The organism is Ruminococcus sp. (assembly GCF_017549005.1).
GTDB lineage: Bacteria > Bacillota > Clostridia > Oscillospirales > Ruminococcaceae > Ruminococcus.
Window position 1 is genome coordinate 57672 of record NZ_JAFYYT010000001.1, and the last position, 57671, is coordinate 115342.

The following is a 57671-nucleotide window of genomic DNA, read 5'->3' on the forward strand; positions in this document are numbered from 1 at the left end:
ACTTTCTCACTTCCTTTGAATTATTAAGCATTCACAGCTTTATAAAGCGTATAACTCTTATCATTTTGAAAGCTTTCATAAATAAGTGATTTCTGAAGCCGAAAAAGACGAAAATATCTGAAAAAATTTTTGAGAAATTTTTTATAACCTGTTAAGCTTACTATCAACATCAGAAATCATATTTTCGGTCGATGTCAGGCATTCTTCTGACAGCCGCCCTCAGATATGCCGTTCTGACGTAATAAAGCTCTATTGCAACAATTATAGCATATTTGTACCTTTTAATCAAATATAATCTGCATTATAAAAGTATTGCCCTAACACATATATTTATAATATAATGAAAACAGTTCTGCGAATATAGATACGGAATGGTACTAATAATATGTAATAATTCTTACCGCTCTATGAATAATCTATGTTTTTACTATATTCTTTCAATATGTGTAATGTTATTTCAACATATTGTTGAAATCTGTGTTAAAAGTAACGCTCCCCGTCATGTGTGGTACGCATAGAGAAGTATATGTGAGAATTTATTGAGGAAAACCCTTTTGAAAAAGGGTTCTTCCTCAAACTCCTTTCCTAAAACTTCCAGCTTAAATTTTTCCAAACAGGACGCCCAACGAAAACTAACGCCCTCTATAACTCTTACAGGGGGCGTCCTGTTTGGAAAAATTTGGGATAAAAGTCTTTGGAAGGGGGGGCGGGGGAAAACCTTTCCTCAGAAAGGTTTCCCCCGATAAGTCCCATATATACGTCTTTACTAGTATCACACATAAGGGAGCGCATTTTTTATCAATAGAAAGTTGCCACAGGCTGCTCGGGAGCTTCCGCAGGTTCAATGCCCCTTACAAGGAGCAGCGGCCCCTTTCCGCGGTAGAGCTTATGCTTCTGAACGCTTATTTTTCCTGTAACAGTCACCCATGACTTATTTGCAGGCTCGTTTCCGTCATCGACCTGAGCCGCAAGCCAGCAGTACTGTATATCTTCAACACAGCAGGTCATGATATGGCGGCCGACTGCAAAGGTATTCGCAGGGAACTTCTCGTTTTTCGCTGTAAGAGCCTTGAAAGTCATGGTCTTACCGTCATATTTGAACGGATCGTCCATAATATCCCTGTACCACAGAGCAAAGTCCTTGTCCTCGATAGTTATCTCGTCTGCCTCCACGTCAAACGGGAGGGGATCCTCGATATCATCGTATGCAACTCGTCCGTCAGTGTATTCGTAAACTATCTCAGCGCTTCTGCTGACGCCTCTTACCACCTTATGATACTCATTCGGGTCAAATTTTTCATTAAAGCGGTTGAAAATGACCATTTCAGCCACATTGAGCTTGTCAACCACAAGACTTCTCATGTTAGCGTTATAGTTATTGAAAGTCGTAGCGTCAACGAAGAACATTGTCTGCGCTATTGTCGTATCATCAGGCATAGCCTTATAGAAATCGTCCATTAGCCACATTCCGTTATACTCGCAGACAATACGTTCAGCGCCGCTCTCTTTAAGAAGCTTTGTGAAGTTCTCCATTGTGAACTCGGACTTGTCCTCTATGACGTGAGTTATGATATTCTTCTTTGGCATACGTGAGATATCGTACTCCTCAACGCCCTCCTCGCATATCAGCAGGAGCGTTTTTTCACCCTTGTTGAAACGCTTGTCCTCGAGAGTTTCCTGTATGAACTTGGTCTTTCCCGCTTCCAGAAAGCCGAGAAAAAGGTATATCGGAATTACATCATTCTGATCAGGCACGGTAAAAGCTCCTTTCGATCAAGCCTTGAAAAGCTCGGCAATAGCATCCTCGTTTATCTTTGAACCGATAACGCAGAGCCTGCCGATAGTGCTCGCGCTTCCTGTACGGACATCGGGCACTCCGGGTACATAGTCATAGTGTATCCACTTGCCGTCAGTACCGGCAACGATACCCTTTGCACGGAGTATCATGCCGTATTTTTCTTCATTGCCAAGCGCTTCAAGAGCGGACTGTATCTCCTCAGGGGTATAAGCTCTTGTAGTCTCTCTGCCCCAGCTTGTGAAGACCTCATCTGCATGGTGATGATGGTGATGTTCGTGATCATGATTGTGACAGCCGCAGGTGCAGTCCGGACCATGGTCGTGGTGATGTTCATGTTCATCATCATGATCGTGGTGGTGATGATGTTCATGTTCTTCATCATGATCGTGGTGATGATGATGTTCATGCTCTTCATCATGTTCATGGTGATGATGATCATGATGTGCAGCCTCCTCAAGAAGCTCTTTAAGCTCGTCATCAAGAGTATTTTTCTGTGTCATTGCGTCAACAAGCTGCTTTCCTGTGAGCTCGTCCCACTCGGTAGTAACGATAGGGGCGGCAGGATTCTTCTCACGGAGACTCTTTACGCAGTCATCAAGCTTATCCTGTGAAAGACCGCTTGTATGGCTGAGAATCAGGCAGCTCGCGTAAGTTATCTGATTATCGAAGAACTCGCCGAAATTCTTCATGTACATCTTGTACTTCTTGGCGTCAACAACAGTTGTAAAACCGTCAAGCTCAACATCATGAGCGTTTATGTTCTGGACTGCGCGGATAACGTCGCTGAGCTTACCAACGCCCGAGGGTTCGATAAGGATACGGTCGGGAGCATAATCAGCGAGGACCTTTTCAAGAGCCTTGCCGAAGTCTCCGACCAAGCTGCAGCAGATACAGCCGGAGTTCATTTCGGTTATCTCAACGCCTGCGTCCTGCAGAAAACCGCCGTCAATACCGATCTGACCGAATTCATTTTCGATAAGGACGAGCTTTTCGCCCTTGTAGCCCTCCTGAATGAGCTTCTTTATAAGAGTGGTCTTTCCGGCACCGAGAAAGCCCGAGAAAATAGTGATCTTTGTCATGTGAACAACACTTCTTTCATAAATTTTGATTCAAAGAATATTATATCACATTGATAATAATAAATCAAGCCCTGTATGGACATAAAAACGGCTGCCTGATCACAGGCAGCCATATATTATTATTCTTCAGCTCCAACAGAAGAAATTACCTCTGCAAGGAGATTAGCAGGAAGCTGCTCATACCTTACGAAGTCGAACGTGAAGCTTCCGAGACCTCTTGTGGTCTGACGGAGATACATTGCGAAATCGTGCATCTCACGCATAGGTACTTCCGCCTGGATAACGGTGTTGCCGCCTCCGACAGGCTCCATACCGAGAACTCTGCCTCTGCGCTTGTTGAGCTCGCCCATGATATCGCCCGTATTGTCGTCAGGAGCTGTTACCTTGAGCTCACCGATAGGCTCAAGCATTACGGGATCAGCCTGTCTGAGACCTTCCTTGTAAGCAATGGAAGCGGCAGTCTTGAACGCCATTTCCGAGGAGTCAACAGGGTGATAGGAACCGTCAACAAGTATCGCTTTAAGTCCGACAACTGGGCAGCCTGCAAGAACGCCCTTTCTTACGCTTTCCTCGAGACCCTTCTGTACTGCCGGGAAGTAGTTCTTCGGAACAGCTCCGCCGAATATCTTCTCCTCGAATACAAGGGTATCACTTACGCAGGGCTCAAACTCTATCCAAACGTCACCGAACTGTCCGTGACCGCCCGACTGCTTCTTGTGTCGTCCCTGTACCTTGACCTTCTTGCGGATAGTCTCCTTATAAGCTATCTTAGGTACCGTAAGGCTTACGTCAACGCCGAACTTGCTCTTTAGCTTTGCAGCTGCGACCTCGATATGCTGCTCGCCGAGACCGCTGAGTATCTGCTCCTTTGTAGTTTCGTCCTGAACGTATGTCAGGGTAGGATCTTCCTCGATAAGTCTCTGGATACTTGTTGAGATCTTAGCTTCGTCGCCCTGTGCCTTAGCCTTTACAGCCATAGAGTAGCAAGGTCTCGGGAACTCCATGCCGCCGAACTCTACTACCTTTGAACTGTCTGCCAGCGAATCGCCTGTATTTGCGGATATCTTTGAAGCAACGACTATATCGCCTGCATAAGCTGCTGACACCTCAGTCTGCTTCTTTCCGCAGAGAGTATAGAGCTTTCCGATCTTCTCGCTTGAACCCGATGTGGAGTTCATTACTTCGCTGTTGGAAGTCAGCTTACCTGACATAACTCTTATGAACGACATCTTGCCGACGAACGGATCGGCAACTGTCTTGAAAACAAATGCAGAAAGAGGAGCGTTTACATCGCACTCTATCTCAACAACATCCTTTGTAGCTGTATAAGCCTCTGCTGCATATACCTCGTTAGGCGACGGAAGCAGAAGCTCTATCTCCTTGAGGAGCATATCTATACCTGCAAGGTCGGCAGCGGAAGTACAAACAACAGGAGTGATGATACCTCTGTTCATACCATCGTGGATACCGTCAATGAGCTCCTTCTGAGTAAAGGGTTCGCCCTCGAAGAACTTCTCCATAAGCTCCTCGGAAGTCTCTGCAACGGCCTCGGAAACGGCTGCAACAAGACCGTCAACACGGTACTCGAACTTTTCGGATATCTCCGCCGTAGGCATCTCAGTCTCGATAGCGTTGCCCTTAGCGTCGTATTTATAGCACTTCATCTCAATGAGATTTACGTATTCAACGATAGCGCCGTGGCTGATAACAGGAACTACAACAGGGCACACAGTTGGACCGAAAACAGTCTTGAGCTCTGTGAGGACATTGAAGAAGTTAGCGTCCTTGTCGTCGATCTTTGTAACGACGAACATCTTGGACTTGCCCTGCTTTACAGCCTCTTCGTAAGCCTTTCTTGCGCCTACCTTAACACCCGATTTTGCCGAAACAGTGATCATTACAGTATCAGCAGCCCTGATGCCCTCAATCATTTCAGCGGCAAAGTCAAACAAACCGGGAGTATCAAGGATATTTACCTTGAAATCATTATATTCAAAAGAAGCAAGAGACGTACCTATCGAGATCTGTCTCTTGATCTCCTCAGGATCGTAATCACAAACCGTTGTGCCGTCAGCAGTCTTGCCGAGACGGTCGGAAGCTCCTGCTTTGAAAAGTACAGCCTCAGCAAGAGAAGTTTTTCCCGAGCCGTTGTGGCCAGCAAATGCTATGTTTTTTACCTTGTTAACATCATATTCTTTCATGACAAAGTTTCTCCTCTTAATTGGTTTATCCGTCTTATATCCACGGCATACAAATATTATAATTCATTAATAAAAAAATTGCAATACTAACACAAAATTTTCTACATATCATATTACACGGCTAACAGTTTGTTGTGCAGTATCACTAAAATCTTCTTCTCCGCATTTACTAAATAGCTTTACTTTTCCTAATGCGGAGAATACAGCAAAATATGCTCCTCCCCATATTATCCCGAAAAACAGCATATCCGCGGTACCTTCAATTTTATTATTCGTTAATCTAAAAAACAGTTCAGCTGCCGACATCGTACCGATCGCCAGTATTACGGGGAAAATCAATGTTCCACAAAGTGCCGCGCGAGCGCCCGTTACCCTTATAACTTTCACGAACCTCATACAGTTCCCGAAGATGTTGCTCGCGTAGTACGAAACAACAACACCGAAGAAGCCTATCCTCGGTATCAGTATGACCACTGCAGCTATACGTATGATATACTCAAACAGGTAATTTGCCGATGAAAAGCTCTGCAGTCCCAGTCCTTTTATAAGTGCTTCAAGGACTATCTCCATGTAGATGAACGGTATCACAGGAGCTATCATCGTTATTATCCTCCCAGCAAGCTCTCCGCCGCCCAGCTTATCCCCTATCATGCCGCCGAATCTCATGATAACAGCTGCCGAGAAAACCGAGAACATCAGCGTCCAGGCCTTCAGCCGCTCCGTGAAGCACCTGATACGCTGCCTGTTTCCGGCAGCGGCTGCTCTTGCGGCTTCACTCACGATTATCCCCGACATTGAGCACAGAACCACTGACGGAAAGAACAGCGCAGGTATCACGATAGCCTCAAATATGCCGAATTTTCCAAGTGCGTCCCCTGCGGAGTCACCGTACATTCTCAGGCAGACGGGTATAAGCGCGTCATTTGTGCTGCTCAGTACAGCTGTAAGTATCCCCCCACCCATTATTGGCAGGGAAAATGCAGCATATTCACGGAAACTCAGCGAGCATTCCGTCCTGTATTTCTTATGGGTACAAAGGTAAGATATTCCGAGATACAGCATTGAAACGCAGTTTCCTGCAATTATGCCGCCTATCATGATATCGCAGACAGCTCCCTCGCCTGCAACTCCCCTGACAAGCGAAAATACGACGATGACTCCGCACCTTGCCGCGAATTCTGCAATATCACCTATTGCAGTCACAGCAGCCTTACGGCTGGCGTTGAAGTAGCCCTTGATGCAGGCAGAAACAGCTCCCGTAACGAGTGCTATGGGCATAAAACGTATAGCAGCCGTCATGTGTGCGCCGCTGAAAAATCTGAGACTTATCCCCTCCGCAAATGTCAGGATAACCAACGAGACAGCTGTGCTCAGTATCAGGCACAGCTTTAATCCATGACTGAGGATACGATTAGGGTTTCCGCAGCTTTTTCCGAGTTCCTCGGATATAAGCCGGCTCGTGCAGATAAATGCATTACCGTTGGAAAGTATCCCTGCAAGTCCGAGAAAAGAGCCCATAAGGCTGAGTATGCCTATCGCCGATGAGCCCATCTGCTTTGTGATGAAAACGTTCAGCAGCAGAGCCGCCGTGTCAAGAAAGAGCTGCATTGCTGTCAGCAGCGCTGTATCACGTACTATCTTACTTTTTATGAACATAGCTTCCTCCATTATTTGCTGCTATATTTTATGAAGAAGCTGTCATAAAAATGCCAAAAACGGACAGCAAAAGCCGTCCGTCTGACCAAGTGATTATCTTTTCCTGTAAAGAAGCAGTTCAGGATCTGCGCCGTCCTTCGCGTAGGAAGCCACAAGCATAAAATCCGCATTTGCAAGTACGCCAAAGCACCTGCCGTTCATACATTCAAGCTGATTGCCGAGGTAAGTTGCGCTGTCATCAAGGAATTTAACAGTATTTCCGTTGGGAAGCTTATATGCAAGGTTGACATAGCTGCCAACAAGAGCGTTTAGTTTCTCGACTTTGGGCATACCCTCTATGTTCAGAGCATTGAACTCGGCAATTAGCTGCTTTTTGAACTCCTCAAACTTGCCGCCGTCCCCGAGCTCCCTGTGATTTTTCCAGTAATCGAGTTTCGGCAGCATATCCTTCATATGTATACGCGCCTGCTCCTCGGAAAAGCCGTTGTCTGCCATATGCTTTACGCAGACATTGATAAGATCGTCCATATCGTGGTAGGTATAATTACCGTCAGCATAGCACCATTTACAGTAGGATTCGTTGAAAGAGCCGTCAGGCTCCTTGCTGATAAGCGAGTCTTCAAGCGGCATTCCGCAGCACTGACATATAAGCTTTCTCGGCGAGCCCAGTATAGTGTTTATTGACACTCCGAAAATTCCCGACAGAAGCTTTAGCGTTTCGGTATTGGGAACTGTTTCTCCGTTTTCCCAGCGTGAGACTGCCTGACGGGTAACGAATACCCTTTCGGCAAGCTCCTCCTGCGACAAACCGTGACTGTTTCTGAGTTCAAGTATTATGTTTTTGGTTTCCATAATTATCACCTCTTATGTTATTATAACATAATATAAGAAAAAAACAAGCAACTGTCTGTTGCTTGTTTTAGTTTTTATATGCAGTGACGGCGTTCCCTACTTTTTCAACAGCCTGTCCAGCATTACCTGTCTGCATTCCTTTTCAAGCTCATCATTTAGGGCTTCAAGAGCGATATGCTCAGTTTCTCCTCTGTTTATACAGTATTCTATCATATAGTCCGATATCTCGGGATTCTTTGACAGACAAGGACCATGCAGATAAGTTGCGATTACATTCTTTTCGCAGTAGCCCTCGGCTTCGCTTTTCGAGCAGTTTCCGTTTCCGTAAAGCACTCTGCCAAAGGGAGCTTTCACTCCCTGAGTCTGACCGCCGTGATTTTCAAAGCCCACTACCTTTACTTTCTTTCCAGTTATGCTTGTCTCGATAACTATGTTGCCGATGCAGCGCTTTCTGCGGCTGCTCGGTGCAACAGTGAAGTAGTCGAAAAGTCCGAGCCCCTTTATATCGTTCCCGTCAGCGTCACGGTAATACTTGCCCATAAGCTGATAACCGCCGCAGATAAGGAACAGAAAAGTACCGTTTTTGTAAGCCTTTACTATACCTTCCCTGCATTTCAGCAGGTCAGCCGAGATATGCTGCTGTTCGAGGTCAGCTCCGCCGCCTATGTATATCAGGTCATAGGAGCTGAAATCAGGCATTTCCGAATCTATGGAATACTTGTCTATCTGACAGTCTATGCCGCGCTTTCCGCAGCGGAATGAGATGACCTCCATGTTGCCGCTGTCGCCGTATAAGTCGAGCATATCGGCATACATATGAAGTATTTTCACAGTTTTCATTTGTTACCTCCATGCTTTGATATATAGCGTTTAAGAGCGCTTCTTGTAGGCTGAACTGCGGTATAGTTGGCGATAATGAACTTTCTTCCCTCAGTGCCTGCAAGCTCCTCTACTGCCTTGTCAAGATCGGGACGGACAACTATCTTCTCAGGATCATAGCCTGCTGTCTTTATGCGTACAGCTATATCATATGCTCTTGTACCCGAGGTAACAACTCTCGTTACTCGCTGGAAAATACTGAAATTGATATCATATATCCACGAAACGTCCAGACCATCGGCTATATTGTCATTGAGCACGAAAAGGAGCTCCTTTTCACCCTTCATCTCGTTCATGACGCGGAGAGTCATATTAGCGCCGACAGGATTTTTCGCAAGATTCAGAGTAGCCTTGCTCTTGCCAAGCATGAAGTTCTCCATACGTCCGTTTTTGACAGTATACTTGTTGATAACGTCGTCAGTCACCTTCTGCTCTATTCCGTAAAGCTTTGCAGCAGCCGCAACAGCCGTCATGTTATAGACATTGTAAATGCTGTTGAGCTTAGGCGAATAGGTATGTCCGTCCGCTGTGAACACAGGCTTTTCAAGGTCGATATCCTTTGCAGTGATATACGGCTCATAATTGCCGAAACCGCACTTTTTACAAATAAATTTACCTATGTGTGAGTACTGATAGTACTCATACTCAAGAGGTTCACCACAGAAAGGACAGAAACGTCCCTCTGAGGCTTCAAAAATCTTTTTGGTTGCAAACGCGTAGGGCTCAGCGTGGAAGTACCTGACATTCCTATTGTTGGGATTTGCTCTTCCGAGACGGGCAGTATTTGGGTCGTCGCCGTTGAGGATTAGATTTCCCTCAAATGTCTTGCAGAAACCATTTATCTTCTGTATAAGCGTCTCCATTTCGCCGTTTCTGTCAAGCTGATCGCGGAAGAAATTAAGCACAACAAGGGTATCCAGTTTCAGCTGGGAATATACCACCGGTACGTGGGACTCGTCAGTTTCGAGTATCAGATAGTCAGCCTTGACCCTGCCCGACATATCGCAGTATTTCAGCAGCATGGAGCATATTCCCGTATCGAGGTTGTTTCCCTCGCGGTTTATGATTATCTTCCTGCCGCTCCGCTCAAAGAGCTGCGCTATACAGTTGGTAACGGAGGTCTTTCCGTTAGTTCCCGTAACGGCTATTATGGGACACTCCACTTTAAACATGGATACTGCCTTATGCCGCGACAAATGCCACAGGATTATGCCCGGAAGATTACCTGCGTTCCTGTGCAGCAGCTTTAGCAGCTTTACAATTATCTTTCCAATTATTATCAAAAGTCGTTTCAATTCTATTTACTCCGTAAAAATCAATTTCCTGTGTAGGAAACTCTTCCGTCCTCGGAAAAGCCTACCCAGCCGCGGTTCTTAGCCGCCTTTATTCCCAGGGCCACAGAGGTCTCGAGAGTTCCCGTCATACGGGTGAATCCGAAAAGATGCGCCACCTCGCGGAGCAAGTCCTCACGCGCCATAGCCACCTGACGTGACATTATCTTCTTAATGCCCACAGCTATCTCCTCAGGAGCAACATCATCTATATCACGCTTTTCATCATTCTTATAGACAGTTCGGCACTTGTCATACTCCTCAGGTGTCTGGGAACCGAGCCATACGTACTCATTCTCCCCTGCTGTAGTGACCTTTTTATCCGCCTTATCAAAAGCAGCTTCAAAGAGTGCTTTCATGTTAGAACCTGGACGGGATATTCCCCAGCATGAAAAGATCTTTTTCGCAAGGCTCTTCTTGTTCATGGGAGCCTCCGCTGCAAGTATATCGTTTATGCACTTTGTTATCTTTGCGGAAGCCGCCTCAGTGAAGTTTTCGGAAGTTCCGAGAGCCTTTATCTTAAACGGTACGAACTCATCAAAGCTCTCCGCAAAGCTGCTTACTTCCTCGGTCTCGAAAACTATCTCCTGCTTTTTCTTCTCCTCCGTCTCAGGAGCTGTCTGAGGATTTCTCCTGCGCTCCAGAGCTGCGTCTATCTCAGCCTTTATCTTGCCGAGGACCTTTTCCTTATTGTCGAGCCAGTCTATGATATAAACGCTCATGACGTTCCAGCCAAGGCCTCTGAGGACTGACGGCTGTGAAAGGCTTCTGTCGCTTGCTGTACCGTTGTGGAAATAGTTCTCGTTTCCGCAGTTTATGCCCATGATATAGGTATCGGGCTTGTCGGGATCTACAACTGCAACATCGACCTTATAATCAGAACAGCCTACGCTACACCTGCAATCATATCCCATTTTCCTGAGTTCTTCCGCAACCACTGTCTCAAAGCCCTCAGAGCCTGTCTTTGAACCTGCTCTTACAGGGAGAGCGCTTCTGCCCTTAGCTGCAAATTCGAGGAAGCCCTTGAGTCCCTCAACTCCATCGGAACGGGTGCGTGAAAGGTCGATCATATCCGGTGTGATGACAGAGAATACTATCATCTTGCACTTTGAACGTGAAATAGCAACATTAAGACGTCTCCAGCCGCCGTCGCGGTTAAGGGGTCCGAAGTTCATGGATACCTTTCCGTCCTTGTCGGGACCGTAGCCGATAGAGAACATGATAACATCGCGCTCATCACCCTGTACATTTTCAAGGTTCTTGATGAGTATAGGTTCATACATCTCGTTTGCATATTCTTCAAGCTTCGGATCATCACGGTAAGCGTCCATGAGCATATCATCGATAAGGTTCTGCTGCGGCAGACTGAACGTAACAACTCCTATGCTCATCTTTCTGAGCTCAGGGTCTCTGAGCCTGCGGCATATCTCTTCAACAACTGCCTGTGCTTCGGCTTTATTTGTACGTGTGGAACTCTTGTCATAATAGCCCTCAACGTGTACCCAGCTTACCTCAGATACCTGATCGTCAGGCGACGGGAAGGTATAAAGCTTGTTCTCGTAGTATTTGGAGTTGCTGTACGCGATAAGGCTCTCGTGACGTGAACGATAGTGCCATAAAAGGTGCTTCTGAGGCATTGATAGCGCAAGACAGTCGTCGAGGACGCTTTCGAGGTCTTCCTTTTCGTAGTTCTCCTCGTCCACCTGATTTGAAGCAAAGAAGCTTGTAGGCGGAAGCTGTTTCGGGTCACCGACTACTATTACGTTCTCGCCTCTTGCAATAGCTCCCACAGCCTCACAGGTCGGGAGCTGAGAAGCCTCATCGAAGATGACAAGGTCAAACTTCGGGTATGACGGGTCTATGTACTGAGCCACGGAAATAGGGCTCATAAGCATTACAGGGCACATTCTGCGGAGAAGATTCGGTATGCTGTCGAACAGCTTTCTGATAGACATCATTCTGCCGTTTGACTTTATCGCCTTTTGCAGTATGCCTATCTCGGAGCTGTTTGCAGAGCTGCCGGGAGTTGGTATCTTCGCCGAGAGGTCGGCTGCAAGCTCCTTTATGGACAGAGTTGAGAAGTTATCGAGTACTTCCCCGAACTTCCTGATAGTATCCTCGAAAAGCGTTCCCTGGAACCTTGAAAGCACGCTGCTGCGCGAAATAGTGCTTGTCACCATTGCCTTGCTGATGTCGCAGTCAAAGGCAGGAACGAGCTGTTCCGTGGGGACTTCGCCGTTGATATAGGCGTCGGCAACATTGCCTATGCCGAACTCGCGGAGCTTGTTGCAGATAGTTACGATGCCTGTCCACTCCTTGAGCTGCGGAAGCTCGTCAATGACAGCGTCGGCTTTCATCTGCGCGTCGCTTCCCCAGTTTTCTCCTGTTATGAGCTTGTCCGTATTTATTCCGAAATTGCTGCGAAGCTGTGAAGCCACATTGTCAAGAGCAGCATAGTCCGCAACGATCTTTGATGTATCGCCGTTCACGCCTGTAGTAAGGCTGCCGCAGAGCTTCTGCTTTATCTCCGCACTGAACGACGAAGCGGCAACTTTTTCGCCAAGCTCCGAGGAACGTGCAACGCAGCCCTCGACTGCGTTCCAGTCTGTGTTCTCGTCAAGCTTTATGCTGCCGAAATATCTCAGCAGCTCAGGCTGGGCGGAGGATACCTGTTCCTTTAATGCATTGAAATGGCTTATCTTGTCATAGTACTGCGTGATATTCTCTTTTGTCACGGTCGAAGCCGATCTTGCGTGAGCTGCAAGCTCCTTTACAAGCTTTTTGCTGCCCATGCTCTTTGCAAGGAACCACTTGCCCTGTGCGGTTTTCCACCTTACGAGGGCCTCGGAGGCGTTATATCCGAGCACCGACGGCTCGAACTGCGCAAGGAGTTCGTTCTTAACTTCTGAAAGCTCCTTACCGGTTCCGATAAGCGCCTGTGCAGGCTCCTTGAAGCCGTTCCAGCGACTGTCGCCGATGATATCGGGAAGGAGCTGCTCACCGCTTGCAGAAGCCGAAATTATCTCCGCCGCAAGCTTGCACTCCTCGAATGTCATCTCGCTGCTGCCCGTAAATGCCGCAAGCTGTGCGGTATCGCTCTGAGCCGCTGTAAGCGCTGTTTTCAGCTCCCTGAGCTTAGCCTCCATAGCACCGCGCGTCTCGGGAGTACACTCCGAAAGCTCGCATACACCAAGAGCTGTTGTTGTAACATCGCCGAACTCACGGCCTGCCGCAGCAAGGCTTTCAAGAGTATCACGCCATGCTGAAAATGAAGTATCGCTCATGGCGTCAAGCTGCTCGTTTGTGAAAGCGAACTTTCCGCCGTACTGACTGTTTTTCTCGTATCTTACTGCCGCGTCGTACATGGAGCAGCCGAAATTACGCTTCCTGTGTATCTCCTCCATCGTGCCATTGAGCTCTTTACGCATTTCGGCTATCTTGTCAGCCTGCGCCTTGTATTCGGCAGGCTTCTTGATACGTCCCACGTTTAGAGTCTCCTCAAGCTGCTTGAGAACAGCTCTCTTCTGTGCTTTGTTGGAGTGGAGCTCTATACAGAAAGGTCCGAGACCGACCTTGTTGAGTCGCTTTTCAACAACTGAGAGCGCAGCCATTTTCTCCGCCACAAAAAGCACGGATTTACCCTGATACAGAGCACTTGCTATCATATTCGTGATAGTCTGGGACTTACCGCTTCCGGGAGGTCCGTGAAGCACGAAGCTCTTGCCCTGAGAGGCTGCATAAACAGCTGCAAGCTGCGAGGAATCGGCACTAAGCGGAACTACAAGGTCTGTAGGCGCAACCTTGTTGTCAAGGTCAAGGGGAGATATGTAAAGGTCGTCCCCTGCCCACTCGGTCTTTCCCGAGATAAGGCTTGCAACTACCTTGTTTTTGGCAAGCTCCTCCGCGCGGTTGCGGATATCGTTCCACATGATGAAGCGATTGAAGGAGAACTGTCCAATAAAGGCATAGTCAACTATATCCCAGCGGGGCTGCGACATGATGTTCTGCCTTACAGTATTGAGAATGAGCTGCAGATCAACTCCGTTCTCGTCCTCGGGAACTGGATCAAGTCCTTTGATATCTATGCCGAAGGTCTGACGTATGTACTCCAGCATGGTGATATTCACCTGAGTATCCTCGTCACGCATACGAATTGCATATGCTTTCTCCTGGACCTTGCGGATAATGTCTACAGGGACGAGTATGAGCGGTGCATAGCGCGGCTTATCGCTCTTTTCTGTCTCATACCAGCGCAGGAATCCAAGCGCGAGGTAAATAGTGTTTACACCGTTTTCCTCCATACTCACCTTCGCCTGCCTGTGGAGTTTCTTCATTATCTTTTCAAGTTCCGTCTCCTTCAGGAAAGTACGCAGACGGTGACTTTTGAACTCCGATTCGGATATGGTGGTGATTATATCCTTTTCGTTCTCTATCTCATATATCTTGCTGTCCGATATCTGCAGGGTCATATCGTTGGGCATCGGCATTACCTTGAAGTCCTCACCGTTTGACATCTCGTCCTCGAGCACTCCCAGGTCGCTTACCATGAGCTGAACGCTCATTGCGGTCGCACGGAAATTTAGAAGGCTGTTACGCAGACTGAGGTCAAGGAGCTTTCTCTCCCACATCACCTGCTTTGTTACCTCGCGGGCTTCACCGCTTACTGCCTGTGCGGAAATATCTATCTCATTCGGAGCAGAGGTTATCTCTGACTTCTTTCTCGCGCCGTAGTCCACAGCCTTGAAAGTACCGTTTTCGGAAACTCTGGACGGTACGGGGCGAATGCCGCTTGAACGGGTACGGCTTATATCTATGGCAAAACAGAACTTCGACTCGTCGTCAAGATGAGCAGCTGCGTGCTTCTCCGCGCTGTCAAAATCAGTGTTCTTTCCTGCAACGAAGTCAGTACACTCCACAAGGCTTATTGCGTCTATACCATGAGCGATACGCTTTGTGAGAGCTGACATATCATACTGCAAACAGTCGGAAAAAGTCTCCTCCTCAAGCCAGCAGCCTGCAAAGGCGTGACCCTGTACAATTATCATGAGCGGATTAAGTCCCACAGCTTCAAGACAAGAGCAGTAGAGCACAGCAAGATCAAGACAGGTACCCTGTCCCGTTTCGAGCACCGCGTCGGGCATACGTATGCGCTGAGCCTCCTCAAAGCTTGCAGGCGGCATTGTATAGCCGATATTCTTCTCCTGAAGCGTAGCATATATCGCACCCATCTGCTGCTTTACGATGTTGGGATTCCTGGTCTGATAGCCCGTAAAGGACGGATCACCGCACCATTTGCTGAGATATGCTCCCGCAGCGGCAACTATCTCCTGCACCTTCGGGTGGTTCGGACTTACAAATGCCGCCGCAGTCTCGGGCATGAAGTTTATTCCAGACCACTGGTCGTATGCAAGGAGCTCAATGCTCCTGTTTTCCTCAGCTACAACTTCATCGCCGATAAGAGCCTGTATGGCAGCGTTTCCCACAAGCTTTTCCGTAAGGCTGAAAAGATAATCCGACAGTAAAACTATATTCACAGGTGATATCTCTACAGGCTGGGACGGCTTCAGGTCAACAGGAACAGACTCGAATACCTTTGCAAATTCAGGCTCAAAGCTTATCCTGAGGCATACATTTTTCAGTTCTTCATCAGTATTATTGGTCATTACCATATTTCTGAATACGGGAACATAGTTCTGCTGCATTGCAAAATTGATCTGAGCAGTCATATTTCCGCCAAATGTTATCTTATTTTCCATACAGTCCTCCATTCTGCCATCGGCGATACATAATACTATTCTTATAATACCACATTTTGATTTATTTTACAATATTTACAGCAAAAAAAGTAAACAAAAACCACAGAGAAGCTGCGCTTCCCTGTGGTTTTCAGATGATATCTTATTATTGAGCAGTAATGTCTCAGCTCTTGTGCACGATAACTCCGCCTGTCTTGTAAATGCTGTCCGAAGGGATAACTCCTCTTACACAGCTCGTAGGATAGATATTGGAGTTGGAACCGACTACAGTTCCGGGATTGAGTACGCTGTTGCAGCCGACCTCAACGTGGTCGCCAAGCATTGCGCCGATCTTCTTTATGCCTGTCTCTATCTTCTCCCCGCCCGACCTGATAACTACATTTGTCTTGTCAGATTTTACGTTTGATGTGATAGAACCTGCGCCCATGTGCGATTTATAGCCAAGAATGCTGTCGCCTACATAGTTGTAGTGAGGTGTCTGCACATTGTCGAAAAGAATGACATTCTTGAGCTCCACAGAGTTTCCGACTACGCAGTTCTCGCCCACAAGAGCGCTTCCTCTGATGAATGCTCCGTGACGAACCTCTGTACCCGCACCGATTATACAGGGAGCTCCGAGATATGCCGTGGGGAAAACTTTTGCTGTCTTATGTACCCAAACGTTCTCCGACGGATTGTCGTACTCGTCGCTGCTCAGTGTCTTACCGAGCTCGATAATAAAATTGCTGATTCCCTTGAGAGCTTCCCAGGGATAGGTGAACTTGCTGAGATAATCCTTTGCAGCTGTATGAGAAAGATCATAAAGCTCCGCGATCGTGATATTGTTCATATTCAATTCCACTCCTGATATTCATTGATATTGCACATATAATTATACTCCCCATGCAGCATATTGTCAAGGAGTTAATGTAATTTTCCCTGTTGGACTTTTCGCGCTTTACATTTCACCAATAATATGGTAAAATATAATATACACGCGGATATTTCCGCAGCGTATCAAACACAGGAAGTGTTAAAATGATAAAAAATATTCTCAGCAAAGCGAGGATCCCCATTATCCTCCTGCTTGTCATACTTTCGCTGGCAGCTTCGCTATTTGCGATAGCCTATATGAAAAAGAGCACCCACGGTGTAAAAGCAGCCGTCAACAATGAAGCCATGACTGCTGTTTCAGCTTCAACTGCAACGACGACTTCAACATCGGCAACAACAACAACTACTACTGCTGCTTCAACTGCTTCGGAAACAACAACGGTCGCCATTACCACAGCCGCCGAAAATGTACCCGTTCCAAGCAGATATGTGGGAACTTCACCGAACAGCGCCTTCTATCAAGAGAACCTCGTTACCGCAGGCGACTCCATCACTCTGGGACTCAGATACTATGGTTTTATACCACGGGAGCACAGTATCGCAGGTGATTCGGTTTCTATGTGGAACCTTTCACATTTCAGCTTTACCGTCGGCGCGGAAGAGCTCGAACTCGTTGACGCCGTTGAAAGGATACACCCGAAAATGCTGTATATGTGGATCGGTATGAATGACGTAAACCTCAATATGCCGCAGAAATTCGTGAAAAAGTACCGTGAAGTCATCGACGTGATCAGGGAGCGCGTTCCCGGTATTATCATTGTCGTTGCAGCCATAACTCCCGTAAGCTCCGGCTGCAGGGTAGTCAAGAACACCGTGATCCGTGATTACAATGCAGCTCTCATTGAAATGGTCAAACGGATCGACTCCCCAGATGTCTTGTTTTTTGACGCCTATACCGTTATCTGCGACGACGATCTGAACCTCACCAGCGGCTACAGCTCAGGGGACGGTATGCACCTCTATATTCCGTGCTATACCGACATCATGACCGCCCTGTTCGATTTTCTTGATACTACCGATGTAAAAACCAAGCTTCAAGCAAACTAAAAAGCTGCCTTATGGCAGCTTTTTTCATCATGTGTTCTTGTCGACCTCATGGAACTTCTTGAGGTTGCCTATCTTTTCGTTTCTCTCGTCAAGAACTCTTTCAACATCCGACCAGTCAAGACCCTGATTTGCACAGAGCACCATTACATGATAGAGAAGATCGTTTATTTCGTTCATGAGCTCGTCGTTATCGCCGTTTTTTGCTGCGATAACTGTTTCGGTAGCTTCCTCGCCTACCTTCTTGCAGATCTTGTCCACACCCTTCTCGAAAAGATAGCAGGTATATGAGTTTTCAGCAGCAGTTCCGTTCTCGAACTGCTTTTTCCTTTCCTTGATAACTTCAAATATTTCCTGATATACTGTCATTATTCATTCTCCTTCGTATTGTATATTTCGTTGAAAAAGCAGCTGTAGCTGCCTGTGTGACAGGCAACTCCCGTCTGCTCAACATTCACAAGCAGTGTATCGTTGTCGCAGTCGCCGTATATTGAAACGACCTTCTGCAGATGTCCCGAAGTAGCGCCCTTGTTCCAGTACTCCTGACGGGAACGGCTCCAGAACCATGTATAGCCTGTTTCAAGAGTTTTTTTCAGGCTCTCCTTGTTCATATATGCAAGCATAAGAACAGTTTTTGTGTTGACCTCGTAGCATATTGCGGGAATAAGCTCGCCCTTTGCAAAGAATTTGTCGAGATCGTTAATGTCGATTTTTATCATAATTACTCCTTTTCAAACAAGTGATCGATCATGCGCTTCGGACTGTCCATAAACGCCTTCATTACACCGTATGTTTCAGTGTCCTCATAGGCAGTCTCCGCAATACCGTTCTCTGTCAGCTCATAGATGACTGAATCGGGAAATGCAAGTATTATCGGCGAATGAGTGGCTATTATGAACTGGCTTCCCTGTTCGGTCAGCTCCTTTATCCTTATAAGGAGGGACATCTGCCGCGATGGCGACAAAGCCGCCTCGGGCTCGTCAAGTATGTAAAGTCCGTGACCAGTAAAACGGTTCATCACCAACGAGAAAAAGCTCTCTCCGTGGGACTGCTCATGGAGCGATGTTCCGCCGTATGCTTCAAGGATCTCATGTCCCAGCGTATCAACATAAGAAGCGGCATTGTAAAAGCTCTCAGCCCTGAGAAAGAATCCCGTTTTCGGGCGCTCAATGCCGCGTACAAGCTTTATTGCGCTGTGGAGCGGCGAATGCGTTTCCTTAGTGGAAAAGGAAAAGTTAAGCGAGCCGCCCTCTGCGTTGAAGCCATACTTCACGGCTATGGCTTCAAGAAGCGTGGACTTTCCCGTACCGTTTTCTCCCACAAGGAATGTGACAGAATTTTGCAGTACGAGCTCCCCCATTTCTGCAAGACTTTTCACAGCAGGAAGCTTCGCGGCATAGCCAGACTCCTTTGTCAGTTTTTCAAGCTTAACGCTTCGGATATAGCTCATCAGCGGACTATTACGCCCTTGCCGCGGCAGTAGTCCTTTACCTCGCCTACAGTGAGCTCCTTGAAATGGAAGAGTGAAGCCGCAAGTGCTGCAGTAGCTCCTGTTTTCTCGAAAACCTCGTAGAAGTCGTTTATCTTTCCTGCACCGCCGCTGGCGATAACAGGTATGGAGCAGTTGTCACAGACTGCTTTCAGCATAGGGATATCAAAGCCTTCCTTAGTGCCGTCAGCGTCAATTGAATTAAGGCATATCTCACCTGCGCCAAGCCTTTCGATAGTGTGTACCCAGTCGATAAGGTCGATACCCATATCCTTTCTGCCGCCGTTTATGTATACCGTCCATTTGTTATCTGCAATCTTCTTTGCGTCGATGCCGACACATATGCACTGACTTCCGAAAATATCTGCTCCGTCCTTGATAAGCTGCGGATTCTGCACAGCCTGTGAGTTTACGGAGACTTTGTCAGCTCCTGCACGAAGAGCCTCGCGGATATCGTCAACGGTCTTGATACCGCCGCCTACTGTAAGAGGTACAAAAACCTTTTTCGCTGTATCTCTTACAACATCGAGGAAAACTCCGCGCCCCTCAAATGAAGCCGTGATGTCATAGAATACTATCTCGTCCGCGCCTTGCTTGTTGTACTCCTCAGCACATTCAACGGGATCGCCCACATCGCGGACTCCTTCAAAATTTACGCCCTTAACTACCTTTCCGTTTCTTACATCAAGGCATGGGATTATTCTCTTTGCAAGCATTATATCACTTCCTTAAATTGTTTCCTATAATGAGTATTATCACCATAACTGAAATATACACAAGTTCTGCTATGATAATATATAATTCTGACTTTTTCAGCCTTATTCTGCTGTCAGCTGCCAATGCAGCTCCACCGATAAAAACTACAGGTAAAATCTGAAAAATCCTGATCGGTATACCAAATGTGAACATTCTCGTCTGATGTATGACGCAATGCGCCCAAATAGAATAGAATACAGCCCAGAACAGCTTCGTTGCATCAAAAACGATAAGCACAGCTTTTCTGACCGATATATCGTCCTCTTCACTGAGCTTTCTGCTTATACGCTTTGCCTTATTAACTGCAATACTTCCCACCGTAAATACCAAAGCAAGTCCAAAACCTGCAATAAACGGAAAAAACGCATAGGCTCTTGAAGCGTACACATCAAACTCGTTATCCGCACCGTAATGCATTCCTATCTGCTCGGGAAAATCCTTGTACACTATAAGCATATACACCAGATACACGCCCAGCATTCCGAAAGACAGGACATTTAAAACCATTTGAAGCTTTCTGAAAGTATTCTTATTCATTTGAATACTCTATTGCTTCCTTCAGGTTCAGTGTACCCTTGTATATTGACTTACCGCAGATAGTTCCGTAGAGTCCCATTTCCTTGCAGGCGATTATGTCATCCATAGTATGTACACCGCCGCTTGCCACAATATTCGCTCTGCCCTCTGTGGCGTCTGCAAGCTTTTTCAGCTGCTCGCGGTTAACGCCCGAGAGAGTTCCGTCTTTGGAAATATCGGTAAATATGAAATACTTCACACCCGACTCTATCATCTTATCGGCAAGATCGATGTAGTGTACATCGGAGCTTTCAAGCCAGCCCTCCGTAGCGACCATTTCATTCATTGCATCTATCCCTACCACGATCTTCTCACTGCCGAACTTCTCAACAGCTTCACGGACAAGCTTCGGATTTTTCAGAGCAACCGAGCCGAGGATAACCCTTGTGATACCCATATCAAGATATGCCTTTATAGTCTCAAGGCTGCGTATGCCGCCGCCGAGTTCTACCTTCAGGTTCGTCTTTTCGGCAACATCGGTGTATATTTTCGTATTGACCGGTCTGCCCTCCTTGGCACCGTCAAGGTCTACCATGTGTATCCACTCGGCTCCGGCCTTCTCGAAGTTCTTCGCAGTCTCAAGATAGTCTGAGGCCACCTTTTCAACTGTGGAAAAATCGCCCTTGAACAGGCGGACGCAGTTGCCATCCTTTATGTCTATTGCGGGGAAAATTATCATATAAAATCTCCTTTTGATCTTGTTTATATCCCTGTGTATCTCTCACAGCCGTAGCTTTGGGAGCTTATGTCAAAAGTCTCGATATACGGAACGTTTTCATTGTATATCCAGCGCTGGATATACTGCGGTCTGAGGACAAAGAGCCTTTCGTTATCAAGCGACGTGTATGCGTCAAATGATCCTCTGAAGCATTCGCGGAAAGCTGTCGAAAAAGCGGCGTTGTCAAGAGGCCGTCCCAGCTCCTCGCATATGCCCTCTATCTGTATATTGTCTATGCACAGAGCGGCGTTCCTGTTTGCCGAAAGCTGACGGTACTTTCTCAACTTTATGTCAGTCTGGAAGTAAAAATCTCCGTTTATCTGCACGACGCTCATCATTCTTGACGAGACCCTGTCGTTTTCAGATGTGGAAAGCACCATTTTTCTGCCCTTTCCGAAATCGGAAAGGAACTCTTCTAATTTACGCGAAAACAGCTCCATATCATATGCCTTTCATAAGCTTGTTCCTTATCATATCAGTCTGTTCTGACGACAGTCCGATATATTCAAAATAGCTTTCTGCGCAGCCGAAGCGCTGAGTGAAAAGGTCGATAAATCCGTTCATGCTCTTTTCGTTGGCAAGAACGATATTCCTGTCGACCTCAGGGTGAGCCGCAAGAAATGCATTCAGCCTTTCCTTGTTGTACTCACGGCTGACAACGTAATCATCAACTATCGCTGCACGTTCTGCTCCGCAGAGCATGAGTATTATCGCAGCTACAACGCCTGTTCTGTCCTTGCCTGCGGTGCAGTGGAAGAGTACGCCGCTTTCTGCTTCTGCAAGCACTTTCATGACATTGGGCATATTCTCCGCAAGCGCTATATCCATATACGAAAGCGGAACATCTTCAAGGCTTTCGGGTACGCCGCTGCCTTCGGTTATCGGAAAATGGTAATATCCGAATCCTGCCGTTTCAGCAAGCTTATCAGGAGCCTTTTTGGTTTCAAGTTCGGTACGCATATCGATTATAGTCGTGATACGGCTTGAAACGAGCTTCTCAATGTCCTTCTCTGTGAGAGTCGTAGGTACATCGCTGCGCCAGTACACACAGTTTTTCGTTGTTCCGCCGTCGGAAGTCCTTATCTCTCCAAGCTCACGGGTATTGTATGAGCCTGAAAGCAAGCTTGTGTAGATCATATAAGTCCGCCAAAGCTGCGGAGTATCTTCAAGCCTGTTTCTCCGCTCTTTTCAGGGTGGAACTGCGCTCCGTAAACGTACCTGCCGTCATAGACCAGTGCAGGCACTCTTCCGCCGTACTCAACATATGCGGCGATGTCTTTATCCTCACAATGAGCCTTGTAAGAATGTACGAAGTAAACGTACTCATTATCCCCCACATTTTCAAGGAGCGGACAGTCGTTGAGCTTTTCAAGCTTGTTCCAGCCCATATGAGGTATTATAAGCTCGGGCTCCTCCATTTTGCGGACGCTGCCGCCTATAAGTCCGAGACCGTCGCACTCCTCAAACTCGTATCCCTTTTCAAATATGAGCTGCATACCGAGGCAAATGCCGAGGAAAGGCTTCCTTGCAGCTTCTTCTTTTATAGTGTCAACAAGTCCCGTAGCTTCAAGCTTTTTCATTGCCGCAGGAAAAGCGCCTACTCCCGGGAGTATCACAGCGTCGGCAGCCTTTACGGACTCCTTGTCGCTGACAAGCCTGCTTTCAAGCCCGAGATAGTCAAGGGCGTTCTTTACGCTGAAAATATTTCCTGCGCCGTAGTCGATTATCGCTATCATCAGAGAACTCCTTTCGTTGACAGCGTCGAACCGTCGGCATTCTCGGTAACAGCTGTTTTCAGTGCGTGTGCAACTGCCTTGTATACAGCCTCTGCCTTGTGGTGGTCATTGCTGCCGTAGAGAAGATTTATATGGAGAGTCATGCCCGAATTAAAGGCAAATGCACGGAAGAACTCCTCTGTCATGCAGAGGTCGTACTCGCCGCAGCTCTGATTGGTAAAATCACAGTTGAAAACAAGGAAAGGGCGGTTGCTGAGGTCAAGGCTCGCCATTGCAAGGGACTCGTCCATGGGGATATAAGCCGTACCGTAACGTACTATTCCCGACTTTGCACCGAGTGCCTGTCCCAGAGCCTGTCCTATAGCTATTCCAGTGTCCTCGATAGTGTGGTGACAGTCAACGTTGAGATCGCCCTTTACCTTAACACTCATGCTGATACCGCTGTGAACGGAAAGAGCTGTGAGCATATGGTCAAAAAAGCCTATGCCTGTGTCGATCTCAGCCTTTCCCTTTTCGTCAAGGGCTAAATTTACTCTGATCTGTGTTTCCTTTGTAACTCTTTCGATTTCAGCCTTTCGCATAATGTACTCCTTTATTTTCTGAAATATCCGTCGAGTACTTCGATGAAACGTGCGTTTTCCTCTGCACTTCCCGATGTTACTCTTATAAAGCCTTTGAATTTTCTTATCGCAATGGAATTATCCAGCATATAACGATATATTTTCTCAAATTCGTCCGTTTTTACAAGTACAAAATTGGTACAGGTCTCATATACCTTTTCAAAACAGCCGTACTTTCCATTGATCGAAACGATATCACTGTAAAGCTGCTTTGTGTTCTTTATGATAGCGTCGCGGCAGTCCGAAAGATACTTCTTTTCGGAAAGTATATCCGAAACTATGGTCTGAGCAACTGTATCGTTATTGTAAGGCGACTTTGCCGCACGTATGGCATTGGTAATTGTCCTGTTCGCAACTGCAAAGCCGAATCTTACTGCTGCAAGACCTATAGCCTTTGAACAGGTCTTGAGTATAATGAGATTGTCGTAATTGTCAACGTCTGCAAGCACTGACTGATCCCAGAAGTCCATATAGGCTTCATCGAGGATAACGAGACAACCGTCAAGAGATTCGATTATCTTCTTCACTGAAGCCCTGTCAAGTCCGAGAGACGTAGGGTTGCAGGGATTGGAGAAGATAAGTCCCTTTGCCTTTTTCTCCCTGCAGAAAGCTATGAGCTTGTCAGCGTTTATGGTAAGGTCTGCTTCTTTCTGATAAGTCTCCACATTTACCTCATAGAGCTGTGCATAGAACTCATACATTGAGAAGTCGTGAGATACGTTGACTACAGTATCTCCTGCTTCAAAAAAGCAGCCCTCAATAATGCTTATGAGCTCGTCGGAGCCGTTTCCTGCGCTGATAAGCTCCTCGGGCACATTGTAAAGCTCCGAAAAAGCCTTTGTGGGAGCCTTTGCAAGACAGTCGGGATAGCGGTTGAAGTCTATCTGCGAGATGCTCTTTCCGATCTTTGCCTTTAAGCTGTCAGAAAGATTGAAACAGCTCTCGTTTGCGTCAAGTCTGATGTCATAGTGTCCTGTTATAGGGTCATAAGGCACTAAATTCACCAGTTTTTTATTAAGCTTGTAACTCATATTATTTATCCTTTCATTTTCTGACAGAAAGACAAGTTCGTCATTTATTATGCAGTTTTCTTTCCGCCATCTTTTCATTTCAGAACTCCGCGGAAATCTAACAAATTCTTTGACATCTTCAGCAAAAGCACCGAATTTACGGAAATTATATCTGCCCTGTCTTAAAGTCAGCAGGTGATTTGTTCCCGATTCAAGATCAAGGATATCTCCGCCGTCATAATCCTCGCTGTCACAGTCATTGTAATAGTATACCGACGTGATATTCCCATGTTCATTACGCTTACCGTACAGTATGTAAGGGTCGTCTTCCCAGAAGCATATGGGGCATATTTCAAATCTGCCTCTTTCTCCAATGGTGCGGTAGCCGCAGCAAAGACAGCGGTATTTCTTCATTTATTCTCCTTATTTTAAACACCTATAGGGCAGCTGTATTTCAAGCCGCCCCATTGCGTGATTCAGTCTTCAAATCTTACCTTGATAGCATTAGCGTGAGCTGTAAGTCCCTCGCGCTCTGCGATAAGAACTATGTCGTCCTTAGCCTGTCTGAGCGCTTCCTCTGTGTAGTAGGTGTAGGCTGTACGCTTCGTGAAGCTTGCAACTCCGAGAGGCGAGAAGAAACGGGCTGTACCGCTTGTAGGCAGGACATGATTTGGTCCTGCGTAGTAGTCGCCGAGAGGCTCGGAAGCGTAGTTGCCGAGGAATATAGAACCTGCATTATCGAGGCTGCCGAGAAGCTCAAACGGATTTTCCATGAGGACTTCAAGGTGCTCGGGAGCTATCTCGTTTGCAAGCTCAACGCACTTCTCGCGGCTGTCTGCAATTATAATAGCACCATAGTCCTCAAGAGACTTCTCGATGATGTTCTTTCTTGAAAGATACTCTTTCTGACGCTCTATTTCCTTTATAGTGCCGTCTGCAAGCTTTTCACTTGTAGTTACCATAATTGCGGAGGCAAGCACATCGTGCTCTGCCTGCGACATAAGATCGGCAGCTGTGAACTTCGGATCTGCGGTATCGTCAGCGATTACAAGTATCTCGCTCGGTCCCGCTATCATGTCGATGTCAACAACGCCGTAAAGAAGCTTCTTGGCTGTAGCAACATAGATATTTCCGGGGCCTACTATCTTGTCGCACTTCGGTATCTCCTCAGTGCCGTATGCAAGAGCTGCAATAGCCTGTGCGCCGCCTGAGAGGAATACTCTGTCAACTCCGCAGATAGCTGCTGCAACAAGGATATCCTTGTTGGGCGTGCCGTCCTTTAAAGGGGGAGTTACCATTACTATCTCCTCAACTCCTGCGATCTTTGCAGGGATAGCATTCATGAGCACGCTCGACGGATAAGCAGCAGTACCGCCCGGTACATAGAGACCTACCCTGTGTAACCCACGTATGCGCTGACCCATTATAACGCCGTTTTTCTTGGGTGAAATGAAGCTCTGCTCCACCTGTCTGTTGTGGAAGTCCGCAATATTCTCCTGTGCATTGAGAAGTGCATCAACGAACTCCTGATCTGCCTCTGTGAGGGCGTCGTTGATGACCTCGCGCGGAACTTCGTAATATTTCGGAAGATTTCCGTCAAACTTCAGCGTATAGTTCTTAACGGCTTCATCACCGTTGTTCTTTACATTTTCTATTATCTCCGATACGACCTCTGTGACCCTTTTATTGGTCTCGCCGCTTCTCTTTTTCAGATCGTTGAGAAAAGCGACCTCGTCCGTACCGTTGGCAAATATTTTCTTCATCAAAGATTCTCCTCTATAAGTGTGATAAGTCTGTCTATTTCAGCGTGCCTCATTTTCAGGCTTACGGTATTGGCGATGAGTCTTGCAGAGATAGGAGCTACGTCCTCGATGACCTCGAGTCCGTTCTCTCTGAGAGTCGTACCTGTTTCAACGATATCAACTATACCGTCGGCAAGCTCAAGGAGCGGTGCCAGCTCAACAGAACCCTCAATCTTGATTATCTCCGTATCCATGCCCTTCTTCTCGAAGAATGTTCTCGCAACATTGGGATATTTTGTAGCAATGGTCTTGATACCGTAGCCGCTGTAGAAATCGTAGCCCTTTTTGGTCGCGAGTGCGAACTTGCACTTTCCGAAGCCGAGGTCAACAAGCTCATAGAACTTGCCCTTCATCTCCATGATAGTGTCCTTTCCCACAACGCCCATGTCGCAAACGCCATGCTCAACATAGGTGATAACATCGTTCGCCTTTGCAAGTACGACTTCAAGGTTGGCGTCGGGTACAGGAAGTATGAGCTTTCTGCCCTTTTCGCGGACAGCTGTGCAGTCGAAGCCGAGCTTTTCAAGCAGATCGACCGTATCCTTTTCAAGTCTGCCCTTTGTAAGAGCCATTCTTATGGGCTTATTCATATGGAGACCTCCTTGCTTTCGCCGTCTATTACTACTACCTTTGGTATCTTCTTTTCTATGGCGTACTCACGAACACTTTCTATATCGTCGAAAAGCGCGTTCTCAACGATAAGTCCCTGCTCGCGGAGCTCACGTGCAGCCTTTATCGCGGCTACCTCGCAGCCCTCCTCGGCAAATACGATAACGTCTGCCTTGGGCTCGGCAGGAAGTACGTCGCTCTTCTCCATGAGCTTTGCGACTGCGTTGATGTTGACTGCAAAGCCAACTGCGGGAACGTCGTAACCGAACTCGGAAATGAGCTTGTCATATCGTCCGCCAGAGAGGACTTCCTCACCGTGTCCCTGTAAATATCCCTTTATGATAAGACCTGTATAGTAATCTGTCTTGTTAACGAGTCCGAGGTCAACTGTAATGGTTCCCTCACCGCCGCAGAGCTCGGAAGCGTCTGCGTATATCTCTCTCAGCTCGTCGAGTATATGCTTGATGTTCTCATCAGGCATGAGCTCCTCAGCCTTCTCAAATACTTCCTCGCCGCCGAAGAGTGCAGGAAGCTTCTTGAGCGCATTGGTGACGGGTGAAGCTCCGAAACTGTCGAGCATATCATTGAGCGCAGGGAAATTCTTGTTCTCGATAAGCTTTCTTATACTTTCCTTGTCATGCTCGGAAGCTTCAAGCTTGCCGACGAGCTCCTTGAAGATACCGATATGTCCGAGCTCCAGCGAGAACTCCATGCCGAAGGAATTGAGAGAATCCACAGCAGTGGATATGACCTCAAGGTCAGCCATTTTCAGCTGCGAGCCGATAAGCTCGATACCTGCCTGTACTACCTCGTCGCTCCTTCCCTTGAGGGAGGGCTCTGTGGTGTATACAGCCTGTGCATAGCACAGCTTGAGCGGAAGGTCCGCGTCCCTCAGTCTTGTTGCGACAATTCTCGCGATAGGCATAGTCGTATCGGGACGCATTACAAGAAGCCTGCCCTTGCTGTCAGTGAGCTTGTACAGGTTCTCCTGCGGAAAATAGCGTGAATTAAGGTTGAACACGTCATAAAATTCAAGTCCCGGAGTAATGGTCTCGCTGTAGCCGCGGCTCTTGAAAAGATTCATGAGCGTGTTTTCTATATTTCTTCTTACGATACACTCCCCGAAGAGCAAGTCCTTTGTACCCTCTGGAGTGATAAGATCATAGTTTTTCATATTATACCTCCTCGTCAATCACTTTAGTCTGCTAACATGGTACTATGATAACATATTACTAAAGAAAAGTCAAGTCAAAAGAAAGACATCTGAGTGGATTCGGGCAAATCACCAAATGCACCTATGCTTTTCAACATATCAATTGTTGTTTTTGACGCTCCGCTTTCAGACTGGAACTCCTCAATGGACATGAAGCCGCCTTTCTGTACAGCCTCGTATATGCCCTTTGCAGCGTTGTCTCCGACGCCGCTCATTGCAGAAAACGGTATTCTCAGCTTTCCGTCCTCAACAAGGTAGTCAGTAGCGTGAGACCTGAACAAATCTATAGGCAGGAACTCGTAGCCTCTCGACATCATCTCGTTTGTAATGAGAAGTATATCATAGAGGGCGCTGTCCTTGTTGGTCCTGTCGTTTCCGAGAGCCTTTATCTCCTCTATCTTTGCGCGTACTGCGCCGATTCCCTTTACCGCAAGCTCTGCGTCGAAGTCCTCACCTCTTACGGAGAAGTAGGTAGCATAATACTCCAGCGGCATATGGAGCTTGAACCAGCCCAGCTTTATGGCAGCGATAACATAAGCCGCCGCATGAGCCTTAGGGAACATATACTTTATTTTAAGACAGCTCTCTATGTACCACTCGGGTACGTTATGGTCGCGGAGCATCTGAATTATCTCAGGAGTAAACTGCTTCGGAGCTTTTCCCTTTCGGGTCCACTCCATTATCTGGAAAGCCATTTTCGGCTCTACGCCCTTGTATAAAAGGTAGGTCATAATGGAGTCACGGGTTCCGATAACGTCGGAAATGGTGCATACGCCGTTGTCGATAAGGTCTTTTGCGTTGCCAAGCCATACGTCGGTACCGTGGGAAAGTCCGGATATCTGCAGGAAGTCGCTGAACTTAGTAGGCTTTGCGTCAAGAAGCATCTGTATGGTAAAGCCTGTACCCATTTCGGGTATGCCGAGGCTTCCTGTCTTGCAGTATATATCCTCTGGAGTTACCCCAAGCACATCGCAGTTGGTGCACATACGTATAACATCAGGGTCCGATGTGGGAACGTCCTTTATCTTTATTCCCGTCAAGTCCTCAAGGTGCTTGTAAAGAGTCGGAACTACGTGTCCCAGCTCGTCAAGCTTGAGTATGGTATCGTGGAGGGAGTTGAACGTAAAATGCGTTGTGATTATCTCCGAATCCGCAGTATCGGCAGGGTGCTGAACGGGAGTGAAGTCGTAAACGTCGTAATCCGACGGAACAACGACCATTCCGCCCGGGTGCTGACCTGTTGTCCTCTTTATACCTGTACAGCCTATGGCAAGCCTGCTAAGCTCAGCATTGTTCAGAGTGATTCCGTTCTCCTCGCAGTATTTCTTGACATAGCCGTATGCTGTCTTTTCAGCAACAACCGAAATAGTTCCCGCCTTGAACACGTTCGACTTTCCGAAGAGCTTTTCCGTATAGCGGTGAGCCCAGAACTGGTATTCATCGGAGAAGTTAAGGTCTATATCAGGCGCTTTGTCGCCGTCGAAGCCAAGAAAGGTCTCGAATGGGATATCGTGTCCGTCGCGGTTCATGTCCTTTCCGCAGTCGGGACACTTTTTCGGAGGCAGGTCGAATCCTGAACCGTACACACCGTCAAGAAGGAACTCGCTGTGCTTGCAGTTAGGGCATACATAATGCGGCGGAAGCGGATTTACCTCCGAGATTCCTGCCATTGACGCCACAAATGACGAGCCGACAGAACCTCTCGAACCGACAAGATATCCGTTCTCGACAGAGTTCCATACAAGCTTCTGAGCAATGATATAGAGCACTGAGAATCCGTGCTTGATGATAGATGAAAGCTCACGGTCAAGGCGCTTGTCAACAAGCTCGGGGAGCGGATCTCCGTATATCTCATGAGCTTTGTCGTGGGTTATCTTCACGAGTTCTTCCTCTGCACCCTCGATAGTCGGGGTAAATGTTCCCTTCGGGATAGGGCGTATCATCTCTATCTGATCGGCAATGGCGTTTGTGTTGGTTATAACGACCTCTTTAGCCTTGTCCTCGCCAAGATACTCGAATTCCGCCATCATCTCCTCAGTCGTCCTGAAGTACAGGGGAGCCTGTTCCTCCGCGTCATTGAATCCCATGCTCGCAAGGATTATTTTACGGTATATAGCGTCCTTCTGATCTATAAAGTGAACGTCACAGGTAGCACAGGTCGGTATTCCAAGCCTGTCGCCAAGTGCGACCACCTCGCGGTTGAAGTCGCGGAGCTCCTCGTCGTCACGGGCAACACCTTTCCTCACCATGAACCTGTTGTTGCAGATAGGCTGTATCTCAAGATAATCGTAGAATTTTGCAAGATTGTCGATATAGTCCTGGTCACGGATATCAAGAATAGCCTGGAAGAGCTCTCCCGATTCGCAGGCGCTTCCGAAAATAAGTCCCTCACGGTGCTCGATAAGCTTTGATTTTGGGATAAGCGGCTTTTTGTAGAAGTATTCGAGGTTGCTGAGCGAAACGAGCCTGTAGAGATTTTTCAGACCTGCCTGATTGCGGACAAGTATGATATGGTGATAGCTTTTAAGCTTCTTTATCTCTATCTCATTCACGAGGATATTGAGCTCCTGCAGAGTTTTGAAACCGCGGTCGGTCTTCAGTCTGCCTGCAAGGGCAATATATATCTTCGCAAGCATAAGAGCGTCATCTGAGGCTCTGTGGTGGTCGAATTTACCGAGTTTCAGCTGCTTTGCCACAAGATTGAGCTTATGACGTCCCATTTCTGGCAGCATGGACTGACACATAACGAGAGTATCAACCCATGTGTACTCAAAGGTCATGTTCTTGCGTTTCAGCGCCTGATTTATCATGTTTGTATCGTATCTTGCGTTATGAGCTACGATAACAGGCTTGTCTCCGCAGAACTCCATGAACATTTTCAGAGCCTCTTCCTCATCGGGAGCATTTGCTACATCAGCATCGCTTATACCTGTGAGTTCAGTGATATGCTCGGGGATATGGAATCCCGGATTGACCTTTGTGTTGAAATCATCGACTACCTGCAGATTTTTCAGCTTTACAGCACCTATTTCCGTCAGACGGTCGTTGCGGAAGCTGAGACCTGTAGTCTCAACGTCAAAAATTATTATCTCGTCGTCAAAGGAGCGGTCGTCGTCGCCGTAAACGACCATGTCACGCTCGATATCATTGACAACGTAAGCCTCCATACCGTAAATTGCCTTGAAGTTCTTGGGCATATTATACATACAGTCAGGGAAAGCCTGTACGTTTCCGTGGTCGGTTATCGCCATAGCCTGATGCCCCCACTCAGCCGCTCTGTTGATGAGCGTAACAGGGTCGGTAACGGCGTCCATAGCCGACATATTCGTATGGCAGTGGAGTTCCACGCGCTTTTCGGGATAGTTGTCCATTTTCGGGATACGCTTTACCTTAATAAGGGAATTAACGGAAATAACAATATCCCTCGCAAAGGAATCATAGTCAAGCTTTCCTGATACAAGAAGTGTAGCGCCGCTCTTTATGGAACCGAGCTTCATCTCCTCCACTTCTTCATTTTTTGCAAATATTTTCAGTTTAAGTGAGCCGCTGTAATCGGTGACATCATAGGTTACAACTGTCTTTTCGTTGCGTACTTCCTTCAGCTCCGAAGCAAAAACGTCGCCGACCACTACCACCTTTTCGCCCAGGTGCTGAACAGCCTCGCATATCGGAACAGGCTTTTCACGTATAGCCCTGCCCTTGATGACCTCGGCGGATTCCGCGTCGAACTCCTTGTTCAGAGCGCCGATATCTATGGTAACTGTAGGTATTACCGACCTGACCTCCTCAGCCCTTATCTCATCGGGAGTCCTGTCTGGAATCAGCTGGTCGCTGTAGTCGGGGAGGTCGGCTTCGATACGCTCTATCATCTCGTCGAACTGCTCCCTGCTGACGGAGCTGTCGCCGTCAAGAACCACCTTTACGCGCACGCCGAACTGATTGTATATCAGCTGAGAAAAACAGCGGCAGAAATTATATCTGTCCAGTATATCCCTGCCGCCGTGAACTATTCGTATACGGAGCTCATCGTTATTCAGAGAGACCTCCGCGTCATCGAGAAAGCCGTTGACAACAGGTATATCGCGCTTGAGCAGCTTTACAAGCTCGCCGTAGCAGTCCATTCCGAATTTTTCGGAGGGGTAGCGGCAGGCAAGTCTTGCCTGCTCGACCTTTATGGCAGCTTCAACTGCTTTTTCAAACGCAAAGATATCATCACTCGGAACAAGACTGTCAAAGTGAACGTGGAAACGGATATTTTCAAGATTTTCCGTATATGTAAGCTTGAAGATCTCTCCGGCAAGCACACTTTCGGGCAGTTCCAGTGAATAATCCTTTAAAAATTCGGAAATTTTGACCTGCATTTTACGACTCCTCGTTTACAAAATATTTGTACCATTTTGTAAAAATAAAAAAAATTTATACCTTATTAAACGGTTTTCCGTTTAATGAACCCCTGTTTCAGCCCCCTTATAGAAGGGCATATTTCAAAGCTTGTCTATCTCTGCAAGAAGCTCGGGAACTATTTCTGCTTCACTAACCTTTCTCTGAGTGCCGTCCTTCTTGAAAATAACAGCACAGCCGTCGCCGCCGGCGATACCGATATCAGCTTCACGGGCTTCTCCGGGACCATTTACGATACAGCCCATAACCGCAACCGTAATATCCTTGTCCATGTCCTTAACGGCTTCTTCCACCATTTTTGCCGCCTTGACAAGGTCTATCCTCGTTCTGCCGCAGGTAGGACATGAGACCAGTCTCACGCCGCCGCGCTTGCCGATACTTTTGAGGATATCCTTTGCAGCTTCTACCTCGCGTACAGGGTCATCTGTAAGCGAAACACGGATAGTCTCGCCGATACCGTCGCAGAGCAGAGAACCTATACCAATGGAGGATTTAATAAGTCCCATACGCTCAGTACCTGCTTCGGTAACTCCGAGGTGGAGAGGATAACTGCACTTTTCGGCTGCAAGTCTGTATGAAGCGATCATTTTCTGAACGTCCGAAGACTTTATGGAAATAACGATATCATTGAAGTCGAAATGCTCAAGCATTGCCGCATGAGTCATTGCACTCTCAACCAGAGCCTCAGGCGTCGGAGAACCGTATTTCGCAAGTATCTCCTTTTGGAGAGAGCCCGAATTGACGCCTATGCGGATAGGGATATTTTTAGCGCGGCAGGCGTCAACAACTGCCTTCACTCTGTCCATACCTCCGATATTACCGGGGTTTATACGTATCTTGTCAACTCCTGCTGCTGCGGATTCGAGAGCGAGCCTGTAATCAAAGTGTATATCTGCAACAAGAGGGATATTTACCGCTTCCTTTATTGCAGGTATAAGTCTTACGGCGTCCATATTAGGTATAGCAGCGCGGATTATCTCGCAGCCTGCCTTTTCAAGCTCAACAGCCTGCTTTACGCTTCCCTCGATATCATCGGAGCGTGCATTCAGCATCGACTGAATGTATATATGTTTTCCGTCGAGGACGCAGTCCCCTACCTTAACAGGTCTAACATTTCTCATATCATTTCTCCTATCGTCATTTACGGTAAAAGCTGACGCTTTACCGATTCTAAAGAGTTATCTTTGCTCCGTCCTCGGTCACTACGGTCTCCGAAAATATTTTCCGAAGCTCCTCTGCATAAACAGAGGGAACCTTTTCCGCAGGGCTGTAATGAGTGAGCCAGAGCCGCTTTGCCCCGGCTTCAAGAGCGATATTGCAGGCGTCCTGCATGAGCATATGACACTTTTCGTTCATTGACTCCTTACGCTCGGGGATACCGTACATTCCCTCACATATGAAAAGGTCGGAATCCAGTGCGAAAAGCCCAAGCTCGGGTATAGGGAGCGTATCTGTCACATAGGTTATTTTCAATGGCTTCTTCTTCTCTCCCGTCACAGCCTCAGGGGGAACTCTCAGTCCGTCGGCAAGAGTGACTGTCTCTCCGTTGTGGAGCCTTTTCCAGAATTCAACAGGTATATTCATCGCCTTGGCGTTCTGCGGAAGAAATACGGGTCTGCGCCTGAGTACAAGACTGTATCCGAGGCAGCTGACTCTGTGTGAGAGCGGCATGGTCTTTATCGTAAGCAGAGGGTCTATCATATCCGCCTCAAACTCATAGTTTCTGTCCTCGGGCAGACCGTGGAGCTCCACCTTATAGGGCAGACCGCCGCAGACGCTCATAAGCTTTTCAATAACAGGCAGGCAGTTCTCGGGAGCGAATATATCAATGGGCTTTGTACGCGAGCTGTTTCCTATAGAAAGAAGCAGCCCGGGAAGTCCCGTAACATGGTCAGCATGGCAGTGAGTGATAAGTATAGCTTCTATCCTGCTTATTTTCAGTCCGTGCTTTGCAGCAGCCACCTGAGTTCCCTCACCGCAGTCGATGAGTATCGCTTTTCCATTATACTCGGCATAAAGACTCGTAAGGAACCTTTCAGGAAGCGGGAGCATTCCCCCCGTTCCCAACAGACATATGTCAGCCATGGAAGCCTCCCGAAACAAGTTTTACTATATCGTTGTATGTTGCAAATATCATGATTCCGAAAAGAAGTGCCATACCTGCAAGGTGCACATAGCCCTCATGCTCGGGCTTTACAGGCTTGCGGCGAACGAGCTCTATAACGCAGAACAGCAGTCTGCCGCCGTCAAGTCCCGGTATGGGAAGAAGATTGAATATTCCCACGTTTATGGTTATAAGAGAAGTAAGCCACAGTAAATTGAGGATCGCGTCCCTGACGTTCTCGCTCTCGGCAGCAGCCTCGTTTATGGTGGAAACTACTCCCACAGGTCCCGAAACGTCCTCCTTTTTCGCCTTGCCCGAGATCAGCTGTTTAAGCGAATTGGTTATGACATGGGACATAGTCATGAAGAGCTCTCCCGAGCCGCGCATAACTGTGAGCGGATTCTTGTTGTAATACCTTATGCCGAAATCCACTGCTTCTTCCTTGTCAGTAACAGAAGTATCCTGGAACACCACATTTTCTATGGTTTTTCTCTTTCCGCCGCGCTTTACAACGACCGTATAGGATTTGTCTGTTTCTATTTTTTCAAATACATTATTGAAATCCCATGCACTGTATATCCTTTCGCCGTCGATAGATATCAGCTTATCTTCATGGCGAAGACCTGTTTCGTAGCTTCTCGCATAGTATATGGTATTCCCGTCGTCACCGCGCTCGCCGACAAATCCGTTGATAACTGTGGACGGCACCTTGTTGAGCATACTCATGAATATAATGATCGCAACAAAGCCGAGGACAAAGTTCATCGCCGCACCTGCAACAAGGACTATCATCCTCTTCCAGAGCTTTGCATTGCGGAAGCTTCTCGGGTCGCTGTTCGTCGAATCCTCGCCCTCCATAGCGCAGTATCCGCCTATCGGCAGAGCTCTCAGGGAGTACTTTGTCTCGCCCTTTTTCTTCTGCAGCAGCTTAGGTCCCATGCCTATGGAAAACTCCAGCACCTTTATCCCGCTGAGCTTTGCACATATGAAATGTCCGAACTCATGTACTGTAACTATTATTCCGAAAATGATGATCGCTATTATAACACCCATTTAGTATGTTTCCTTTCTGAATCAAAGCCTTATAATGCTGAGATACGCTCTCTGACATAGGCTCTTGCAGCCCTGTCGGCACTCATTACATCATCATAGCTCTTTATTTCCGACGGCTCAAAGCTGTCAAGCACCGAAGCCACGGTCTCGCCGATATCGATGAACTTTATCTCGTCATGGAGGAAAGCCTTAACGGCTTCTTCATTGGCGGAATTAACGAGACAAGGGTATGAACCGCCGCGCTTTATGGCTTCGATAGCTGCGGACAGGCACTTGAACGTGTCAAGATCGGGTTTCTCAAATGTGAGCTTTCCGTAATCCGTAAGCGAGAGTCTTCCTGTGGGACAGCTCATTCTGTTGGGATATAGGAGAGCGTACTGTATCGGTATCTTCATATCCGGAACACCCATCTGGGCGATCACGGAGTAGTCGTTGTACTCAACAGCGGAGTGTACAACGCTCTGACGGTGTACCACTATCTCAATCTGTTCGGGAGCAAGGTCGAAGAGCCATTTTGCCTCGATGAATTCAAGTCCCTTGTTCATGAGAGTTGCGGAATCTATGGTTATCTTGTTGCCCATGTCCCAGTTAGGGTGATGAAGAGCCTGTTCCTTTGTGACGTTCCTGAGTTCCTCATAACTTCTGCCGAAGAATGGTCCGCCCGAAGCCGTGAGGATTATCTTGCTGAGCTGTTCGCGCTTGTTGCCCTGCAGGCACTGGAAAATAGCTGAATGCTCGCTGTCAACAGGATATATCTTCACACCTTTTCTTGCAGCCGCGCTCATCACAAGCTCGCCGCCTGCAACAAGAGTCTCCTTGTTTGCAAGGGCAATATCCTTTCCTGCTTCTATAGCCGTAAGCGTAGGGAGAAGTCCGACCATACCGACTACGGAATTGAGTATGATATCGGCTTCTTCAAGTGAAGCAAGTCTGCAAAGTCCTTCCATGCCGCATAAAAGCTCAACATCTGTGTCGGAAATACGTCTTTTCAGCTCGGCATACTTCTCCTCGTTGTAAATGCAGGCATATTTGGGGCGGAATTTCCTTATCTGCTGCTCAAGAGCCTCAATGCTGCTGTGAGCCGCAAGCGCTGCGACTTTCAGCCCGTGCTTCTCGCAGACCTCCAGTGACTGCGTTCCTATCGAACCTGTTGATCCAAGTATCGACACCGTTTTGTTCATTGTTTTTTCCCCTTTTCTCGGAAATAGCTCCCGAAAATATATTATGAAAAAGTCCTTTATAAAATGCGAAAGGGACTATCCGTGAATAGTCCGTTTCAGAAATATCACTGTACGCCGAATAAGGCGATAAATGCATAAAAAGTAGGCAGCACGAAAAGAACGCTGTCAAAGCGGTCCATAAGTCCGCCGTGTCCCGGCATTATCTTTCCGTAGTCCTTGAAGCCTATCTGACGCTTTACCATTGAAGCCGAAAGGTCTCCTACAGTACCTATAACAGCACATACAGCACCTGTTACAAAGGCAATAAGGGCTCTCTTTACTGTAAAGCCGTAATAGCACGAAAAAGCGACTGTATAAGCAATAGCAGTTGTGAGGATACCGCCCACAAGTCCCTCGACAGTTTTCTTGGGGCTTATCTCGGGGCAGAGCTTGTGCTTGCCTATGGCGACACCTGTAAAATATGCTCCCGTATCTGCTATCCACGCACCGCAGAGTCCCATAATAAGCAGGAAAAGTCCGCTTTCAGAGTCATAGCGCTCCATGCGAACCATAGTTGTCATCGCCTGCGGTACAAGTATCATTACAGCAAGTACAAAGAATACCTGCTCATAGCGTATCGCCTTGTGATTTCTGAGCCATGTGACAAACACAACGAATGCACACAGAAGCATTGCTCCGAACACATATACGTTATAATCGTGAGCATAACGCCACGCACAGAACTCATAATGCGGCGGAACAACAGGTCCGTCTACTGTAAGCTTTGTCATTATACCGTATAGCACCGGCACTGCTATTCCGTAAGCCTCTGCCGCTATGAGTATGGGCAGACATTTATGGAGCTTTACCGCACGGAGAAGCTCAAAGAGCATAACTGCGATTATTGCTGCGACTGCTATGGGCAGAACAATGGTGTCGTGGAAAAAAAGTACGGCACTCAGCAGTACAACACCCACAGCTCCCGAAATGATTCGCGTAAGCATCAGACACCTCCGAAGCGGCGGTTTCTTCTTGCATACTCGATAAGCGCCTTGTCAAGCTCGGCAGGCGTAAAATCAGGCCAGAGCACATCTGTAAAATAGTACTCCGCATAGGCGCACTGCCATATGAGATAATTTGAAAGTCTCAGTTCGCCGCTGGGACGGATAAGAAGATCAACGTCGGGAAGTCCTGCGGTATAAAGATTATCCGCAACCGACTGCTCTGTGATGTCCTCTGGTCTTATCTCGCCGTTTACAGCTTTCTGTGCAAGGGCTCTTGCAGCGTGTACGATCTCATCGCGTCCGCCGTAGTTTACAGCCATCATAAGGTTCATCTCCGTATAATGAGCCGTATCCTCCTCAAGCTTTATCATCTTTTCCTGAAGGTCAGCGTCAAAGGCGCTCTTGTCGCCGAGGAAAATCATACGGGTATTCTCGCTGAGGAAGTTTCTTACGTCAACGATGTAATCGCGGAAGAGCTCCATGATAGTATTTACTTCATCGTCGGGGCGCTGCCAGTTCTCTGTGGAAAAGGCATAGAAGCTGATATTCTTCAGTCCGATGTCCTTGCAGTAGCGGACTATCTTCTTGAACTGCTTCGCACCCTCGCGATGTCCGAATGGACGCGGCAGACCACGTTTCTTTGCCCATCTGCCGTTTCCGTCCATGATAAAGCCTACGTGCTCGGGAAGCTTCTCGGGCAGCGTAAGCTCAGTTGTTTCCTTTTTTCCGAATAATGCCATATTTCACCAATTATACAGTCATGATCTCTTTTTCTTTGTCAGCGACCATCTTGTCAACATCGTCGCACATCTTGTCCGTGAGATCCTGTACCTTCTTCTCGCAGTCCTTGAGGTCGTCCTCAGTGATCTCCGAGTTCTTCTTCATTGCCTTGTACTTTTCCATAGTATCGCGTCTTATGGAACGAACAGTTACCTTGCACTCCTCACCGTACTTCTTTATGCTCTTGCAGAGCTCCTTACGGCGATCCTCTGTGAGCTGCGGGAATGCAAGACGGATAACGTTACCGTCGTTTACAGGCTGGATACCGATATCGGAAGCCTGTATAGCCTTTTCGATGAGCTTTAATGTGGACTTGTCCCAGGGCTGGATAACAAGTATTCTTGCCTCTGATACCGAAACTGCCGCCATCTGATTTACAGGAGTAGCTGCTCCGTAATAATCTACCATTACTTTGTCGAGAACCGCAGGATTTGCTCTTCCTGCACGGATCGAAGCAAATTCATTGCCAAGTGCGTTAAGGCTTTTATTCATTTTTTCCTTAGCGAGATTAAGCTGTTCTTTCATAGTATTTCATTCCTTTCATTATTCGCCGACAACGGTTCCTACATTTCCGCCCATGATAGCGTCATAGATGTTATCGGGACGGCTGAGATCGAATACCAGCATCTTCATGTGGTTATCACGGCACATTGCGGCAGCTGTGCTGTCCATTACGCCGAGATCCTGTCCGATGACCTCTGTGAATGTGAGGGTATCGTACTTCTTTGCATCTTCATACTTGTGGGGGTCTTTATCGTACACGCCGTCTACAAGAGTAGCCTTCATGAGGATATCTGCCTGTATCTCCATTGCACGGAGTGCGGCTGCCGTATCTGTTGAGAAGAAGGGGTTTCCTGTTCCGCAGCCGAATATGACTACTCTTCCCTTGTTGAGATGTCTTACGGCTCTGTTGCGGATATAGGGCTCTGCAATCGCAGCCATCTGAAGAGCTGTCTGTACACGGACAGTGCAGCCGAGTGATTCGAGAACATCTGCGAGAGCAAGTGCGTTCATAGTTGTTGCAAGCATTCCGATATGGTCTGCGCGTGTCCTGTCCATAGCTCCGCTTGAACGGCCTCTCCAGAAGTTACCGCCGCCGACAACTACAGCTACCTGTGCGCCTGCGTCAACGCACTTCTTGATGCTTTTGCATATCTCTGTTACTACGTCGTAATTGAGACCTGTCTTGTTGTCGCCTGCGAGAGCTTCGCCGCTGACCTTTAATAATACTCTTTTATACTTTGGTTCCATATAAGCACCTCACAAAAAAATTATCCATAGTTTATTTTACACTAATTTCAAAGATATGTAAAGTACATTTTCCGAAAATCACGAAAAAATTTACACGAAATTTGCATTTTTTCCATTGCTTTCCGCACCTTTGCATATTTCAACGCTGTTTATCAGCACATTTAACAAAAATGTTGAAAATATATTGTAAAGGTTCGCTCCGCATTTTTCTTGACAACTACTCCTCTCCGTGGTATAATATAAAAGCTGATTAATTCGGCAGTAAAAAATGGAGAGGTATCGAAGCGGTCATAACGAGGCGGTCTTGAAAACCGTTTGACTTAACGGTCACGTGGGTTCGAATCCCACCCTCTCCGCCAATTTTTTTATCGGTGAGCTTTCGCTCGTCGGTTTGCGGATTTACCCAAGTGGTGAAGGGGCTCCCCTGCTAAGGGAGTAGGTCGGGAAACCGGCGCGAGAGTTCAAATCTCTCAATCCGCGCCAATAAAACCTCATTGCTTTTGCAGTGGGGTTTATTTTATTTCTGATGTACACCGTTACTTTGCGGTATACTGATAAACTTTTGCTTATATATCATTAATTTGCCATTTTTCACATAATACAAGTATATTTTTTACTGTCAGCGTGTTATAATCTGTCACAGGAGGCGATAAATAAATGAGAAAGATAAACGGTTTCAACAAGGGCGTTAATTTCGGAGGCTGGCTCTCACAGTGCAGCTACGAAAAGGAACACCTTGACACCTTCATTACCGAAAAAGACTTTGAAATTGCTGCTTCATGGGGCGTTGACCATGTCCGCGTTCCATTTGACTATAATATACTGGAAAACAAGGACGGTACATACAATGACAACGGCTTCGCATACCTTGATATGGCTATCAGAGCTTCAAGGAAAAACGGGCTGAATATCATACTCGACCTGCACAAAACAGCCGGATTCTCTTTCGATTACTACGGTGAGGACGAGAACGGCTTCTTTGACAGCAAAGAGTATCAGGAGCGCTTCTACCGCCTGTGGGAAGAAGTCGCAAGGCGCTATGGCTCCATGACTTCCAATGTGGCTTTTGAGCTTCTCAACGAGGTCACAGACGCCGAGTTCATCGACGCATGGAACAGGATAGTCAGAGAATGCATAAGCAGGATAAGAAAGATCGCTCCCGATATACTTATCCTCGTGGGAAGCTATCACAACAACAGCGCCGATACAGTACAGTTCCTCGACGAGCCCTTTGACAAGAACGTTATTTACAATATGCACTGCTATGAACCCCTGAAGTTCACACATCAGGGCGCTTACTGGACTACAGCTATAATCCCGGAGGAACGTATTCCCTTCGAGGAGAGCGTAACTTCTCCCGAGTATTTCGAGGAGCTTTTCTCTACCGCTATAGCTAAGGCGGAGAAGTTCGGAACAAGTCTGTACTGCGGAGAATACGGCTGTATCGATGTAGTATCTCCCGAGGATACGATCAAATGGTACAGAACGATAAACTCTGTCTTTGAAAAACACGGTATCGGCAGAGCCGCCTGGAACTACAAGGCTATGGATTTCGGCCTTTCCGATGAAAGGCTCAGCAAGGTACACAATGAGCTTATCAAATTACTGTGATATAAGCATTATCCCCTTTGCTTCCGCAAAGGGGATAACTTTTTTTATTCTTCATCAGGAGTTTCGTAGCTGTCGTCTTTGTAGCCTGTCGTGTCAAAATGCCTGTGTTCCAGCGGCTCGTCTACCTTAAAGCTCGTTGTATTCATTTCTTTATAGCTATTCTCTATCATATTCTGCTCTGAGTAGCTCAAAACGATACCGCTCCTCAGGTCTACGACCATTTTATTGGTATAATCTTCTGTTTCTACGTAGATAACAGCGCAGTCTCTGTCGAACTGCTCTTCAACAGAAATGATATGCCAGTCGTTGAAATCCGTCAGATAGCGTGTATCGGGATATAAGCTGTCCATACATTTTGCGCCCATCGGAATATCAGTGAAGTTCATGTATTCTTCCATCTGTCCGGTTTCCGTATCGTAATAAAATAAATAACGGTAATTATCGGGAAGATACACATAATTGTAATCAGGAGCGTCTGATTCCTGTTTATTAAACGTTTTATCCACGTTATTTACGCTTATCCATTCATTATTATCCTGATAAAACGTCATATTACTGTGATATGTACCGTGGATAAATTCATTATCCATACAGAAATAATTTTTCCTGTTGTCTGCAAGACAGTGCTCGGTATTGCTCCATTTGCCTCCATCTCCCTCGCCGCGGTATTCAAATACTACGTCCGCAGTATCGAAATAACGGTACGAATTAAGCATAATATGGTATATATAGCTCTTGTTTTCAATAGCATTCAGAGCCGCTTCTCCGCTTGCATTCATGATCTGACCGGTATACTTCTCCGTATCGACTTTTCTGAACGGATATGTGCCATCGTACATTTCATAATCAAGTCTTGTAGAAAGCTCTTTTGCCTCCTCATAATTTGAGAATATTGTCATATCATGCATCTGAAGCTCTGCAAATTCTGTATTATCACCGCTTTCAGCAGCTGTTGTATGCTGTACCTCTGTCTCATTTTTGCTTTTCTCCAGCATTCTCTCGCTTTCGTCCATAATGCTGTAGTTAGCGATCTTCCAGCCTCCGTCCGAGTTTTTCAGAAGGAAGTCGGCATAGATAAGCACTCCGTCACTGCGCTTGTAGACCCTGTTGCATACCATACTCTGCATATCGCTTTCGTCATAAGCGGAGAAAGTATTCTCAAGGTCGAATTTTCCCGAAAAATCCTCATAGTCCTCAGTATAAAGCGAGGAGATCATTTCATAACCGCTGAAATCATATACCTCTCCGAACTTATAGTCAAGAGATAACTCATGATCGTCTATATGGTCTGAAAGCACCTTGTCTTTATACAGAACGAACGGCCTTATATACTTTGACGCCTGTCCGTCATCTCTGAAATCTGTTCCGTTTTCGTAGCCGCTGACATCGTTTCCGAGATAATATGCATTGAGCTTCGGTGCGAAGGTAGCGTTCATAAGCGCCTTCACCTTTTCGGGAGTATTGAGCTTTTCATCTGTTACTGTGCGGTAATCAACAGTCAGCTTATACATCTCCCCTGTTGACGGATCAACAGTGTCCCTGTAAAATGTCAGGAACGGTTCTTCCTCATAATCAGCTTCGTCTGTATACAGCTCGCCCATGATATGCTGGAAATTGTCGACAAGCACATCTACTCCTATGTCGAGCTCACGGAAAGAAGTTCCGGTGACTGTAGTCGCCTGCCCTGCATTATCGCTCTTGGACATATCCACTTTCGGTATCCTGCTGTTCTTTGCTAAAAACAGCCCTCCTGCAAGTCCGCTGACAAGCACCATTGTAGCCGCAACTGCACTTATTCCCCTATACAGCATTGGTCTGCGGTAGCGCTCGACTCCGGAAGCTTCGACCGTAAAGCCGTCGTCAGACTCCTCCGCAGCCTTGAGCTGCCTGTACTTCTGCTGACTGAGCTTATATATTTTTTCTTTTTCTTTTCTGCCTGCGGCAGGATATTTTTCTGATATCCTTTCGATATCATTCTCTTTTCTGCTAAACATCATATCAAGATCATCTTTCATTTCTATCTCTCCTTATCCTGCAAATCCCACTTCATGGAGCATCTCTCTAAGTCTCTTTATCGCCCTGCTGCATCTGGTCCTTACGTTATCCGATGACAGGTCGACTATCTTTGCAATTTCCTTTGAGCTCCTGCCGTAGTAATACTTCTGTATTATTATAGTGGAATCGGGCTCCCCAAGCTCCTCTACCTTGTCGTAGAGCAGCTTTCTGAGCTCAGACTGCTCCGTAGAAGCTACTATATCCTCTTCTGATACGAACTCGTCGTCCTCCTCGAGCGATATGCTCCTCGAAGTATGTCTTGCAACTCTTCTGTATGTATCAACTGCCTTTCTTCTGGCCACAGAAGCCGTAAAGGCTTTGATATTTCCGCCTATCTCTTCCTGCTTGTCAAAAAACAGGAAGCACTGTGCGAAAACGTCTCCTACACACTCATCTATATCTTCAACTGACGCGCAGCCTTTAAGCCGTGAATATACTATAGTATATACATAGTTGAAGTATTTATCATAAAAGGCACGCTGTCCGCGTTCAGGCTTTGCCTTCAATAAATGCTGCAGCTCTTTTTCAGTCATAGTTCACCACTCCTATTGTGCACATTCTGTATTTCCCCTTTCACTAATACAAATCGCCCCGGAAATTCATAATGTAACACGGAAAATATTATTTTTTCTTTTTAACAATTATTTTTTGCGGAGATACAAAAAATTTCCGCAGGGTATTTACTTTTTCGCGCAAATATGGTATTATAAGAAGTGCTAAAAACGCATCGTCATTTTTTTGCAGCTCAGCTGCTTTTTCCTGGGGGGATCATTTTTATGCAAATTCTTCTATGCGCCCTGCTCGGATACTTCTTCGGCAATATCAATCCAGCCTTTATTATCTCTAAATTCAAGGGCTTTGATATCCGAGAAAGAGGCTCGGGCAATGCCGGCGCGTCAAATACGGTTATTACCATTGGCAAGAAAGCAGGTCTGCTTGTAGCGCTTTTTGATATTTTCAAAGCAGTTGCAGCTTCCGCTCTTGCCGCATACCTGTTTCCACAGATCAGGTTCGCTAAGATACTGTCGGGCTCATGCTGTATACTCGGACATATCTTCCCTGTGCTCATGAAGTTCCACGGCGGAAAGGGACTCGCCTCACTGGGCGGTACTATCCTTGCATTCAATCCGCTCATATTTGTTCTGCTGCTGCTCTTTGAGATAGTACTGGGCTTCTCCGTGGATTATGTATGCGTCGTACCTGTCACTGGTTCGATCATCTTCACCCTTGTCTATGCGTTCATCACAGGCGATCCTGTGGGAACTGTCATTCTTTCTGTAGTAGATCTTGTCATTCTTTACAAGCACATCGAAAACTTTAAACGTATTCAGAACGGAACGGAAGCACATATCAGTTTCCTGTGGAAAAAAGAACAGGAGATCGCCCGCATCAAGAAAAACACCAACGATTGAAAAAAGTCCCTTCGGGGGCTTTTTTATGCGTAAGCCGCAACGCACCCGATACAGCGGCAGTTAGGAGTTATTTATATGCATAGCAAATCCGCGGATATGTGCGAAGGACCTCTTGTCAGTAAGATAATCTTCTATACTATCCCTATCATACTGACAGGTATTTTACAGCTTCTCTTCAACGCCGCCGACCTCGTTGTTGTAGGTCAGTGCAACGGAAGCAATTCCGTAGGCGCTGTAGGCGCTACAGGAGCTCTCATAAACCTTATCGTCAATCTTTTCATCGGTCTTTCCGTCGGCGCAGGCGTTACTGTTGCCCACGGGATAGGCGCTGGCAGGAGCGAGGACGTCCGCAGGACTGTCCATACCGCTATCCCGACTGCCGTGATATGCGGAGCTGTTCTTACTGTCGTGGGAGTGCTTTTCTCAGAGACTTTTCTGCGCCTTATGGACACTCCCTCAAATCAGCTTCACCTTTCGGCGTCTTATATGAGGATATACTTCTGCGGAACTATCGCAAGTATGCTGTATAACTTCGGCTCGGCTATCCTCAGGGCCGCAGGCGATACGAAAAGTCCTCTGTACTACCTTACCGCCGCAGGCTTCCTTAATATCATACTGAACCTGATATTTGTCATCGCCTTCAAAATGGACGTTGCAGGCGTTGCTCTCGCAACTGTCATATCCCAGACGCTTTCGGCTGCGCTTGTGGTAAGGGCTCTCATGAAAAGAGACGACGCCTGCAGGCTTGAGCTTAAAAAGGTACACATTTACGGCAGACAGCTGAAAAGAATTTTTCAGATCGGATTTCCTGCTGGTCTGCAGTCATCTATTTTTGCAATATCAAATGTTATAATCCAGTCTTCCATAAACTCTTTCGGTCCTATTGTAAACTCAGGCAACGCTGCTGCTCAGAATATCGAGGGATTTGTGTACACCTCCATGAACTCATACAGTCAGACCTCGCTGAATTTCACAGGTCAGAACTACGGTGCAGGAAAACTCGACCGCATTCGCAAGATAATGTGGATATGTCTTGTCGCCGTTTTCTGTACGGGAGCATTTCTCGGACTCACAGCCCTTTTCTTCGGCAGACCGCTGCTGTCCATTTATCTCCCGGACTCAAAAGAAGCTATCAAGCACGGACTTGTCCGTATGACTTATATAATGGTCCCATATTTCCTGTGCGGTCTCATGGACGTTACGACAGGTCTTATCCGCGGTCTCGGACGTTCGGTGCTGCCTATGCTCATCACTGTTATCGGAGTTGTCGGTATACGTCTCGGCTGGATATACATTGTGTTCAGGATGCCCGAGTATCACTCGGTAAAGAGCCTGTACTTCTCATATACTATCTCATGGATAGTTACTTTCGCTGTAGAGCTCGGAGTTTTCCTGTCAATTATGCGGAAGCTGAAAAAACAGCAGAAATGAATAAAGGACATCAAATAAGGGCGGCTTCTGCCGCCCTTATTTTTTTACATTTCCGATGAAGTAAATGCCGCTTCGTACTCGCGTATGAAATATCCCTGTGCTGCTCTGCAAACAGGACACTCCTGAGGCGGCTCGCTTCCCGTGTGGATATGACCGCAGTTCAGGCATATCCACGTCTGTCCGGTATCGTCAGCTCTGAACAGTTTTCCGCTCCGCATGAGGTCGCCGTAATACCTGAATCTCGTATTGTGGTTGTTCTCGATCTCAGCTACCATGCGGAACTTTGACGCGATATCAGTAAAGCCCTCGTCCGCTGCTATCCGCGCAAAATCAGGATAGACTATACTGTATTCCTTTTCCTCTTCATCTGCGGAAGCGTCAATGAGCTGCTGCATATCCTCATAAACATCAGCCGGGAAACCTGCTGAAATATCAATATTTCCGCCAGCGGATTCCTTGAGCTGCTTCCAGAACACCATAGCATGGCGCTCCTCCTGTTCTGCGGTAAAGCGGAACATTCTCTCGATGCTCACAAGCTTCTGCTTCTGTGCTATGAGCGCAGCCTGATAGTATCGCTGACGCGCCTGACACTCCCCTGCAAAAGCCCGCATGAGATTTACCCTGGTCTGACTTTCATCAAAATTTACTTGCATAGATACTGCCTCCTTTTAAGGTAGTATCCGCAGCTTAGTGAGTTTTATTCATCGAGTATGGTATAACGATACTGCATTATGTTTTCGGGATTCTTCAGGCGTATATTCTGAATATGTCCGCACTGCGGGCAGGCATCACAGATCACCTGGCTTCTCTTGGGTTTGAGCTTTTTCTCCTCTCCCTCAGGATAGAACTGAACTGAGTAAGGGGTGAGCAAGGTTCCCCTAACGACCTTTGCAGCGCAGAATTCACATACATTATCCATAAACATCCTCCTGATCTCATATCATTCTTTTATACCATTATATCACTTTATACATTATATGTCAACAAAAAAAGAGCGGACATTTCGTCCGCTCTTCAATGAATTCAGCTTTTGATTATATTTCGTTAACTTTTCTCTTAACGTAAGATGTGTGGAGAACCTCATGTGCCTTGTGGCTGCCCGGCTTCTCGAAGAACTCTTCGTAAACCTTCTTGATTGCAGGGTTCTCGTGAGACTGTCTGAGAGGCATTGACTTGTCGAGGTTGTAGAGAACCTTAGCTCTCTCTTCTCTGATGTCAACGAAGTTTCTGACACCCATAGGAACCTGTGGCTGACCGCCGCCGTTTACACAGCCGCCGGGACAAGCCATGATCTCGATGAACTGAGCGTCGCACTTGCCTGCTCTGATGTCGTCAAGTACCTTTCTTGCATTTGCAAGACCGCTTGTAACGATTACCTTTACATTGTTGCCTGCAACATTGTAAGTTGCTTCCTTGATATCCTTTGTACCACGAACCTCAGGAAGATCTGTTACGTTATCGCCTGTGAGTGTGTATACAGCTGTTCTGAGAGCAGCCTCCATAACACCGCCTGTAGCGCCGAAGATAACGCCTGCACCTGTTGAGATTCCAAGCGGATCGTCAAACTTCTCCTCAGGAAGTGAGTTGAAGAGGATACCTGCACGCTCGATCATTCTGCCGAGCTCACGGGTTGTGAGAGCATAGTCAACATCAGGTACGCCAGCAGCGCTCTGATCGGGTCTGCCGATCTCGAACTTCTTAGCTGTACATGGCATGATAGATACCATAACGATATTCTTAGGATCGATGCCCATCTTCTGAGCCCAGTATGTCTTAGCAGTTGCACCGAACATCTGCTGTGGTGACTTACAGGTTGAAAGGTGATCGAGAAGATCAGGATAGTAGTGCTCGCAGAACTTGATCCATCCTGGTGAGCATGATGTGATAAGAGGAAGTGTTCCGCCGTTTGAGAAACGATCGAGGAACTCGTTAGCCTCTTCCATGATAGTAAGGTCAGCAGAGAAGTCTGTGTCGAATACCTTATCGAAGCCGAGTCTTCTGAGAGCTGCAACCATCTTGCCCTCTACGTTTGTGCCGATAGCATTGCCGAAGCACTCGCCGAGACCTGCACGAACAGCAGGAGCTGTCTGAACGATAACTGTCTTCTCAGGATCAGCGATAGCTGCCATAACTTCCTTAGTGTAATCCTTTTCAGAGAGAGCTCCTACAGGACATACTGCGATACACTGACCGCAGGATACACAGCTTGTCTCGCCGAGTCCCATGTCGAATGCAGAACCGATATATGTCTTGAATCCACGCTCGTTTGCACCGATAACGCCGATTCCCTGTGTCTTTGCACATACTGCTACGCAGCGGCGGCAAAGGATACACTTGTTATTGTCGCGGTACATATGAGGAGCAGAATTATCTACCTCATACTCGTTCTTAATGCCGTCGTAAACTGTAGCGTCCTCTACGCCGTAGTCCTTAGCCAGCTTCTGAAGCTCACAGTTGCCGCTTCTTACACATGAGAGGCACTTTCTGTCATGAGTTGAAAGAATGAGCTCGAGAGTTCTCTTTCTTGACTCGATTACCTTTGGTGAGCTTGTGAGGATCTCCATATTGTTGGAACATGGGTATACGCAGCCTGCTACCAGACGGAAGCCTCTGCCCTCGTTTACCTCTGTAACGCAGATACGGCAGGCACCGATCTCGTTGATCTCCTTCATATAGCAAAGTGTAGGAATTTCAAAGCCAGCCATGTGAGCAGCCTCAAGAACAGTAGTGCCCTTGGGGACTTCTAATTCAACACCGTTGATTTTTACTGTAATATTTTCCATTACTATTCCTCCGCTTACTTCTTGATGATTGCCTTGAACTTACATGTTGCGATACAAGCGCCGCACTTCACGCACTTACTCTTGTCTATCTCCATTGCAGCAAGCTTCTTGCCGGGTGCAATGTAGTCAGTTCTTGTGATAGCGGAAGCGGGACACTGCTTAGCACACATACCGCAGCCGATACACTTATCCTTTTCGATCTCGAAGCTGAGGAGGTCCTTACATACGCCTGCAGGACACTTCTTGTCAACAACGTGAGCAATATACTCGTCGCGGAAGCATCTGAGTGTTGAGAGAACAGGGTTCGGAGCTGTCTGTCCGAGACCGCAGAGTGAGTTAGCCTTTATGTGGTAAGCAAGCTCCTCGAGTTTGTCGAGATCCTCGAGAGTTCCCTTGCCCTTTGTGATCTTGTCAAGTATCTCCCACATTCTCTTTGTACCGATACGGCATGGTGTACACTTACCGCATGACTCGTCAACAGTGAACTCGAGGAAGAACTTAGCGATATCGACCATACAGTTGTCTTCGTCCATAACGATAAGTCCGCCTGAACCCATCATTGAACCGATACCGATGAGGTTATCGTAGTCGATCGGGATATCGAAGTTTGAAGGATCTATACATCCGCCTGAAGGACCACCTGTCTGAGCAGCCTTGAACTTCTTGCCGTTGGGGATACCGCCGCCGATCTCTTCGATAACTTCGCGGAGAGTTGTACCCATAGGAACTTCAACGAGACCTGTGTTCTTGATCTTTCCGCCGAGAGCAAATACCTTGGTACCCTTTGACTTCTCGGTACCCATTGATGCGAACCAGTCAGCACCGTTGAGGATGATCTGCGGGATATTAGCGTATGTCTCAACATTGTTGAGGATAGTAGGCTTCTGGAAGAGACCTTTTTCTGCAGGGAAAGGAGGTCTCGGACGGGGCTCACCACGATTGCCCTCGATAGATGTCATGAGAGCTGTCTCCTCACCGCAGACGAAAGCGCCTGCACCAAGACGAAGATCGATATCGAAGGAGAAATCTGAGCCGAAGATGTTCTTGCCGAGCATACCGTTTTCACGAGCCTGCTTGATAGCGATGTTAAGACGCTCAACAGCAATAGGATACTCAGCACGAACGTATATGTAACCCTGTGTAGCACCGATAGCGTAACCTGCAATGGTCATAGCCTCGAGTACAACGTGAGGATCGCCCTCGAGAACGGAACGGTCCATGAATGCGCCCGGGTCGCCCTCGTCAGCGTTACAGCAGACGTACTTCTGGTCTGCGTTGGGAACGATGTTTCTTGCGAGCTTCCACTTCATACCTGTAGGAAATCCGCCGCCGCCGCGTCCGCGGAGACCTGAATCGAGGATAGTCTGGATAACGTCCTCAGGAGTCATCTCTGTAAGTACCTTGCCGAGAGCTGCATAACCGTCACGGCCGATGTACTCGTTGATGTTCTCAGGATTGATAACACCGCAGTTTCTGAGAGCTACACGGTGCTGCTTTTTATAGAATGATGTGTCGTCGAGAGACTTGATCTCGTCGCCGGCAACTGTTTCCTCGTAGAGGAACTCCTTAACAGGATTGCCGCCGATAAGGTGCTCGTCAACGATACGCGGGATCTCGTCTACCTTTACACGTGAGTAGAATGAGCCCTCGGGATATACGATCATGATAGGTCCGCGCTCGCAGAGTCCGAAGCAGCCTGTCTTAACGATCTGTACTTTATCTGTAAGTCCCTTTTCTGCGAATTCCTTTTCAAGCTCGGCTATGATCTTCGGCGAGCCCGAAGAAGTACATCCTGTACCGCCGCAGACAAGGACGTGTCTTTCATATTTTGAAGAAGCATTGCCATGTGTTCTGAGAGCAACCTCGCCCTTCATGCTGTCTCTGACAACCTTGAGTTCTTCAAGAGTCTTCATAAGTTAACCTCCTAAATGGTAAATGTTTGGAATCAAGCGTATTTTTCGATGATCTTGTCAACGTCGTCAACAGTGAGACGGCCGTAAACATCTTCGTTTACTGTGAGAACAGGTGCAAGTCCGCAAGCGCCTATGCAGCGGCAAGCGTCAAGAGAGAACTTACCGTCGGGAGTGCACTCGCCTCCGCCAATTCCAAGCTTTTCCTGAAGCTTATTGTAGATATCTCCTGAACCTTTAACATAGCAGGCTGTACCGAGACAGACTGATATTGTGTATTCTCCCTTCGGATAGAGCGAGAACTGAGCGTAGAAGGTAACAACGCCGTAGATCTTCTCAAGAGGAATACCTGTGTTGTCGGAAATAATTGCCTGTACCTCGATTGGAAGGTAGCCGTAGATTTCCTGAGCTTTCTGGAGTATCGGCATGAGTGAACCCTTGTCGTTCTTTTTCTCTTCGATGACCTTGAGAAGCTCAGCCTCCTGCTCGGGAGTACCCTTGAAGGGAACAGTTGATTTAGCTGAATTCATTAAATGAACCTCCTTATAATATCTGTGAAAAATGTAACAATGTCGAGCATAAAAATTATGAGACAAATGCTAATCTCACATATCCTTAATATTATACCATATTAAAAAGAATATTTCTATCGCCATTTTAGCCTAATTCGACCTTTTAATACTGTACATTTTAGACAAATACAGCACGATATGTCATCTGTTCAGATTTTACACTTACACTTGTCAAGGCTCTTAGTTTGCCGATAGGTTTTTATTAATTTAGACTGACAAATCATTCTTGTCAAAGTATTTCCTTTTCTTGAATTGAGTAATTATTATATCAATATTAAGTGATACTCCGTTTCCCTATGCCACGCAGTAAAAACAGCTCTTTTTATTACAAGGTCAATGTTTTAATCTAAATTTGATATTAATGATTTATCATTATACATATTTCTAAAAAATTCAAAAATCGGATATCTCAATACTTATTGACAAAGCCTATCTAATATTGTATATTAAAAATATAACATATACACAAACAGCGTATTTCCGCTGTTTCCGTTCTGTCTGAGGAACGTCCTGCACTGCGTTCCCACTACTTTATCACCGCTATGCGGAAAAGGAGAAATTATGAGTTTACCGAATGACCCAGTTATCTTACTCAGTTACATCAACACGCTTCTGCGCGACAAATATCCGTCCTATGAGGAGCTTTGCAAAAGTCTCTGCGTCCCTGCGGATGATATTGAGAAAAAGCTGAACGGCATAGGTTATGTATACGATCCAAACACAAATTCATTCAGATAGTATCCCCTGTTAAGGATACTTGGGCGGTGCTCACGCACCGTATGGGAGGGCTTTATGAAACAATTGATCAGAAAAATCACAGCTTTTTCAGCTTCGGCTGTAATCGCTGTATGCTCCGCAGCAAGCGGTTCCGCTATCGGAGCTGACACCAATGAAACTCCGTCATTCTCAGTACATTTTGACCTCAGCGAAGAGGGAGTTTCCATTGTTCCCGATGAAGACGGAAACGTTCCCGAGATCAAGGATCTCGTAAAAACTATGAACAGTACATTCTTTATCCCTGCAGCTAAGCTCAAGAGAGAGGGTTACAGCTTTACAGGCTGGACAGAAGACGATATCAAGGGCTATGTAGGCGGCGACGTTTTCAGGGTAAGGGATCACGACGTTACTCTCAAGCCTGTATGGTCTGTTGCAGATGATACTGTATTCCACACTGTCACCTACAGAGTTGAATGGAACGGCGAGATCGACAAGGATGCCGAAAAGCTCGTTCCTCCTGCAAAAAGGCAGGCAGGCAAATTCGTTTCCGTATCTGCTTACAGCTTCCCCCGCGACGGCTATAAACAGCGCGGCTGGACTGACGGCAAGAACGAGTTTGCCGGTGAAGAGTACATGATCGTTCACGACGAGGACGTTACTCTTTACCCTAATCTGAAAAAGCTTTACAACTTAAAATACTCCGTTGGCGACGCTGACAGAATAAACGGTGTTACAGAGCTTATTTTCGAGATCGCTGAAGGCGAGCCTACAAATCTCCAGAACACAGACCGCTTCTCACGAAATGGCTTCAAGACTATTGGCTGGCACTGCGAGAACGACGGCAAGGACTATGAAGCTGTAGCTCCTTTCACAATGCCGTCCGAAGACGTTCTTATCACTCCCATATGGGAGCCTATACTGTATACCATCAACTTCAAGCCGTCAAACAATTCCGGCGATAATATCAAGGTCCGCGGACGTACAGATACGGCTATTACAGTTCCCGAGTGTACATACGTAAAGGAAGGTTACACTTTTGCAGGCTGGCAGTATCAGGATACTGTTTGTCAGCCGGGCGAGGAGTTCATTATCCCCGGAGCTGAGCCAGGTCTCGGAATCTCCTTCAAGGCTATATGGATCGAAGGCAGCGGTGAACAGGTAACAACTACCGCAACGACAACGACACCAACAACAACAACAACAACCACAACAACTACTACTTCTTCTTCCTCCACTTCATCTGCAACAACCACAACTTCTTCCGCTACTACAACTGTTTCAACAACAACATCAACTGCAACAACTACAGCTCCAGTTACAACTTCAAAGCTTGATGTAAAGCCTCATTCATTCGTTGTTTATGTACGTGACAAGGCTACCAACGAGCTTATCAACGATACTGTCCTGCTTGCAAGCTGGCATATCACTTATGTCGTAGAAGGACGTGAGGTCTACACAGGTCCTATCGAGCAGATCGACACATCTGTTGCAAATCCTGCTGTAATAAGCTTCGAGAAGTACAAAAACGCAAAGGAACTCAGCTTTACTTTTACAGGAACAATGGGAGGATCTCCCTACACCTACAATGGAAGCGACTTCACTGCAGAGAGCGACGACGAGAATGACATTACATATTTCAATGTTTACCTTACAAAATCAGAGACAGATATAAAATACGGCGATTCAAACTGCGACGGCGCTGTTGATATGGCTGACGCTGTTCTGATAATGCAGGCTCTTGCAAATCCGAACAAGTACGGAGTTAACGGTTCATCACCAAGTTGCATGACTGCCGAAGGAAAGCTCAACGCAGATGTTGATCAGAACTCACCTGGTATCACAACAGGCGACGCTTTGATCATACAGAAGTACCTGCTCGGTTTAGTGGAAAAGCTCCCGCTGCTTTAAGTTTTTCCGTTGTCATCAGACGCGCTGATATAACTTACAAAAAAAAACCGAGGATATGAGGAAGTCCCTCATGTCCTCGGTTTTTTTATATCACGCCAAGTCCTTCAAGCAGAAGCTTCAGACCAATGAGAATAAGTATGACGCCGCCTGCTATCTCGGCTTTCTTCTCATATTTGCTTCCGAATTTATAACCTATGAATATACCGACAAGCGAAAGCGCAAATGTTATAACGCCTATCATCGTCACAGAAAAAATGAGATTTGTCTTTTCTGCTGCGAATACTATTCCGACAGCAAGTGCGTCTATACTCGTTGCGATTGCAAGAAGTGTCAGCTCCCTGATATCCAGTCGGTATTCCTTGCCGTCACTTTCCTCTTCATTGCCCTTAATGGCTTCAAATACCATTTTACCGCCGATAAATGCAAGAAGTCCGAATGAGACCCAGTGGCTGAACGAGCTTATGACATCAGCAAAGCGGCTGCCGAGAAAATATCCTATCATAGGCATGACTCCCTGAAAAACGCCGAAGAAGAGAGCAGTTATAACTCCGCCTTTCAGGTCTATCTTTTTCATGCTCAGCCCCTTACAGACTGATACTGAAAAAGCGTCCATTGCAAGTCCTACGGAAATAAGAAGCAATTCGGTCAATGTCATACAAAATACATCCTCTCAAAAAAAATCGGATACTGCAGTACCCGAACCCAACTCAGGCACGACGATAAAGCCGTACATGAGTCTCATTATTTAAGGCAAAACCGAACGCTTTCGCGTTAGTATGTCGGCTTGCCGCACACAAAAAGTGTGTTAACTACTCCCTCATATAACAATGCTTATTATAAACTATATGAGGGAGCAAGTCAATATATTTTTGTTTGCATCAAATAACATCAGAGCTTATATTCCAGTATATAATCGTCCATTACATAACCGCTGCCGATATCAGTTACCACTTCGTCAGTTATAACAAAGCCTGTTTTTTTGTAAACGGCTATCGCGCGGTCATTATGCTTGTTCACTGTGAGATATACCTTCTTTTTGCCGCATTGCTTCGCTTCCGAAAATACCTTTTCAAGCATCAGGGAAGCTATTCCCCTGCCGCGTTTATCGCTTCGGAGATAAAGCTTACTGAGAAAAAAGCGGTCGTCATTTTCGGGCTTTACACCAATATATCCGCACAGCTCTTCATTTTCACGGACGGCAAAGTAGCTGTAATGCTGTTCCGTCAGCTGCTTTATCATAGCCTCGTATGACTGGAATTTTCCGACCATATAGTCGATCTGTCCGGAACTTATTATATCAGTAAAGCACTCGTGCCATATTATACCGGCAAGGGCGGCGACTTCCCGCAGTTCCGTATCTCCGGACACTTTTTCTATCGTTACAGCCATATAACTTCTCCTTATAAAAAATGAAGAATAAAGATAATATCTCTATTCTTCATTCTTACGTCATTATTCTTCGTCCGGCATTTCCCAGTTATGGTAAACGTTCTGAACGTCGTCGTTCTCCTCAAGGTGCTCGAGAAGAAGATTCATCTTCTTGATGTGGTCCTCATCTGTAAGGGTCGTATAAGTAGACGGTATCATTTCTGACTCGGCAGAAATAACGTTGTAGCCCTTTTCTGTAAGTCCCTCGCGGAGAGCGTGTACATTCTCGGGAGCGCACTCGATCTCAACTGTTTCCTCGTTGATATCAAGATCATCGCCGCCGAACTCGAATACGTCCTCCATTACCTTATCTTCGTCGAGACCTGTGTTTTCAAGGATAACTATACCCTTGTTGGTGAACATGAACGATACGCAGCCGATAGTTCCGAGGTTGCCGCCAAACTTGTCGAAATAGTGGCGCACTTCGCCTGCTGTACGGTTTCTGTTGTCTGTAAGGCACTCAACGATAACAGCAACACCGTTCGGACCGTATCCCTCGTATGTGATGTTCTCATAGTTGTTCTTGTCACCGTCGCCGGCAGCCTTCTTGATGATACGGTCGATATTGTCGTTAGGCACGTTGTTAGCCTTTGCCTTAGCGATAAGATCACGAAGCTTTGCATTGTTGTTCGGATCGGGACCGCCTTCCTTTACAACTACCGTGATCTCACGTCCGATCTTGGTGAAGATCTTGCCCTTTATAGCGTCGGTAGCTTCCTTCTTACGCTTGATATTATTCCATTTTGAATGACCTGACATAGTTTTACACTCCTATCTGTTCATTATTATTAAGTTCTGAATTTATAATAAATCCAAACAGTTCGCGGATACGCTCGTTTTCGCCTGTGATATAAAGATATCCGAACAGGCATTCAAGCGCCGTAGCCCTGCGGTATTCCGCAGCATCTGCGTGCTTCGGCACCGTGTTTCCCGTAGCGTTCCTGCCCCTTTTGAGTACTGCAAGTTCATGCTCTGTGAGCTTTTCGGAAACAATATCGTATGCCTTTGACTGAAATTCAGCGCATACGAGTTTGATTTTAGCCGAATGGAGCTTTGCTACAGGCATATTCGCCCTTAGCAGAAGATACTCCCTTATGAGGGTATCGTAAACGCTGTCCCCGAGAAAGGCAAGAGTCAGCGGACTGTATGAATTAGCTTCACGCTCTGTTAATTTTTCCGTACTCATATCAGTTTACAAAGTCGAACTCGAAGCCCTCAAGGCTTACGGTGTCGCCCTCCTGTATGCCCATTTTCTCAAGCTTTGCAATGATACCGCTGTTGATGAGCACACGCTGGAAGTACTGCAGCGATGAGTAATCATCGGGATCAACGGTACGCATGATGGGCTGTATCCACGGTGCGTCAACAAAGTAAACGCCGTCCTCGACAGTGACCTCGAACTTCTTGTCAACACCGAGCATTTCGTCGAGCTCTGCCTGAGGTATCGGCTCTGCCTCAAACTCACGTATGGGAGGAAGAGTATCAAGCACCTCCGAGACCTTGTTGATGAGCTCCGCAGTACCCTGTGTAGTCGCTGCTGAAATACAGAAAAATGGTATATCCTTATCCTCTATGTACTTTCTGAATCTTTCGATCTGTTCCTCTGTCGCCATGTCCGTCTTGTTTGCCGCAACGATCTGCGGACGCTCAGCAAGCTCCTCGTTGAACTTTGCAAGCTCGGCATTTATGACCTCAAAGTCCTCGCAGGGATCGCGCCCCTCAATGCCCGAAACATCAACAACATGGACGATAAGACGACATCTTTCAACGTGTCTGAGAAACTCGTGGCCAAGTCCCACGCCGTCGCCTGCACCCTCGATAAGACCCGGGATATCAGCCATTACGAAAGACTTTTCTTCATCGACTCTGACTACTCCGAGTACAGGTGTGAGGGTAGTAAAATGGTAATTTGCTATCTTCGGCTTCGCCGCGCTTACGACCGATATGAGCGTGGACTTTCCGACATTCGGATATCCAACAAGTCCCACGTCCGCAAGAAGCTTGAGTTCAAGAGTTACCTCGAACTCCTCTCCCGGATAGCCGGGCTTTGCGAACTTGGGTATCTGACGGGTTGATGTTGCAAAATGCACATT

51 protein-coding genes and 2 tRNA genes (2 of these 53 cut by a window edge) are annotated in these 57671 nt (G+C 46.9%); 8 read left to right on the forward strand and 45 right to left on the reverse strand.

From position 1 onward, the window contains the following. The 10 genes from IKW96_RS00300 to IKW96_RS00345 form a co-directional block, all read right to left on the reverse strand. Positions 1–2: a 2-nt sliver of a sigma-70 family RNA polymerase sigma factor gene (locus IKW96_RS00300; protein ID WP_296568834.1), read on the reverse strand. It extends 592 nt beyond the left edge of the window; only 2 of the gene's 594 nt are visible here; its start codon straddles the left edge of the window (only 2 of its three bases are visible, at positions 1–2); its stop codon lies off the left edge, out of view. 796 nt (positions 3–798) lie between these two features. Then, positions 799–1755 (reverse strand): GTP-binding protein, encoded by a 957-nt coding sequence (locus tag IKW96_RS00305; RefSeq protein ID WP_296568837.1) that lies wholly within the window; start codon positions 1753–1755, stop codon positions 799–801. Positions 1756–1773: 18 nt separating this feature from the next. Then, a complete protein-coding gene (locus IKW96_RS00310; RefSeq protein WP_296568842.1) occupies positions 1774–2877 on the reverse strand; it encodes a GTP-binding protein in 1104 nt (367 codons plus the stop codon). A 119-nt stretch (positions 2878–2996) separates the two neighbouring features. Beyond that, the gene (locus IKW96_RS00315; RefSeq protein ID WP_296568844.1) at positions 2997–5078 is read right to left on the reverse strand and encodes a translation factor GTPase family protein; all 2082 of its coding nucleotides are present in this window, start codon (positions 5076–5078) and stop codon (positions 2997–2999) included. Positions 5079–5186: 108 nt separating this feature from the next. Further along, positions 5187–6734, reverse strand: coding sequence for a polysaccharide biosynthesis C-terminal domain-containing protein (locus tag IKW96_RS00320; RefSeq protein ID WP_296568846.1), 1548 nt, complete (start codon positions 6732–6734; stop codon positions 5187–5189). Positions 6735–6827: 93 nt separating this feature from the next. Then, positions 6828–7586: a zinc ribbon domain-containing protein gene (locus IKW96_RS00325; RefSeq protein WP_296568849.1), complete on the reverse strand. Its 759-nt coding sequence runs from the start codon at positions 7584–7586 to the stop codon at positions 6828–6830. A gap of 96 nt (positions 7587–7682) precedes the next feature. Next, a complete protein-coding gene (locus IKW96_RS00330; protein WP_296568851.1) occupies positions 7683–8426 on the reverse strand; it encodes a glutamine amidotransferase in 744 nt (247 codons plus the stop codon). Next, a complete protein-coding gene (locus IKW96_RS00335) occupies positions 8423–9760 on the reverse strand; it encodes a Mur ligase family protein (RefSeq protein WP_296568853.1) in 1338 nt (445 codons plus the stop codon). Before IKW96_RS00335 ends, IKW96_RS00330 begins: the two co-directional genes overlap by 4 nt. A 20-nt stretch (positions 9761–9780) precedes the next feature. Next, on the reverse strand, positions 9781–15552 hold the full coding sequence (locus IKW96_RS00340; protein WP_296568856.1) for a DUF3320 domain-containing protein: 5772 nt from the start codon (positions 15550–15552) through the stop codon (positions 9781–9783). Between the two features lie 163 nt (positions 15553–15715). Further along, positions 15716–16381, reverse strand: a complete 666-nt coding sequence (locus IKW96_RS00345; RefSeq protein ID WP_296568865.1) for a UDP-N-acetylglucosamine pyrophosphorylase — start codon at positions 16379–16381, stop codon at positions 15716–15718. 188 nt (positions 16382–16569) lie between these two features. On the opposite strand from IKW96_RS00345, the gene IKW96_RS00350 reads away from it, so the two are divergent. Then, entirely contained in the window at positions 16570–17472 is a 903-nt protein-coding gene (locus IKW96_RS00350; RefSeq protein ID WP_296568868.1) for an SGNH/GDSL hydrolase family protein, read from the forward strand. 27 nt (positions 17473–17499) lie between these two features. Here IKW96_RS00350 and hisE read toward each other — a convergent pair whose 3' ends face one another. From hisE to pyrH, 23 genes are all read right to left on the reverse strand, one after another. Then, entirely contained in the window at positions 17500–17838 is a 339-nt protein-coding gene (gene hisE, locus IKW96_RS00355) for a phosphoribosyl-ATP diphosphatase (RefSeq protein WP_028516514.1), read from the reverse strand. Further along, complete coding sequence (gene hisI / locus IKW96_RS00360; RefSeq protein WP_296568871.1) at positions 17838–18188, reverse strand: phosphoribosyl-AMP cyclohydrolase; 351 nt, start codon at positions 18186–18188, stop codon at positions 17838–17840. Before hisI ends, hisE begins: the two co-directional genes overlap by 1 nt. 2 nt (positions 18189–18190) lie before the next feature. Continuing rightward, a complete protein-coding gene (locus IKW96_RS00365; RefSeq protein WP_296568874.1) occupies positions 18191–18919 on the reverse strand; it encodes an AAA family ATPase in 729 nt (242 codons plus the stop codon). After that, a complete protein-coding gene (gene hisF / locus IKW96_RS00370; protein WP_296568877.1) occupies positions 18919–19674 on the reverse strand; it encodes an imidazole glycerol phosphate synthase subunit HisF in 756 nt (251 codons plus the stop codon). The genes IKW96_RS00365 and hisF overlap by 1 nt, the downstream gene beginning before the upstream one ends. 4 nt (positions 19675–19678) lie before the next feature. Continuing rightward, the gene (locus IKW96_RS00375) at positions 19679–20251 is read right to left on the reverse strand and encodes a DUF1648 domain-containing protein (RefSeq protein ID WP_296568880.1); all 573 of its coding nucleotides are present in this window, start codon (positions 20249–20251) and stop codon (positions 19679–19681) included. After that, entirely contained in the window at positions 20244–20969 is a 726-nt protein-coding gene (gene hisA, locus IKW96_RS00380; protein ID WP_296568883.1) for a 1-(5-phosphoribosyl)-5-[(5-phosphoribosylamino)methylideneamino]imidazole-4-carboxamide isomerase, read from the reverse strand. The genes IKW96_RS00375 and hisA overlap by 8 nt, the downstream gene beginning before the upstream one ends. Before the next feature lie 23 nt (positions 20970–20992). Next, positions 20993–21448, reverse strand: coding sequence for a pyridoxamine 5'-phosphate oxidase family protein (locus IKW96_RS00385; RefSeq protein WP_296568886.1), 456 nt, complete (start codon positions 21446–21448; stop codon positions 20993–20995). Between the two features lies 1 nt (position 21449). Then, positions 21450–22145: a tyrosine-protein phosphatase gene (locus IKW96_RS00390; protein WP_296568888.1), complete on the reverse strand. Its 696-nt coding sequence runs from the start codon at positions 22143–22145 to the stop codon at positions 21450–21452. Further along, positions 22142–22744 carry an imidazole glycerol phosphate synthase subunit HisH gene (gene hisH / locus IKW96_RS00395; protein WP_296568891.1) on the reverse strand — a complete coding sequence of 201 codons (603 nt, stop codon included), beginning with the start codon at positions 22742–22744 and terminating at the stop codon, positions 22142–22144. Before hisH ends, IKW96_RS00390 begins: the two co-directional genes overlap by 4 nt. Beyond that, the gene (hisB, locus tag IKW96_RS00400) at positions 22744–23325 is read right to left on the reverse strand and encodes an imidazoleglycerol-phosphate dehydratase HisB (RefSeq protein ID WP_296568895.1); all 582 of its coding nucleotides are present in this window, start codon (positions 23323–23325) and stop codon (positions 22744–22746) included. The genes hisH and hisB overlap by 1 nt, the downstream gene beginning before the upstream one ends. Positions 23326–23336: 11 nt before the next feature. Then, positions 23337–24788 carry an aminotransferase class I/II-fold pyridoxal phosphate-dependent enzyme gene (locus IKW96_RS00405; RefSeq protein ID WP_296568898.1) on the reverse strand — a complete coding sequence of 484 codons (1452 nt, stop codon included), beginning with the start codon at positions 24786–24788 and terminating at the stop codon, positions 23337–23339. 62 nt (positions 24789–24850) lie between these two features. Further along, positions 24851–26137: a histidinol dehydrogenase gene (gene hisD / locus IKW96_RS00410; protein WP_296568901.1), complete on the reverse strand. Its 1287-nt coding sequence runs from the start codon at positions 26135–26137 to the stop codon at positions 24851–24853. Further along, positions 26137–26766, reverse strand: coding sequence for an ATP phosphoribosyltransferase (gene hisG / locus IKW96_RS00415; protein ID WP_296568903.1), 630 nt, complete (start codon positions 26764–26766; stop codon positions 26137–26139). Before hisG ends, hisD begins: the two co-directional genes overlap by 1 nt. Then, positions 26763–27959, reverse strand: a complete 1197-nt coding sequence (hisZ, locus tag IKW96_RS00420; RefSeq protein ID WP_296568905.1) for an ATP phosphoribosyltransferase regulatory subunit — start codon at positions 27957–27959, stop codon at positions 26763–26765. Before hisZ ends, hisG begins: the two co-directional genes overlap by 4 nt. 74 nt (positions 27960–28033) lie before the next feature. Beyond that, on the reverse strand, positions 28034–32359 hold the full coding sequence (locus tag IKW96_RS00425; protein WP_296568907.1) for a PolC-type DNA polymerase III: 4326 nt from the start codon (positions 32357–32359) through the stop codon (positions 28034–28036). Between the two features lie 123 nt (positions 32360–32482). Continuing rightward, complete coding sequence (ispG, locus tag IKW96_RS00430) at positions 32483–33568, reverse strand: flavodoxin-dependent (E)-4-hydroxy-3-methylbut-2-enyl-diphosphate synthase (RefSeq protein WP_296569078.1); 1086 nt, start codon at positions 33566–33568, stop codon at positions 32483–32485. Between the two features lies 1 nt (position 33569). Then, positions 33570–34484 (reverse strand): ribonuclease Z, encoded by a 915-nt coding sequence (locus IKW96_RS00435; protein WP_296568910.1) that lies wholly within the window; start codon positions 34482–34484, stop codon positions 33570–33572. Then, a complete protein-coding gene (locus IKW96_RS00440; RefSeq protein WP_296568913.1) occupies positions 34477–35556 on the reverse strand; it encodes a site-2 protease family protein in 1080 nt (359 codons plus the stop codon). Before IKW96_RS00440 ends, IKW96_RS00435 begins: the two co-directional genes overlap by 8 nt. A 29-nt stretch (positions 35557–35585) precedes the next feature. Next, on the reverse strand, positions 35586–36737 hold the full coding sequence (locus tag IKW96_RS00445) for a 1-deoxy-D-xylulose-5-phosphate reductoisomerase (RefSeq protein WP_296568916.1): 1152 nt from the start codon (positions 36735–36737) through the stop codon (positions 35586–35588). Between the two features lie 104 nt (positions 36738–36841). Further along, on the reverse strand, positions 36842–37720 hold the full coding sequence (locus tag IKW96_RS00450; RefSeq protein WP_296568919.1) for a phosphatidate cytidylyltransferase: 879 nt from the start codon (positions 37718–37720) through the stop codon (positions 36842–36844). After that, positions 37720–38460, reverse strand: coding sequence for a polyprenyl diphosphate synthase (gene uppS, locus IKW96_RS00455; protein ID WP_296568922.1), 741 nt, complete (start codon positions 38458–38460; stop codon positions 37720–37722). The genes IKW96_RS00450 and uppS overlap by 1 nt, the downstream gene beginning before the upstream one ends. 10 nt (positions 38461–38470) lie before the next feature. Further along, entirely contained in the window at positions 38471–39025 is a 555-nt protein-coding gene (gene frr / locus IKW96_RS00460) for a ribosome recycling factor (RefSeq protein ID WP_296568924.1), read from the reverse strand. An 18-nt stretch (positions 39026–39043) separates the two neighbouring features. Beyond that, positions 39044–39751, reverse strand: coding sequence for a UMP kinase (gene pyrH, locus IKW96_RS00465; RefSeq protein ID WP_296568927.1), 708 nt, complete (start codon positions 39749–39751; stop codon positions 39044–39046). Between the two features lie 270 nt (positions 39752–40021). Here pyrH and IKW96_RS00470 point away from each other — a divergent pair. From IKW96_RS00470 to IKW96_RS00480, 3 genes are all read left to right on the forward strand, one after another. Then, positions 40022–40110, forward strand: a tRNA-Ser gene (locus IKW96_RS00470). Between the two features lie 34 nt (positions 40111–40144). Then, positions 40145–40234: transfer RNA gene (locus IKW96_RS00475), tRNA-Ser, on the forward strand. Positions 40235–40408: 174 nt separating this feature from the next. Beyond that, on the forward strand, positions 40409–41362 hold the full coding sequence (locus IKW96_RS00480; protein ID WP_296568930.1) for a cellulase family glycosylhydrolase: 954 nt from the start codon (positions 40409–40411) through the stop codon (positions 41360–41362). A 44-nt stretch (positions 41363–41406) separates the two neighbouring features. On the opposite strand, the gene IKW96_RS00485 is transcribed toward IKW96_RS00480, so the two are convergent. Further along, positions 41407–43377: a hypothetical protein gene (locus IKW96_RS00485; RefSeq protein ID WP_296568932.1), complete on the reverse strand. Its 1971-nt coding sequence runs from the start codon at positions 43375–43377 to the stop codon at positions 41407–41409. 12 nt (positions 43378–43389) lie between these two features. Continuing rightward, complete coding sequence (locus IKW96_RS00490) at positions 43390–43950, reverse strand: sigma-70 family RNA polymerase sigma factor (RefSeq protein WP_296568937.1); 561 nt, start codon at positions 43948–43950, stop codon at positions 43390–43392. A gap of 243 nt (positions 43951–44193) precedes the next feature. Between IKW96_RS00490 and IKW96_RS00495 the strand changes: the two genes are divergently transcribed. After that, the gene (locus tag IKW96_RS00495) at positions 44194–44829 is read left to right on the forward strand and encodes a glycerol-3-phosphate acyltransferase (protein WP_296568942.1); all 636 of its coding nucleotides are present in this window, start codon (positions 44194–44196) and stop codon (positions 44827–44829) included. Positions 44830–44904: 75 nt separating this feature from the next. Further along, entirely contained in the window at positions 44905–46260 is a 1356-nt protein-coding gene (locus tag IKW96_RS00500; RefSeq protein WP_296568945.1) for an MATE family efflux transporter, read from the forward strand. 44 nt (positions 46261–46304) lie between these two features. On the opposite strand, the gene IKW96_RS00505 is transcribed toward IKW96_RS00500, so the two are convergent. The 5 genes from IKW96_RS00505 to IKW96_RS00525 all read right to left on the reverse strand — a co-directional run bounded on the left by IKW96_RS00505 (position 46305) and on the right by IKW96_RS00525 (position 51483). After that, positions 46305–46913 (reverse strand): rubrerythrin family protein, encoded by a 609-nt coding sequence (locus tag IKW96_RS00505; protein ID WP_296568948.1) that lies wholly within the window; start codon positions 46911–46913, stop codon positions 46305–46307. 44 nt (positions 46914–46957) lie between these two features. Beyond that, complete coding sequence (locus IKW96_RS00510; RefSeq protein WP_295086528.1) at positions 46958–47179, reverse strand: hypothetical protein; 222 nt, start codon at positions 47177–47179, stop codon at positions 46958–46960. Positions 47180–47294: 115 nt separating this feature from the next. Then, positions 47295–49043: an NADH-dependent [FeFe] hydrogenase, group A6 gene (locus IKW96_RS00515; RefSeq protein ID WP_296568955.1), complete on the reverse strand. Its 1749-nt coding sequence runs from the start codon at positions 49041–49043 to the stop codon at positions 47295–47297. A gap of 14 nt (positions 49044–49057) precedes the next feature. After that, entirely contained in the window at positions 49058–50917 is a 1860-nt protein-coding gene (locus IKW96_RS00520; protein WP_296569081.1) for an NADH-quinone oxidoreductase subunit NuoF, read from the reverse strand. Between the two features lie 71 nt (positions 50918–50988). Continuing rightward, positions 50989–51483, reverse strand: a complete 495-nt coding sequence (locus IKW96_RS00525; protein WP_019678580.1) for an NAD(P)H-dependent oxidoreductase subunit E — start codon at positions 51481–51483, stop codon at positions 50989–50991. 603 nt (positions 51484–52086) lie between these two features. On the opposite strand from IKW96_RS00525, the gene IKW96_RS00530 reads away from it, so the two are divergent. Together IKW96_RS00530 and IKW96_RS00535 are read left to right on the forward strand one after the other, a co-directional pair. Next, complete coding sequence (locus IKW96_RS00530; RefSeq protein WP_296568959.1) at positions 52087–52263, forward strand: DUF4250 domain-containing protein; 177 nt, start codon at positions 52087–52089, stop codon at positions 52261–52263. A gap of 54 nt (positions 52264–52317) precedes the next feature. Continuing rightward, entirely contained in the window at positions 52318–54150 is a 1833-nt protein-coding gene (locus tag IKW96_RS00535) for a dockerin type I repeat-containing protein (RefSeq protein ID WP_296568963.1), read from the forward strand. An 85-nt stretch (positions 54151–54235) separates the two neighbouring features. Here the strand turns inward: IKW96_RS00535 and IKW96_RS00540 are convergent, their stop codons facing one another. The 5 genes from IKW96_RS00540 to obgE all read right to left on the reverse strand — a co-directional run. After that, positions 54236–54805, reverse strand: a complete 570-nt coding sequence (locus IKW96_RS00540) for a manganese efflux pump MntP family protein (protein ID WP_296568965.1) — start codon at positions 54803–54805, stop codon at positions 54236–54238. A 233-nt stretch (positions 54806–55038) separates the two neighbouring features. Then, positions 55039–55539: a GNAT family N-acetyltransferase gene (locus IKW96_RS00545; RefSeq protein ID WP_296568968.1), complete on the reverse strand. Its 501-nt coding sequence runs from the start codon at positions 55537–55539 to the stop codon at positions 55039–55041. A gap of 63 nt (positions 55540–55602) precedes the next feature. Further along, the gene (locus IKW96_RS00550) at positions 55603–56337 is read right to left on the reverse strand and encodes a YebC/PmpR family DNA-binding transcriptional regulator (protein WP_296568971.1); all 735 of its coding nucleotides are present in this window, start codon (positions 56335–56337) and stop codon (positions 55603–55605) included. 4 nt (positions 56338–56341) lie between these two features. Continuing rightward, positions 56342–56764: a ribonuclease III domain-containing protein gene (locus tag IKW96_RS00555; RefSeq protein WP_296568973.1), complete on the reverse strand. Its 423-nt coding sequence runs from the start codon at positions 56762–56764 to the stop codon at positions 56342–56344. Between the two features lies 1 nt (position 56765). Continuing rightward, positions 56766–57671 carry the 3' portion of a GTPase ObgE gene (obgE, locus tag IKW96_RS00560; protein ID WP_296568977.1) on the reverse strand. Its footprint extends 372 nt past the window's final position, so only the last 906 of its 1278 coding nucleotides appear in the window; its start codon lies off the right edge, out of view — the gene reads right to left on this strand; its stop codon occupies positions 56766–56768.

What these genes read in the sequence shown, in the direction of transcription:
- IKW96_RS00310 (WP_296568842.1), bottom strand. Translation starts at nt 2,877, where the DNA reads ATGACAAAGATCACTATTTTCTCGGGCTTTCTCGGTGCCGGAAAGACC.
- IKW96_RS00315 (WP_296568844.1), bottom strand. Translation starts at nt 5,078, where the DNA reads ATGAAAGAATATGATGTTAACAAGGTAAAAAACATAGCATTTGCTGGC.
- IKW96_RS00320 (WP_296568846.1), bottom strand. Translation starts at nt 6,734, where the DNA reads ATGTTCATAAAAAGTAAGATAGTACGTGATACAGCGCTGCTGACAGCA.
- IKW96_RS00325 (WP_296568849.1), bottom strand. Translation starts at nt 7,586, where the DNA reads ATGGAAACCAAAAACATAATACTTGAACTCAGAAACAGTCACGGTTTG.
- IKW96_RS00330 (WP_296568851.1), bottom strand. Translation starts at nt 8,426, where the DNA reads ATGAAAACTGTGAAAATACTTCATATGTATGCCGATATGCTCGACTTA.
- IKW96_RS00340 (WP_296568856.1), bottom strand. Translation starts at nt 15,552, where the DNA reads ATGGAAAATAAGATAACATTTGGCGGAAATATGACTGCTCAGATCAAT.
- IKW96_RS00345 (WP_296568865.1), bottom strand. Translation starts at nt 16,381, where the DNA reads ATGAACAATATCACGATCGCGGAGCTTTATGATCTTTCTCATACAGCT.
- IKW96_RS00350 (WP_296568868.1), top strand. Translation starts at nt 16,570, where the DNA reads ATGATAAAAAATATTCTCAGCAAAGCGAGGATCCCCATTATCCTCCTG.
- hisE (WP_028516514.1), bottom strand. Translation starts at nt 17,838, where the DNA reads ATGACAGTATATCAGGAAATATTTGAAGTTATCAAGGAAAGGAAAAAG.
- hisI (WP_296568871.1), bottom strand. Translation starts at nt 18,188, where the DNA reads ATGATAAAAATCGACATTAACGATCTCGACAAATTCTTTGCAAAGGGC.
- IKW96_RS00365 (WP_296568874.1), bottom strand. Translation starts at nt 18,919, where the DNA reads ATGAGCTATATCCGAAGCGTTAAGCTTGAAAAACTGACAAAGGAGTCT.
- hisF (WP_296568877.1), bottom strand. Translation starts at nt 19,674, where the DNA reads ATGCTTGCAAAGAGAATAATCCCATGCCTTGATGTAAGAAACGGAAAG.
- IKW96_RS00375 (WP_296568880.1), bottom strand. Translation starts at nt 20,251, where the DNA reads ATGAATAAGAATACTTTCAGAAAGCTTCAAATGGTTTTAAATGTCCTG.
- hisA (WP_296568883.1), bottom strand. Translation starts at nt 20,969, where the DNA reads ATGATAATTTTCCCCGCAATAGACATAAAGGATGGCAACTGCGTCCGC.
- IKW96_RS00385 (WP_296568886.1), bottom strand. Translation starts at nt 21,448, where the DNA reads ATGGAGCTGTTTTCGCGTAAATTAGAAGAGTTCCTTTCCGATTTCGGA.
- IKW96_RS00390 (WP_296568888.1), bottom strand. Translation starts at nt 22,145, where the DNA reads ATGATCTACACAAGCTTGCTTTCAGGCTCATACAATACCCGTGAGCTT.
- hisH (WP_296568891.1), bottom strand. Translation starts at nt 22,744, where the DNA reads ATGATAGCGATAATCGACTACGGCGCAGGAAATATTTTCAGCGTAAAG.
- hisB (WP_296568895.1), bottom strand. Translation starts at nt 23,325, where the DNA reads ATGCGAAAGGCTGAAATCGAAAGAGTTACAAAGGAAACACAGATCAGA.
- IKW96_RS00405 (WP_296568898.1), bottom strand. Translation starts at nt 24,788, where the DNA reads ATGAAGAAATACCGCTGTCTTTGCTGCGGCTACCGCACCATTGGAGAA.
- hisD (WP_296568901.1), bottom strand. Translation starts at nt 26,137, where the DNA reads ATGAAGAAAATATTTGCCAACGGTACGGACGAGGTCGCTTTTCTCAAC.
- hisG (WP_296568903.1), bottom strand. Translation starts at nt 26,766, where the DNA reads ATGAATAAGCCCATAAGAATGGCTCTTACAAAGGGCAGACTTGAAAAG.
- hisZ (WP_296568905.1), bottom strand. Translation starts at nt 27,959, where the DNA reads ATGAAAAACTATGATCTTATCACTCCAGAGGGTACAAAGGACTTGCTC.
- IKW96_RS00425 (WP_296568907.1), bottom strand. Translation starts at nt 32,359, where the DNA reads ATGCAGGTCAAAATTTCCGAATTTTTAAAGGATTATTCACTGGAACTG.
- IKW96_RS00435 (WP_296568910.1), bottom strand. Translation starts at nt 34,484, where the DNA reads ATGGCTGACATATGTCTGTTGGGAACGGGGGGAATGCTCCCGCTTCCT.
- IKW96_RS00440 (WP_296568913.1), bottom strand. Translation starts at nt 35,556, where the DNA reads ATGGGTGTTATAATAGCGATCATCATTTTCGGAATAATAGTTACAGTA.
- IKW96_RS00445 (WP_296568916.1), bottom strand. Translation starts at nt 36,737, where the DNA reads ATGAACAAAACGGTGTCGATACTTGGATCAACAGGTTCGATAGGAACG.
- IKW96_RS00450 (WP_296568919.1), bottom strand. Translation starts at nt 37,720, where the DNA reads ATGCTTACGCGAATCATTTCGGGAGCTGTGGGTGTTGTACTGCTGAGT.
- uppS (WP_296568922.1), bottom strand. Translation starts at nt 38,460, where the DNA reads ATGGCATTATTCGGAAAAAAGGAAACAACTGAGCTTACGCTGCCCGAG.
- frr (WP_296568924.1), bottom strand. Translation starts at nt 39,025, where the DNA reads ATGAAAGAACAGCTTAATCTCGCTAAGGAAAAAATGAATAAAAGCCTT.
- pyrH (WP_296568927.1), bottom strand. Translation starts at nt 39,751, where the DNA reads ATGGAACCAAAGTATAAAAGAGTATTATTAAAGGTCAGCGGCGAAGCT.
- IKW96_RS00480 (WP_296568930.1), top strand. Translation starts at nt 40,409, where the DNA reads ATGAGAAAGATAAACGGTTTCAACAAGGGCGTTAATTTCGGAGGCTGG.
- IKW96_RS00485 (WP_296568932.1), bottom strand. Translation starts at nt 43,377, where the DNA reads ATGAAAGATGATCTTGATATGATGTTTAGCAGAAAAGAGAATGATATC.
- IKW96_RS00490 (WP_296568937.1), bottom strand. Translation starts at nt 43,950, where the DNA reads ATGACTGAAAAAGAGCTGCAGCATTTATTGAAGGCAAAGCCTGAACGC.
- IKW96_RS00495 (WP_296568942.1), top strand. Translation starts at nt 44,194, where the DNA reads ATGCAAATTCTTCTATGCGCCCTGCTCGGATACTTCTTCGGCAATATC.
- IKW96_RS00500 (WP_296568945.1), top strand. Translation starts at nt 44,905, where the DNA reads ATGCATAGCAAATCCGCGGATATGTGCGAAGGACCTCTTGTCAGTAAG.
- IKW96_RS00505 (WP_296568948.1), bottom strand. Translation starts at nt 46,913, where the DNA reads ATGCAAGTAAATTTTGATGAAAGTCAGACCAGGGTAAATCTCATGCGG.
- IKW96_RS00510 (WP_295086528.1), bottom strand. Translation starts at nt 47,179, where the DNA reads ATGGATAATGTATGTGAATTCTGCGCTGCAAAGGTCGTTAGGGGAACC.
- IKW96_RS00515 (WP_296568955.1), bottom strand. Translation starts at nt 49,043, where the DNA reads ATGGAAAATATTACAGTAAAAATCAACGGTGTTGAATTAGAAGTCCCC.
- IKW96_RS00520 (WP_296569081.1), bottom strand. Translation starts at nt 50,917, where the DNA reads ATGAAGGGCGAGGTTGCTCTCAGAACACATGGCAATGCTTCTTCAAAA.
- IKW96_RS00525 (WP_019678580.1), bottom strand. Translation starts at nt 51,483, where the DNA reads ATGAATTCAGCTAAATCAACTGTTCCCTTCAAGGGTACTCCCGAGCAG.
- IKW96_RS00530 (WP_296568959.1), top strand. Translation starts at nt 52,087, where the DNA reads ATGAGTTTACCGAATGACCCAGTTATCTTACTCAGTTACATCAACACG.
- IKW96_RS00535 (WP_296568963.1), top strand. Translation starts at nt 52,318, where the DNA reads ATGAAACAATTGATCAGAAAAATCACAGCTTTTTCAGCTTCGGCTGTA.
- IKW96_RS00540 (WP_296568965.1), bottom strand. Translation starts at nt 54,805, where the DNA reads ATGACATTGACCGAATTGCTTCTTATTTCCGTAGGACTTGCAATGGAC.
- IKW96_RS00545 (WP_296568968.1), bottom strand. Translation starts at nt 55,539, where the DNA reads ATGGCTGTAACGATAGAAAAAGTGTCCGGAGATACGGAACTGCGGGAA.
- IKW96_RS00550 (WP_296568971.1), bottom strand. Translation starts at nt 56,337, where the DNA reads ATGTCAGGTCATTCAAAATGGAATAATATCAAGCGTAAGAAGGAAGCT.
- IKW96_RS00555 (WP_296568973.1), bottom strand. Translation starts at nt 56,764, where the DNA reads ATGAGTACGGAAAAATTAACAGAGCGTGAAGCTAATTCATACAGTCCG.